Genomic DNA, 57671 nt, shown 5'->3' on the forward strand with positions numbered 1-57671 from the left:
CCAGCAATACTCACATCAGGCCTTGAAAATGCCGCAGATGCGACCGCAGCATGGCATTAACCATACCAAGCATGGCCGACCGCTTCTTGGCAGCATTCAGGCCATGCTCGGGTCCGATAGCGTTGGCTGCGAGTATTCGGCTTTGCGCGGCCACAGTCAATCCATTTATGCTGCAACTGCACAAAGCCGGCCCGCAGGCCCTGTCACTGCTGGCTAGCGAGCTTCTGCACCAGTTGCATCGCTGCGCTGCTCAGGCTGACGGCCCGCTCGGCGCTGGCGCTTTCGGTGTAGACCCGCAGTTCCGGCGCATTGCCGCTCGGACGCAGGTGGATCACGTCGCCCTCGGCAAAGGTGGTGCGCAGGCCGTCGGTCTTGTCGAACGCGCTCGCCTTCCCGGCGAGGCCGCCAAAGGTTTCCGACAGGCGCACGAGCACGTCGGCATCGCTGCCTTCTTCCAGCCCGGAAATCAGCGCCTGGCTCTGGCTGGTGGGAATGTTCTGCAAACGCTCGCTGAAGGTAAAGCGGGCGGGCAGCGTGGCTTGCAGGGCCGTAAGCGCAAGGCCCTTGGCTCGCGCATCGACCAGCACCGCCACCATCGGCAAGACAGCGTCGCGCGTAGGCAGGGCGCCCAGCGTGCGGCCATGGGCCAAGATCGGGCTACCCAGGATGAAGCCGCCATTGGCTTCATAGCCACAGGCAACCGCCCCTTGCGCCAGGAGATCGTTCATCGCCGCGATGACGAACGGCGAGCCGATCCGCGTGCGCGCGATCGCCGCAAACTGGCCCGAGAGTTCCAGCGCGGAGTTAGAGCTGACCGGCGTGGCGACCCCGGTAACGCCGAGCGCCTGCGCACAGAGGATGCCCAGCACGTCACCGCGCATCCACTGGCCGGTTTCATCAGCCAGCAGCGGGCGATCGGAATCGCCATCGGTCGAAAGAACCGCATCGAGGCCGCGTTCGGCCGCCCATTGCCGGCCAAGCTCCTGGTCCTCCGGCCGTACGGCCTCGGTATCGACGGGGATGAAGCGTTCCGACCGGCCGAGAGGCACGGCGTCCCCGCCCAGCCCCGACACGATCGCCACCAGCAGATCGCGGCCAACCGCAGAATGCTGATAGATCCCGAGCTTCAGACCCTTGAGCGCCTCGGGCCCGAAGAAATCGACATAGCGGGCAACGTAGGGCGCCGCCGCGTCGATCGCCCCTTGCCCTTCTGGCGCCTGCCGCAGCATGTCATCCGCGTCGAAGATATCGGGCACGACCACGTCCTGGCTGCGGATGGCTGCCTCGTCGGGCTTGAGCACCTCGCCATCGGCGCGGTTGAACTTGATGCCGTTGCGGTCGTCAGGGATGTGGCTGCCGGTCACCATCAGCGAAGGAATGCCCTGGGCAAAGCCATGCAGCGCCACGGCCGGAGACGGCACGAAGCCGCAGTCCTGTACCTCGCCGCCCATATGCACGATCGCCGCGGCGCAGGCGGCCATGATGCGGGGGGAAGAGGGCCGCAGATCGCCGGCAATCGCCACGGCGCCGCCAGGGGCGAACTGGCCGACCTCTGCCATATGCTGAAGAAAAGCGCAGGTGTAGGTGAAGCAGACCTTGTCGGTCATGGCCGTAACCAGGCCGCGCGCCCCGCTGGTACCGAACGCAACGCCCGAACTGGCCATCAGGGCGGAAACCGAAAGTGTCTGCGTCATAGGTCCTTGTCACTCCACTGGCATTGCGTCGCGGCCACGGTGCTGGCCCATGGCGACGGGCATCGGCATATCAATATGACGTTACAACGATGCAACGCGGGAAAGGTCCACTCGCCGGCTGCGCGATCCTGGCGCAAGCCACCGCCCCTGCCCGCGCCTGTTGCCTGACTGCTATTTCGCATCTGCAAATTTGGCAAGCGGCCTGTGCAGTCCAGCAGATCACGCCCAGCGGCTTTGCTCCGGGCGCGCTAATCGACGCGATATCGCCGTGCAAAGTTGTAAAAAGCCGGGGGAGCCAGATGCTGCATCCCTGTTTTGCTGCCGATTCGGAACAGGCCTGGAGCCCCACTCAATTTTGCGTTGCAGCATAGCCTGCTCGTTGTTGCAGGCAAAAAAGCAAACCGCATCCAGCCGGATACGTTGCAACGCAGCAAAATTCAGGGCAATGAACGCGCAAGGGATGGTGACGGCCCGCCGGGAAAACCGCGCGAAAGGCTCGTGGCATCCGCCGGCTGGGACGCTGGGGCTGGAAAGGTGGGATCGACCGTGAAACCAAGCATGATTCTCGTTTGGCATGAAGCCGGCAACAAGCTGTATCACGACCGCTTTCGCGAACTGGGCAAGCTGTTCGATCTGACCGTGCTCGGTCCCGAGATTTTTGCGGGCAAGACCTATGCCCCGGTCACCGAAGAGAATTTCAAGCTGCTGCTGTTCCCCAGCCTGGCCCATGGCCATTGGCTGACCTATGTCAGCGCAGGGATGCTGTCTTACATCCGCGCGCATCCGCCGCAGGTGCTCTATATTCACGAAGAGCCGCATTCGCTGACCGCATTCCTGGCAGCCTGCCTCAAGCGGCAAAGCACGTTCGTGCTGGAAAGCAGCGCGATCAACATGAAGGGCAATTTCAGCGGGGCCAACCTGATGGAACGCGTGGTCTACGCGCGGGCTGACATTATATTTCCCAAGAATACCGAAGTCGCCGGCGTGCTGCGTGCGCGCGGCGCGCGGCCAGAACGGATCGTGGCGCCGCTCGGCAATGGCGTGTCGCTGCAATCGTTCAGCCCCACGCCCAAGGAAGAGGCACGCGCGCGCCTAGCCGCGCTGTTTCCCGATGCGGCGCAGGCTTTTACCGGCAAGCTGCTGGCTGGCTATGCCGGGCGGATCTGGCGGCCCAAAGGGCTGGAATACTTTGCCCGGGCGGCCGCCAGTGCCGATGCCAGCCTTCTGCTGTGCGGGCCGGTAAGCGATCCTGACGTGGCCGACGCCGTGCGCGCCAGTGGCGGCGTGCTGCTGCCGGCACTCAACAAGGAACAGTTGCCAATCTTCTATTCGGCACTGGACCTGTTCGTGCTGCCCAGCGTGCCCACCCCCAACTGGCGCGAACAGTTCGGCCGTGTCTGCGCCGAAGCCGTGTTCTGTGGCACTCCGGCGCTCGGCTCCAATGTCGGCGGCATTCCCGGCGTGGTGGGCGCCGAGGCGATCTTCGAACCTGGCGACGAGGCGGGCCTTGCCGCGCGGATTGCCACCCTCAAGGACGCCAGCACCCGCCAGGCCCTGCTCGACGCACAGTTGCGGCATATCGAGGACAATTTCTCGTGGACCTCGATCGCGCGGCGCATCGCAACGGAAACACAGCGCGTGGCCAACGGCGGATAAGACCGCCCGCCGGCGGTCAGCGCCTCAGGCGCTGATCGCGGCGGCCTTACCTCTATTCTCCAGCCGCTTGCCCAAGGCGCGGGCGAGATGGTGCGATGGTGCCTCCACCGCCTTGTAGAAGGCCCAGCCCACCACAAGAATGCCAAGGTTCACCAAGACCCAGAAGGCGATCGGGTTGGTGGCCAGCAGCGGCGCCACCAGCGCCACGACAAACTTGTGCGTGAGGTACAGCGAGTAACCTGCCAGGCCGAAGCGCTCCAGCCAGGCGACCGGGCGCGCGCCAGTGCCACGCGCCATTTCCGCCGCCAGCCAGAACATGCAGAACACGCCGAACACCCAGATCGTCCAGGTGTAGCCGATCGAGATACGACCGGCGTGGGCCGACAAAACCGTCGTCAGATAGCAGAACGCCACGGCGCCGACGCGATAGGCCCAGACCGGAACGGCGGCCGATGCCTTGGTAATGCCGTCGATATGCTCAGCCAGATAGCACCCCATCAGCCACAGCGGCGCGCAGAACAGCCAGGTCAGCGGCCAACCGAACGACCAAAGGTAGATGTTGCCGGGATGCGTGGCGATCATGGCCAGCGAAATGACCTGCGACACGAGCAAGACCCGCCCGATGCCGAAGCGGATGATCAGCGGAAAGACCAGCGGATAGAGCGCGTAATAGATGATTTCGGCATAGACCGACCAGGTCACGTGCGAGAGCGATTCCTGATAGTCTGGCCCCAACAGCCACGCTGCCACCAGCACCACGACCAGCGGCAGGCAGATCCGTACGCCGCGCCGGGTGAGGAACGGCAGCGGATCGATCTGCTGGCGCCGCAGGCTGGCGCCATGGATCAGGAAGCCGGAAATCAGAAAGAATACCGCCACCGCCGCCGTGCCGTTGAACGTCGTCTTGCACAGCATGTAGAGCAGCTTGTGAAACAGCGTATCGGGCTGGACGAGGCTATCGATCGGGAAGCGTGCCCCGTGCGAAAACGCCACCCACATGGCGGTCACGAACCGCAATGTATCCAAGCCAGAGAAAATCGCCTTCTTACGATTCACCTCGACAATTTCAGGTGGATTTTGAAAGCTATTCCCCATGGATATCAACACCACCCCGAAAATGTGAGTACGTTTCCGTGCGACGCAGATCGCGCCATCTTTACGTGTAAGCCCTTCTGGCTGAAGGATACTTTGGCGTTTTTCGCGTAATCATCGCGAGCGCATAGCGCGACACGTCTTCGGGCCAGCTAGCGATACCCACCAGAAAACCCAACAGGCTGGCCGTCTTGATCGAGAAAACCGCGCCGCCGAACAGCAACATGGCGGTGATGTAGAAACTCATGATGGCAGAGAGGGTGGCATTGCCGCCGGGGCGCCGGGTCCATACCCCCGAATAGTGAAATACTCCCACGAATATGCCCATGAACCCCATGGCCCGCATCATGTAAAGAATACCACTATCGCCAATCCGGTCGCTAACGACGTTACCAATCAACAAATTCCATACGGATGTTTGAGAGATAACATCGAACGTCAAGCCGATCCGGTACACAAACTCAGAGCTGTCGTTTCCGCGAGAGAACGCATAATACAGGCCAGCAACGGTAAGGACGATCACCGGTGCGACAAAGGCTGCAAGCGGGATCAAGCGGATGCGCAGCAGGAAAATAACCGCCGACAAGGCGATCAGCGCAGAGGCCGCGCGGGAGTCGGACATCAGCGCGAGCAGCAGGCAAACCGCAATGCAGCCCAGGCGCACGATCATGCGGCCGTTGTAAACGGCACCATAATAGGTCGCCATGATGAAACCGAAGTACCCAAGCGATAGCGGCTCTAGAAACGGACCGCCAACGCGGTGGCTGGATATCGCGAAGAACGAACCGCTGCTGCGATAGGCACCGGCGTAAAGGCCGTCCTGCATTTTCGCACTAAGGCCGGCATTGGCCACCCAGCTGCGCGTCGCGATGAGAAAGCGCGAGGGGTTGGCAAGGGTGGTGAAGGCAGTTGGCGCCACCGCCTCCAGAGCCACGACCAGGCAAACCGCGATCAGCAGGCAGTGCATCCACAAGGGCTTCACAAACCGGGCCGAGCGTCCCAACGCAATATAAAGCGGGATGAAAACGCAATCGTAGATAGCCTTGGCATCGAAGCCGTTGATCGCGGTTCCCATCAGCAAAAGCAGCAACAGCATCCCGAGCGAACATTGCTCCTGGATGGTGAGGCGAATGGGCCATAACAGGATCAATCCGCCCGAAATTGCGGTGACTGCAATCTGCGCTACCGTCACGGACGTGTTGTTCATGCCGATGCCGTGGGCATTGGCAATGGCCAGCACGAAATTCAGGAACATCGACCCGGCTACCGCGAGGAAGCACAGCCAGGCGTGGGTTTCGGCCTGGGCCATGGTCTTGAGGTCGGGAGCGGGGCCCCGGCGCGGGGCGATGGGCCGTGGCAGAGCGCTGGCAGCCGGCATCGCCGCAAGGGCTTGGGAGGAGTTTTTCATTGCAGGCCTGGCCTTTGCTCTCCGGCCGCGCCGGGGTCTTGCTGTTGTGCAGCATAGACGAGAGTAACGGCCCGGTGCAAGCGCGCCCACACCCCGCCCCGCCGCGCAACCAGCGCATCTTGCGGCAGCCTGTCAGCACGCTGGAAGCAGACCGGCAGGAAATGTTGCATTGCAGCGCAATAGGCTCCAATAGTTGCACGGAACGGGTCCACCTGCGCAAGGCGGGACCAGACATTGCGGGGAAACTGACGGTGGCGATTGCGGTTGATTTGGTTCTGGCCACGCGGCCCAATGCCTCCACCGGGATCGAGCGCTATGCCATCAACCTGTTCAAGGCGATGCGCGAGCACGCCCCGGACACCGTGGCCTTCGTCGATCGGCGCTCGACCGTGCTCGATGGCCCGAACGTTATTGCGGTCGATGGCGGCTTCCGCGGTTGGCTAGCCCTGCCCCGTTCACAAGCCTTTCGCGATGTAGACTGCGATGCGCTGGTTTGTCCGGCGTTCCCGTCCAGCCCGCTGGCCCTGCTCGGCAAGGCACCGGTATTCCGCATCATTCATGACGATTTTCCCTGGACGCGGGGCGAAGCGATGAACCTGCGCGGGCGCTTTCTGTTCAAACATTGCGAGGCCGCCATGGCGCGCCGCTATGGCGATGTCATGGCCCCCACCACATTGATGGCCGATAGCCTGAGCGCGATCCTGCACCGCCCCGTGGGCACGATCGGCAATGCTCCCGGCATCGATCTGTCCCTGGCCCCGGCGCCCGATCGCGGCCAGGCGCAGATCATTGCCGTGGGCACGATCGAGCCACGCAAGAACTATGACGCCGTGCTCGATCTGGCCGAAGCCCTGCCGGCGCCGTGGCGCGTGCAGATCGTCGGCCGACGCGGCTGGGGCCCGATCGCGGAAACCTGGGACAGCCGTCTGGCGCGCCACGAGGCCCGCGTGGAATGGCACGGGCATGCGTCGGACGCTGCCCTTCTGGGCCTATACCAATCGGCTGACTGCTTCGTGAGCATGTCGCTGGCCGAAGGGTTCAACATGCCACTGGTCGAGGCGGCGAGCCTGGGCTTGCCAGTGGTGTGCAGCGACATCGAGATCCACCGCCGCGTGGCGCCGCCGTGGGCGCGCTTTGCCCCGCTGTCGATCAGTGCCGCTGACCTCGCCGCGATCGTGCGCGAAGCGGCCGCAACGCCGCCTTCGGCACAGGATGTCGCGCACTATGCCCATGCTTTCAGCTGGGGCGGCATTGCCCAGGCGCTGATTGGCCGCATCAAGGCTGCGCGGGCGAAATAAGGCGGGCGCGCCAAGCCCGCCCGCCGTGCCTTAGAGCCTGATGACGTTTCGTTGAAACGCCATCAGGCTCTAAACTTTTGTGGTCGTGCGATTTTTGCCAAAAAACCGGTTCCCACTTTTTGTCATCGCACTCTAGCGCTTGCGGATGGCGCGGATCACGAAATCGATCCAGGCCCGGAACATCACCAGCGACACCCCGGCATAGATCAGCATGGCCACGGTGGTCATGATCAGCGCCGGCACCAGCTTGGCCAGGTCAAGATGCAGCATCCACACCACGCCATGCAGCGCCACGGCAATGCCCACGGCCACCAGCAGCGGCACGGTCGTCGCCGCAGCCTGGTTGGTCATCCGGATATCGGGCGACACGCGCTTGAGCACGACCAGCAGTGCCGCTGCGCCGAGCAGGCAGCGCAGGCTGAACATTCCGGCCGCCCAGATGATGCCGAACCACGCGCCCAAGGCCACCATGATGACGTTGGCAACGGTCTGGTAGAGGTTGTTGAAGAACGGCAGCTTGGGACGGCCGCTGGCGACCAGATAGGTCTGCACCGGCACCATCACGGCAACCGAGGGCAGCGACAGCAGGAACAAGGTCACCGTTTCGGAAAGATGCGGCCACTTGTTGGAGAAGATCACCGCGCTGACGAACGGGCTGGCAAATGCGGAACCGAGGAACGAGACCGGGGCAATCACGCTGGCCACGCCGCAGGCCTGCCACATCGCCTCCAGCGTGCGTTCCCGGTCACCCACCATGCGCGAGAAGATCGGCAGCAGGATGCCGTTGATCGGGTTCATGAACAGGCTGGTGGCCAGATCGAGCACGGTGCGGGCCAGGCGGAAAACCCCCGTTGCCGTTGGCCCGGCGATCAGGCCCACGACGAGATCGACCGAACGCACGTTGACCTGGTTGAGCATCGACCAGCCGAGCAGCGCACCGGAGAACCGCGTGAGCGAGCCCATTTCGCGGAACGTGGCGACGCCGCGCGGGCGCCATTTCGCCGCGATCAGGCTGATCGCGGTGGAAATGATCGGCGCCACGGTGACCTGCACCACGATGCTCCACGCGCCAAAGCCGTACACCGCCAACCCACAGCATGCGACGCCGGCGATCGCCTGGCCCACGGTCTTGCGGATGGCCAGCACGCGATAGGCAAACGTGCGCATCAGCAGGCCTTCCGGCACCACGCCCACCGCCGCCAACAACGGCGCCAGCGCCGTGGGCAGAATCATAAGCCACACCGTCTCGTAGCCCGGCATGGCCCGGAACACCAATGCCAGCCCCACTACGAAGACCGCGCACGCCGCGCCCAGCAGCAGGAACAGCCAGAACGCAGTATCGAGAAAATGCTGCGTCGCTTCGTCGCGCTGGACGATCATCTGGTTGCCGGTTTGCAGGGTCGATGCGGCGATCAGCGCCGGCGCCGTCGCCATCGCGGCAACGCCGAAATCATGCGGGCCGAGAAACAGCGCTGCGGTGAGCATGACCACGGTTTGGGTCAAACGCTCTGCCAGCACCTGCAGCAAGGACCAGAGTGCGCCTCTGACAGCGAGTTTTGAATAGCTCATCGTGTTCGAAACCGCTCCAGCGCTTGTCGGGGCTGCAGCACAAGATGCTGGCCGGGCCCCGCAACGTCCCCGGTTCTCCTACCTTGCGTTTTGCAGTGCAGCAAGAGCCGCTGCGCAGCAGATGAGATCATTGCCTCGCGTATTGCTGCGTTCTGCCGTTGCGCCTGTAGCAACGAAGGCTATCAGGCGCCGACACGCTCCAGCCGCACGTCGGAAATATGAACGCGCGTACCAGGCGCCAGCCAGAACGAGATCAGCCGCGCCCGGCAGGTATCGTCGATCGCGGTTTCGATCATGGCCCGTCCCGGTGCCGCGGGATCGGCCTGGGCCGCAACCGCCTCGCCGCGATCGGCGGTGCAGCCGATGCCCACGCGCAAGGCGGCGAGCGCAGCCGGGCCTTGCTCAGGCATGGCCCACGACAGCTTGTAGCGGCCAGGCGAAAGAATCGTCAGCTGTCGCAGCACCGAACGCGAAATGCCACCGTTGACGCGCATGTCGAGCGTCCGCGATCCATTGGCCGCTTCGTCAAACAGCAGTTCCACCGTGCCACTGGCGGGCAACTGCCAGTTGAAAAAGGTCACATTCCCCTTACCGTCGAGATCGAGCCCACGGAAATGCCCGTCGTGAACGAGGCCCGGTTCTGGATCGCAGGCGCGCGACCACAGATCTTGCCCTTCGTCGAGCAGATTGGCCTGGAGCATGCGGTTGACCAGCGGCGCGACGTCGGCGCATTGCAGCGCCGCCTTGGGCATGCGCCGCACCACGTCGGCGCGATCGGTCAGCAATTCAGGCGTAAGGGCATCGCGCGGCGCATAGAACTTGACTGTCCAGGCTGGATGCTCGGCCAGGCGCGCCGCCAAGGCCCCACGCCCTTCGGGACTGGCGGTCAGATCGGCAAAAGAGGAATCACGCGCAAGGAAATCAGGATCCTGGCGCAGCACGGCGTCGAGCCGCTGTGCCGCCATTTCAGCGTCGCCGAGGTCGAACGCCCGCGAATACCAGTAGAGCTGGGTGGCCGTATCCCGCCAGCCCAACCCGGCCGAGACGCGGAAGGCGGCATCGGCCTTGTCGCCATGGCCCAGCAGGATTTCGGAGCGGCCGATCAGCCCCACGACCTGGGCATCGACAGGGTCACCGAGCAATGCCATGCGCGCGAAAGGCAATGCCTGCGCCGGAGCATTGTTGACCAGGGACCGCGTCGCCAGCGCACGCGCGGCCATGGTGTCATAAGGGAAAACGGGCGGGGCGTGCGGATCTCCCTCATCAGAGATCCAGCGCCCCAACCCGTTGATCGCGGCAACCGTGGCATAGCCGAGCAGGAGCACGGCAAGGCAGATACTGGCCCAGCGCTGCCCAGACATCTTTGCCACGGTTTGCACTCAGTTCGCGTTTTCTGACGTGTAGCGGTAGTAGTTGTAGCCGTAGTATTCCGAGTAGCGGTTGCCGACGCGCGAGGCATCGAACATCGTAAGCACTGCGCCCAGAACGTTGGGCTGCATGCCGCGCAGGCGACGCAGCGAGGCCCGCAGCGAGCCACGCCGGCTACGATCGGACTGCACCACCATGACCACGCCTTCGACGATCGCCGCCATCAGCGGAGCATCGGCCAGGCCCAGCACCGGCGGGCTGTCGAGGATGACCACGTCAAACCGTTCGCTCAGCTCATTGAGCACGCCGGCCAGGCGGCCCGAGCTGATCAATTCGGTCGGGCTCGGCGGCAGCGGACCCGAGGTGATCACCGTGAAGTTTTCCTCGTCGGTCGCGTGCAGCACGTCGTCGATGGTGTGCTGGCCGGTCAGCAGGCTCGACATGCCCTTGTCGTTGGCAACGCCGATAACCGCATGCAGCGCGGGGCGCCGCATGTCGACGTCGAGCAGCAGCACCTTGCGGCCCAGGCGGGCAAGGCCGCGGCTGACGGCGACGCTGGTGGTCGACTTGCCTTCAGACGGCTGCGAGCTGGTGATGAGGATGGTCTTGGGCAGACCATTCGCCGTCGAGTAGAGCAGCGAACCACGCAGCGAGTTGTAGCTTTCGCTGACCGCCGACTTCGGATCGGCCAGAGCTTCGCCCGGCGTCGTGTCCTGCGACTTGGGGATGACGCCAAGGAGCGGCATCGCCAGCTTTTCCTCGATGTCTTCGGGCACACGCACCGCATCGTCCAGCTGGAAGCGCACGAGCACCACCAAGCCGGAAATGACCAAGCCAGCCAGCAAGGCGATCAGCATGTTGTTGAGTAGCACGGGCGAGCTCGGCATGCTGGGCGGTTCGGCCGAATCGATGATCGCGATATTGCTGGCGCTGATGCCGGCGGCCGCGTTCAGTTCTTTGTAGCGCTGCAGCAGGCCGTCGTAGAGTGTGCGGTTGGTCGTCGCCTCGCGGGCGAGCAGGTTGTACTGCACCGAACGGTCCTGTTCGGCCAGGGTCGAACCCTTGAGTTCACTCAGCTGTGCGGTCAGCTTCTGCTCGGCGTTGAGGGCCGCATCATACTGCTCCTTGACCGAGGCGCGGATGCTTTGGGCGATGGCGTTGATCTGCTGGTTGATCGCAGCGATCTGCGCCTTGGCCGCCTGTACCGTGGGATACTCGTCGAGGTGGCGCGCACGCTCCCGTTCCAGATCAGCCTGGGCCGTAGCGCGGGCGGTGAGCAGCGTGGAGATCGACTGGTTGGTCAAGACTTCCGGCGCGCCCATCAGGTTGCCGCTGGAAAGCGCACGCCAACGCTGTTCTGCCGCCACGCGGGTAACCTGCGCATTGCTCAGTGCCGTATTGATCTGCAGCAGCGTCGACATCGTCACCGATCCGCCGCTATCGCCGCCCCCGCCGCCCGCCGCGTCAGATGCGCCGGCGTCGTGCAGACGGATCAGGCCCGCCTTGCGCGCGTATTCGTTCAGGTCACGCTCGGACTGTTCGAGCTTGGCCTTGGCTTCGGCCAGCTGCCCGGAGATGAAGTCCCGCGCATAGGCAGAGCTGTCATAGCGGCGCTGCAGGTTGGCCTGGATGAATTCCTCGGCCCAGGCATTGGCGATATTGGCCGAAAGCTTGGGATCGATGCTGGTAAAGCTGATCGTGGCAAGGCGCGATGCCGGCGTGATGTCAGCCAGCTCTGCCTTGTTGAGCAGCGACAGCGTATAGGCGCGGCGCTGCGCCGCCGTGGCGGTCGGCTTTGGTGCAGGCACGCCCATGCCGGCATAGAAGCTGGCGTTGTCGACCAGGCGCAGGCGCTGGGCCACGCGATCGGCGATCGCCCGGCTGTTGAGGATCGCGATCTGCGTCTTGAGGAAGCGATCGGTATCCCCCGCCGAGGCGGCTTCAGACTGCGAGGGGTCCTGATCATCAGCCAGAACCTGGGCAGACTGGTTGTTGATCTGCACCGTGGACGTCGCGGTGAAGTGTGGCGTCATCAGCATCGTGATGACCAGCGCGAGAGCCAGCGCCGCCCCCACGATCAGGCAGATGATCCACAGGTTGGCGCGAACCACCATGAACAGCTTGCGCAGATCGATCGAGGAACCGGCTTCGCCGGCCCCGTTGGGTTCGTCCGCCTGGTCCATGAAGGCTCTGGGCACGAATTGATCGGCCGCAGCGTAGGAAAGATTTTTGTTCACACTACCGCCGATTTTAGAAGTTCCGAAGAACGTTGAGGAGCCCAGCCATGGAAATCAGGTCGCGATAGGCCGACTTGGTCTGCGAGAAGCCGACCACGACCACGTCGCCGCCAATGATCTGCGGGTCGGGGTCCAGCCCCTTGCGGATACGATCGATGTCAAAGCGTGCCGCCATGCGCTGGCCGTTGACCGTCCTGAACAGGATCGTCTCATCCAGCTTGGCGATGCGCGTGGGGCTCGACGCCATCGAGATTGCGCCCAGCAGCGTGGTGTTCGACTGCACCGGATAGGCGCCAGCGCGATTGACCTGGCCTTCGACCGAAACCAACTTCTGCGCCGGGGTTGCCACGTTGATGGCCACCTGCGGGTTGCGCAGGTATTTCTCGCCCAGCACCTTCTCGATCGCGCGAGACGCGTCAGCCGGAGAGAGCCCGGCCACCAGCACCGATCCTGCCAGCGGCAGTTGGATGCGGCCGGCTTCATCAACGATCAGGCGCGGCGCGCTCAGGTCGGGCTCACCCAGAACCGTGAGCGTCAATTCGTCGCCCACGCCGATCGCCACACTGGCTGGCATCTTGGTGTCTGCCTGGGGAGGCGCCACTTCGTAGGCCTCTTTGCCACGAACAGGCCTTGCATCGGCAACTGCCGCGCCAAAAGCGATGGAACAAACCAGCGCTGCGGCAGCGCCCAATACAAGCGCGATATTCGAGTTGGACCTCACGTTATTCCTTGCTCCTGCAGAAAGGGTAGCCTTTGGCCTGCACCGCCGGCTGCCACGCGGGACGCCCCATTTTCGATCTATCTGTTGCGGAATGCCAGCTTATGCTGCTTTGCACAATACCCCAATTGGCAGGCAAAATCCCTCGACTATGCCTTGCGGTATAGTTTGCCATCAGCGCATTGCACAGGCCAGCAGTCTTGTCGCGGGTTTGCTGTGGGCGAATCTCCGCTCGTCGCTTTTGCGCGTCGTTTCAGCGCGCAACACAATCCGTCAAGCCGCCGCTCACAGACGCCCACGTGCTGCGCACAAAATGCGACGAAGGCGTCCCGCGCTGCGCAGGACGCCTGTCAGCATTGGGCGAGGGTCAGCGTGATGGCGCCACGTAGGCGCGGAACCAATCAACGAACGCGCCTACACCGGCCTCAACACTCGTGGCCGGCTTGTAGCCCAGATCGCGTTCCAGATCCGTCACATCGGCATAGGTATCGGGCACGTCACCCGGCTGCAGCGGCAGCAGGTTGCGCTGCGCCTTGCGTCCCAGCGCGTTTTCCAGCGCCTCGATATAGGCGGTCAACTTCACCGGGGCGTTGTTGCCAATGTTATAGATGCGATAGGGCGCGTTGGACGTGGCCGGATCGGGCTTCATCGCGTCCCACGCCGGATCAGGCTGGGCCGGGCGATCGAGCGCGCGAATCACGCCAGCAACGATATCATCCACATAGGTGAAATCGCGCGTGTGGTTGCCGTGGTTGAACACGTTGATCGGCGTGCCATCGAGAATGGCCCGGGCAAACAGGAACAGCGCCATGTCCGGCCGGCCCCACGGGCCATAGACCGTGAAGAAGCGCAGGCCAGTCGTCGGCAGCCGATAGAGATGGCTGTAGCTGTGCGCCATCAGCTCGTTGGCCTTCTTGGTGGCCGCGTAGAACTGCAGGGGATGGTCGACGCCGACATGCTCGCTGAACGGCATCGCCTTGTTGGCGCCATAGACCGAACTGGTCGAGGCATAGACCAGATGCTCGATCCCACCATGGCGGCAGGCCTCGAGGATATTGGTAAAGCCCACGATGTTGCTTTCAACATAGGCGTGGGGATTTTCGATCGAATAGCGCACGCCCGCCTGTGCCGCGAGATTGACCACGCGGCGCACCCCGCCTTGGGTAAACGCTTCCTCTACCGCGGCGCGATCGGCCAGATTGGCGCGGAAGAAGCGATAGGGAGCTCCGGTGCGAGCGGCGGTTTCCGCAAGGATCTTGAGCCGCGCTTCCTTGATTGCGGGATCATAGTAATCGTTGACCACGTCTAGGCCGACCACGGCATCGCCGCGTTCGAGCAAGGTCTTGGCGGTGTGAAAGCCGATGAAGCCGGCATTGCCGGTAACCAGGGTAGCCAAGCCGCATCTCCATGTTCGGGCAACAACGCCGCGCGCTCGCTCCCGCCATAGCCGGCAGAAGCGAACAAAGTGTAACGCACGCCCGCGTCTGGGAAAGCGGTCAGCTGGCCTTCTTGGCCACGTTGAACGTGCCGGTCACGCGGCCGCTCGATGTCGTGGTGGTGCCGCCCGTGCCGCTCGGCGCGCCGCCGCTGCGCCCATCCACGCTCGATAGCCCGGTGTTGAGGTCGATCACCAGGCGGCCACCGTTGAGCGTATCCTTGCCCCGGCGCAGCGCGACATTACCCACCATGGTGATGATCTTGCGCGGAATATCATAGACGGCCGTGTTGCCGCTGGCACGCTGGTCGCCCCGCGTGACCACCACGCCGCCGGCTGCATCAATGCGCTGCACCTGTACCGTCTGCGCGTCGGTATAGGCGAGCGTGGTGCGCGCGGCCTGGAGCCGCAGGTCTTCCTGGGTGATATCGACGTTGCCGGTCAGCACCACGCGCTTCTGCTTGTCCTGCAACTCCATGCGGTCTGCCCCGAAATTCACGGGCGCATTGGAGTTGTGCTTGCCAAAGGTCTGCGCATCGAGATGCGAAGCCCCGGCCACCACCGCAGCCGACAGGGCAAAGCCGCAGGCCAGCGAACGCAGTGCCAGAACCCGCGTGGACACGCGGCCAGCGGTGCGCGGCGAGGAAGGAAGCGGGTCGATCATCTTCAGCGTTGTCCTCATCGAATCGCGCGGTACGGCGTGGCAGGCCTCAGGGTTTGGCCGGCAGCGGCAGCTTGCCCTGGTCCATCCGCATGTGGGCATGCCCTTCCAGCGTCACAACCCGATCGTCAAGATTGGCAACGATGCGGTCCGCTGAAAAAGTGCCGGTAGGCAGGCGGCCATCGACGTGGCCATCGCTGACCAGTTGCCGCTTGGTCAGGTCGATCGAGGCACCGTCGGTGATCATGCGATACCCATCGGAGCTTTCGAAATTGACCACGCCCGGCACGGTAATGAACTGCCGCCCGAAATCATAGGCGCCTTGCTGCGTCGTCAGGATCGCGGGGCCATTCTTGAGCATGACCCGGGCGGTCACGTCCTTGAGCTGGACCACATCCTGCGCGGCCGAATGCTGCACAGCGTTGCCGGCCGTTACCGAAAAGGTCCGCCCCTTGTTATCTGCCCCGCGATACATCGCACTGACGACCTTGAGGCGATCCTGCACGACGGCCACCTTGGTGCGATCGAGCAGAAAGCTGATCTCGCCGCGCGGGGCCAGCGGGCTCAACACCATCACCGCCAAGAGCGCACCGATCAAGCCAGGCAGCACCACGGCCAGCATGCGCACGGTGCGATCATGCCGCCCGCCCGGTGCCGCCTTGTGCCGACGGCGGCTGCGCATCTGTTCTGCCTGGATGGTCATGGCGTGAAGATCATGGCAGGTGCAGGCTTACTCGTGGCTGAAGATATCGCGGTCGGCCCAGCCGGCAATGTCGAGCAACGCGCGCGTTGGCAGGAAGTCGAAGCAGGCCTGGGCGATTTCCGAACGCTTTTCCCGCGCCAGACGTTCCACCAGGATGGCGTGGGCACCGTGGAGATAGCGCACATCGGACGCGGCGTATTCCAGCTGCGGATCGCTCAGCACGCTGCCGCCCCAGTCGCTCGATTGCTGCTGCTTGGAAATCTCCTTGCCCAGCAATTCGCGCACCAGGTCCTTGAGGCCGTGGCGATCGGTATAAGTACGCACCAGCTTGGAGGCGATCTTGGTGCAGAACACCGGCGTTGCCATCACGCCGAGGTAATGATGGATCGCCGCCAGGTCGAACCGGGCGAAATGGAACAGCTTGAGCCGGGCAGGATCAGCCAACACGGCGCGCAGGTTCGGCGCGGCATAGTCGCTACCCACCTTGAACCGCACGAGGTGTTCATCCCCCTGCCCGTCGGAAATCTGCACCACGCACAAGCGGTCGCGCGTGGTGATCAGTCCCATCGTTTCGGTATCGACGGCGATGATGCCCGGCGCCAGGAGATCGGCGGAAGGCAAGTCTTCTTCATGCAGGTAAACGGCCATGCCCGCGTGCTTAGGCCGGTTCGGCCGATGCGGCAACCCCAAGGCCTGCCGCCCGGAAATGCCGCGCCGGCCAAATGCCATCGTCGGGCAGCCGCTCAGGCTGCCACCGGGTGATACTCCTGCAGCAGCACCGGGCTATCAAGCAGTTGCGCCTCCATGTTGACCGGCAGTGCCGGCTGCAACAGCGGGCCGACGAGCAGGCCGCAGGTACGCACGAAATAGTCGGTCGCTTCGGAAAAGCGCAACTGCACCGCCAGCAGCACCATCTTGGCCGCAGCGCGGCCCGCGGTGCGGGCATACCCGGTCCAGCCGCGATGGCGGATCGAGACCGCACCATTGCCCAAGGCATAGGAGAACATCTTGTTGCGATGGTCTGCCGGCTTTTCGATCGCGGGATGATCGAGTTCCAGATCGCGCAGGCGCATGCCCCTGTGCCCCGAACGCAGCAGGCGCAGGCCAAGGTCTGCCCCTTCGCTCGCGCCGTGCAGGCACCCCACGCCCAGGTGGACGTCAAACTTGTTTGCCAGGAACACCGTGCGCCGCAGGATCAGGCCCGGTTCCCAGAAATTGCCGGAAATGGTCCGCTCATCGAACACGACATCGGCTTCGATGCGGCGCGAGACCTGGTTGGCACCTTCGCCGCAGACGTTGGAATTGACGAAATCGAGGTTGTTTTCCGTCAGCACCCGCTGGGCGCGAGCGAGATAATCGGGCGCGGCCGGCATCGTGTCGTCATCGAGGAACCAGATCCAGTCGCCCTTGGCCTGGCTTGCCCCCAGATTGCGTGCCAGCGACAGCGCACGCACCTTGCACAGGAAGATGCGAACCTTGGGATGAATGAACTCCGGCCCCGGCTCTTCGAAAGACTGCCACACCACGATCACTTCATCGAGCAGCTCGAACTCGCAGATCGCCTTGATGATTTCCAGCAGGCGCGCGCGCCGGCCACGGCTGGCGCTGGTGGGGATGACAGCTGAAAAAGACATTGGTCCGGTCCCTGACTATGCGCAGATCACGCAAGGCGGCATGAGAGTGGCCATGCCGCACGCGCGCACTGCGTGCGCAAAAGTGCCTAGCAAATCCGAAAACGCGAAACAATTGATCATTTCGCACTTGCAGCAATGGGTGCAACAGCGCTGCACCCACTCAATCGAGATCGACCATGCCAAAGCGCTCGATCATGCGCTGGATTTGCACGTCATTGCCCGATTGCGACACATTGGTGGACATCAGCGATTCTTCCTGCGTCCCGCGCCAGTTGGTCGACACGAACTTGCCCCCCACCTTGCGGTATCGCGTGCCGGCGCGGCGGGCCATCCAGTAGAGCCAGACGTCGTCGGCGTTGGGGCAGATCGCCTTGAACGTTGCGGCGTCCAGCACCTCGGGATCAAAGCAGCCGGGGAAATAGAGCACGCCGCCGTGGCCCGTGCCCAGCAGATCACCACGCGGCGCGGATGCGGGGGTGTTTTCATCGATGTTGCCCTGCCATTCCAGATAGGGCCGGATGGCGCCATCGGCCATCCGCGTGATCGCGTGCGCGCGGCGGCAGATGATCGCCGGTGCGTTCGGATCGAATTCCTCGGTCAGCACCTTGACCAGATCGCGGGGATAATAGCAGTCATCATCGACGGTGATGATGTAGTTTGATCCGTCCTGCGCGAGCGATGGAATGATCTTGTTGTAGGACTTGGCATTTTCACAGAAGTGAATGGTCAGGCCATGCGCTTCGAGCGCGCGGATGCGATCGGTGATGGCATCCTTGTCTTCCCACGAAATCCACAGTTGCACCTCGTCCGGGCGCACCTCTTGGTCCAGGATGCTGCGCAGCGTCAGCGGCAGCGTGCCAAAGCGCAGCGGATAGGACGTGAGCGACATGACCAGCTTCCCCGGCAGGCTGTGCCGGCGCGGATTCTTCACCGTCGGGAAATTCAGCACCTGCCAATAGGCCGCTGCCAGATTGCGGGCGACACGCCCCTTTGCCTTCAACTTTCCCAACAGATCTGCCATCTACCAGCCCCCTTTTTACGCCACCGCTGTACCACAGCATTGCATCAACGCATTTGCTGTCGCAGGCGATCGGGCAGGCCCAATACGCGCCCGCGCCCCGTCTCGCCGGCGAATGGCCAGCCCCTTCCGAGGCCGACGATTCGCCATTTCATCAAAGATAATGTTGCATCAAAATCACCTGCGGCTTTTCGACACCGTCTACCGGGTCTGCCGACGCCATGTTGCGTCCCCATGTCCCGCCACCGGCAAAATAGGTGGCACCGACAAAGACATCGGGGTTTGCCGTGATAAAGTTGAGCAGGTCGGTCAACTCCTTCATGAATTCCGGGGCGGGGCCGCAGCCGAATTCGCCCACGAACAGCTTCATGCCATTCTGCCTGGCCCAGTTGGTCACGCCGATCAGGCTTTGCGACCCCGATCCGGGCATCACCGGCCCCACCCCGCCGCCATAGCCACGGTTGAGATACTGGTGGATGTCGAAGCCGAAATTGCCAACCGGATCGTTGACCCCGAGCATGACCTGGGCATTGCCGCTCGACAGCCAGGAATGGCCACCGGTCCAGGCTATCCCGGAAAACAATACCTTCGATCGCGCGCCGGCACTGCGGATAGCGCTTACGGCGGCGTTCTGCATGTCCAGGTTGAGCTGCGGCGGCATATCGTGCGGCTCGTTCATCAGGCCGTACCATACCAGCGAATGCTGCCGATACCGCTCGCCCATCCGCCCCCAGAAATCAGCGAAGTCATCAATCGTCACGCCCGAACCGGGCGTGCCGATGATTGCCTTGTTGACATGGCCATAGTCGTGGGAGTCGAGGACGGCGACAGCGCCGGCCGCGTTGATCGCGGCGACCATCGCGTCAAGCCCGGTGAGGGCCGACTCCAGCAGCGGCCCGCCCGGTTCGGGCTGCAACCGCTGCCACAGGAACGGGATGCGGAAGATATTGAAGCCCTTTTGCAGGAAATAGTTCATGCTGGCAGCGCCAGGCCATTTCCAGCGTCCCCCGATCGCCTCGAACTCTGCGCCGGCAAGGTTGACGCCAATCCGGGGCCGGCCCCTGCGGGTTGCCGCCAGGGCACTGCCGCCTGGCGCCAACAGCGCGCCAGCACCAAGGCTGGCCAACGAATTGAGGATCACGCGCCGCGAGACACCGTCGTTAGCAGATGCAGTGTCGGACAAGGCCATTTTGGATGGCGCTGCTTTCCATGGGTTCATGGCTTGAAACTTTCGGACAATCGGAACAACAAACGATCAACCCCTGGCGATGGAATTATCGAGCCTGGGGCGACATCGTCGGTCAAGGCGTATCCAGGACCAAGAACCCGACCGTAACGCATCGACCAAACCCCTTGATGAACCGCGCCGGCATCAGGCGGCATGTGAACGAAGTTTAATGCAATAGAGCTATGTCGCGACGACGTTCCGCCAAAGCTGGCGCATGCTGCCAAGGCGCTGTTGCCATTGCCAACCCATAGCGTGCACCGGCATGGGGCACAACACGGCAAATGCTGCACCGCAAACACAGACAGCTCCTGCGTCGTTTGGCCATAACCGGAAAGGGCGCCAACAGGCCGCAAAATCAGCGGATAAACGCATTGTGACGGAACGATTTGTCACCCGGGCCGTTTGATAGCCTGCGGTTTGCTTATGCCGTGGTGCAGCGATTTGGCGGTTGCCGCCCGTTTGTCGGTGCATTAGGGATGAGGAACGGTGACCAGCGAACCCTTGCCAGACGCGATGCGCGCCGATCTGCGGCACCCGTCAACGCGCACGGCAAGATGCTGCCAACCAGCCATTTTGGCACGCGGCAACATGAAATCAGGAACGTCAAAGACCATGATCACCCCGGTTATCCTGTGCGGCGGCAGCGGCACTCGTCTGTGGCCGCGCTCGCGCAAGGCAAAGCCCAAGCCGTTCCTGCCGCTGGTCGGCGAAACCACTCTGTTTGAAGCTTCCGTGCTGCGCTGCAGCATTGATGCAGGTTTTGCGCCGCCAATCGTGGTTACCGGCGCGCAACATCTCGATCATGTGGTCGACCAGTTGCCCGATCCGGCTGCCAGCCAGATCATTGTCGAGCCCGAAGGCAAGAATACCGCCGCCGCCATCGCGCTGGCCGCGCTGCGTCTGCCGGCCGATGCGATCATGCTGGTCTGCCCCAGCGATCACCATATCGGCGATTGCGATGCCTTCCAGACTGCAGCCAAGGCTGCGGCGAAGCTGGCCGCCGATGACTGGCTGGTATCCTTTGGCATTGCCGCCACCTCACCGGAAACCGGCTTTGGCTATCTCAAGCAAGGCGATCCGATCGAAGGCACTGGCGGCCGCAAGGTGGAACGCTTTGTCGAAAAGCCCGATCTTGAACGCGCCCAAGCCTTCCTCGCGGACGGTGGCTATGCCTGGAACGGTGGCATCTTTGCGTTCCGCGCCGGCCATTTCCTCGACGAACTCGCCAAGCACCGCCCCGATATTGCAAGCGCTGTGCGCACAGCGGTGGACAAGGGCCATGCCGATGGCAACGCCTTCCATCCCGATCCCACCGAATTTGCCCGCATCCCCGGCGAATCGGTGGACTATGCCGTGATGGAAAAGACCGATCGCGCCGCCATGGTGCCGGCAACGATGGCCTGGTCCGATATCGGCAACTGGCAGGCACTGCACGAGGCGCTCGACAAGGATGACGTGGGCAATGCCACCAAGGGCCGCGTCGAACTGAAAAACTGCAGCAACGTGCTGGTCCATACCGATGGTCCGCGCGTGTCGGTGGTAGGCGCCAGCAATCTCATCGTGGTCGTCGATGGCGATGAAATCCTGGTGTGCACGCCCGAAGGGGCGCAGCTCGTCGGCAAGCTGCAAGGGGCCGCCAACCAATGAGCAAGCTGCCGATCCGCGAAGTTGAAAAGCCCTGGGGCACGGATGTTCTTCCCGCCCCGTTCTCCGCGCCCGAAGGCAAGCGCATCGGCGAGATCTGGTTCGAGCCGCCCGCCGATGTTCCGAGCCTCTTGGTGAAGTACATCTTCACCAGTGAGAAGCTTTCGGTCCAGGTTCACCCGAGCGATGCGCAGGCTGCCGCGGCCGGCGAAAAGGACCGGGGCAAGGAAGAATGCTGGCTGGTCATCGCTGCAGAGCCCGGTGCCACGCTGGGTGTGGGCTTCAAGGGCCATGTCGACCACGACACCATGCGTGCGGCAGCGCTCGATGGCAGCATCGAGGATATGCTGGTGTGGCATCCGGTCAAGCCGGGTGACTTTTTCTACATCCCGGCCAACACCGTGCACGCAATCGGCGCGGGTGTAAGCGTGATCGAGATCCAGCAGAACAGCGACATTACCTATCGCCTCTATGACTATGGCCGCCCGCGCGAATTGCATCTCGATGCCGGCATCGCTGTGTCGCGTGGCGAACCGCTCGATCCCGCGCTGCACCGGCACATTCCCGATACCGGCACGGTGGAACTGGCGAGCGGTGCCTATTTCACCGCGCACCGGCTCCAGGGCGTACCCGACGCAGCGCTGCGTGCCGAATATGCCGGCCCATTGCTGGTCATCCCGCGCAGCGGCAGCGTCACGCTGGGCGACGACGTGCTGAACCCAGGCGACTGCGCTTCGGCAGCAAGCATCGATGCACTGACGTTCGATCCCCAGGGCCAGGCCATCATCGTGCGTCCCGCCACCTGATTGAAGATAGCGCGCATCGCCTTGTCCGTGATAGGCCCGGGGCATGAGCGCTTCTTCGGTTCCTGAAAGCTGGGCTGCGGCCCTTGATCCTGTGCTGGCCAGCCGCCCCTTGCGGGCCCTTGGCGGCTTCCTGAAAGCAGAGGAAGCCGCAGGCAAGACGATCTATCCTCCACGGGGGGAACGGCTTGCGGCCCTCGAATTGACGCCGCTTCCGGCTGTGAAAGTGGTGATCCTGGGGCAGGATCCCTATCATGGCCCGGGCCAGGCGATGGGGCTGGCCTTCTCGGTGCAGCGCGGGGTGAAAGTGCCGCCCAGCCTGGTCAATATCTACAAGGAGCTGGAAAGCGATCTGGGCCTGCCGCGGCCGGCCCATGGCAATATCACTCACTGGGCCCGGCAGGGTGTGCTGCTGCTCAACAACGCATTGACGGTGGAGGCAGGCCAAGCGGGATCGCACCAGGGCAAGGGGTGGGAAGAATTCACCGATGCGGCAGTTGCCGCCGTGGCAGCGCGGCCTGATCCCATCGTGTTCCTGCTGTGGGGCAGCCACGCCCAGAAAAAGGCCGCGCGCGTGCCAGGCCTCGCCTCTGGCGCGCATCTCGTGCTCAAGGCGCCGCATCCCAGCCCGCTGTCGGCCCATGCCGGATTCTTCGGCTGCCGCCATTTCAGCAAAACCAACGCCTTCTTGGAAAGCCACGGGCAGACGCCGATCGACTGGCGGGTCGATCCGTGAGCACCGCGGCCAGTACCGATTCGGTCGGGCCCAACTGGTCGCTGCCGGCAATGCGGCAGGCCCAGGCCCTGGCCTGGACCGCCGTGGAGCGGATTGCCTCGGCCATGCACCCTGGCCTGCGCGAGAGCGAGGCAAGAGCGATCGGCCAAGCCGTTCTTGGCGAACTGGGCATGGGCGAGGCGTGGCATCCAATGATGGTGCGTTTTGGTGCAAACACCTTGCGCGTGTTCAGCGACCGTGGCGGCGAAGACCTCGCGCTCGGCCAAGACGACATCTTTTTCATCGACATCGGCCCCGTGCTCCTGGGCCACGAAGCCGACGTCGGCGCGAGCTATGCGGTGGGTGAAGACCCGGACATGCACGCCTGTGCTGCCGCCGCGCGCGAGTTGTGGCACCGCGTCGCCGCCATCTGGAATCACGGCGCGATCCGCGGCACCGCGCTCTATGCGCGGGCAGCGGAAGAAGCGGCGGCCATGGGTTGGCAACTCAACCTCGACGTGCGCGGTCACCGCGTCGCCGATTACCCCCATCCCTCGCGCCAGGCCGGCAAGCTCGGCGATCTTGACAGCCTGCCCACCGCTGGCCTGTGGATCCTGGAAATCCAGATCCGCCACCCCACCCGGCGTTTCGGCGCGTTTTACGAGGATTTACTGGGTTGATGATAGCCGGCGTGGAAGTTGGCTTGTTAGCGCCAATGGGTTGGCGGAAATTGGTGGGGAGCGGACGTTAGCCGTCGACCGGTTCAATCTCTGCGTGCGCCAGTCCGGCCTGTCGTAAAATAGATAGTGCCCGCTCGGATGCTACAAGCCGCAGATCGCTCGCCATGCCAAAATCGTCGGCTTCCGGCTTGCCTTGGACGTTCATCCACCAAAAGTGCGGCAGCGCCTTATCGCCATATAGGTCGGTAAACAAACCGGATCGCGTCACCTCCACATCGGAAAAGCTAACGCCAGTTAACGCCGCACGTTCAATCAATTGCCGTGCGTCGTGGGTCACGATGAAACATGGTGTCGTTTCAAGCAGCGCATCGCCGAGCCACCCGTCGAACTCGTAATTTAAGCGGGTGACAACCATCTTGCCGTCTTCGCGGTGCCAGTCGGAGTTGCCCCCAATTCCGCCCGCGACCTCAGGTTCAATAAAAAAGAACATCTGCACCTCCGTGACACAGCCTACAGCCGCCGCCAATGTCCGCAACTGGGCGAATGCGGACAATCCCGGCAGCGTTTTTCACCCGGCACCTTTTTATTGCGGTTCACGCAGAGGCGCAGAGGAATTTGACTCTCTGCGCCTCCGCGCCTCTGCGCGAGAAATTCCTTGCGCACTGACCAATACTGATCACATCGGCGCACCGGCTCACAACATCGTCACCCTGAACTTGGTTCAGGGTCCAGTTTGCAGCGTCGGTGCGCTGCTAGAAGTCTGAAGGTGGCTGAAGCCTGGACCCTGAACCATGTTCAGGGTGACGGAAAGTGTGAGCAAATGCTCGCACCACGAAAAAGGGCGCCCGTTGCGGGGCGCCCCTGTTTCTTGCGGAGTAAACCAGCCGTTCAGCGCGGCAGTTCGGTCACGCCCATCAGTGCTTCATCCACGGCGCGCGCGCACTGGCGGCCTTCGCGGATCGCCCAGACCACCAGGCTCTGGCCACGGCGCATGTCGCCACAGGCAAAGATGCCATCCACGCTGGTCTTGTAATCGACCGTGTTGCCCTTGACGTTGCCACGCGCGTCAAGGTCCACGCCAGCCTGTTCGAGGAGGCCCTGCTTGCGCGGGCCGACAAAGCCCATGGCGAGCAGGATGAGATCGGCCTTGATCACGAATTCGCTGCCCGGCACTTCCTGCATCTTGCCGTCGACCCATTCGACGCGCACGCATTCCAGGCCGGTCACGTCATTCTGGCCCACCACGCGCTTGGTCAGCACGGCGAATTCGCGGGTCACGCCTTCTTCGTGGCTGGACGAGGTGCGCAGCTTGAGCGGCCAGTTCGGCCAGGTCAGCGCCTTGTCTTCCTTTTCGGGCGGACGCGGCATGATTTCGAGCTGGGTCACCGAGAGGGCGCCCTGGCGGTTCGACGTGCCAACGCAGTCAGAGCCGGTGTCACCGCCGCCGATCACCACAACGTGCTTGCCCGTGGCAGTGAGCGAACCACGCGGCGCGGCGCGGATTTCATCGTCACCGGCCACGCGCTTGTTCTGCTGCGTCAGGAATTCCATGGCAAAGCGCACGCCCGGCAGTTCGAAGCCGGGGATGCCGATCGGCCGGGGATCTTCGGCGCCACCAGACAGCACCACGGCATCGAAGTTTTCCTTGAGCGAGTCGACCGACACGGTCACGCCCACTTCCACCGAGGTGCGGAAATCCACGCCTTCGGCCATCATCTGTACGAGACGACGGTTGATCAGGTGCTTTTCCATCTTGAAGTCGGGAATGCCGTAGCGGAGCAGCCCGCCCACGCGATCCGACTTTTCGAACACGGTCACCGAATGGCCAGCGCGCGCCAACTGCTGCGCAGCGGCCATGCCGGCCGGGCCCGAGCCGACCACGGCGACCGACCTGCCGGTCTTCTTGGCCGGCACCTGCGGCTCGATCCAGCCTTCCTTCCAGCCCTTGTCGACGATGGCGCATTCGATCGACTTGATGGTGACCGGCTGGTCGACAATGTTGAGCGTGCAGGCGGCCTCGCACGGGGCGGGGCAGACGCGGCCGGTAAATTCGGGGAAATTGTTGGTCGAGTGCAGGTTGTCCAGCGCCTCGCGCCAGTCGCTTTCGTAGACCAGGTGGTTCCAGTCCGGGATCTGGTTGTTCACCGGACAGCCGTTGTGACAATAGGGAATGCCGCAGTTCATGCAGCGCGAGGCCTGGCCCTTGAGCGAGGCTTCGTCATGGGGAACGATGAACTCGCGATAGTGCTTGAGGCGCTCGGCCGGGGCGTCATAGCCCCGGTCCTTGCGATCGAGTTCGAGAAAGCCGGTTGCCTTACCCATTGTATTCTATTCCTTATTCCGCAGCGACCGACGCGGCTTCAAGGCGTTCAGCCTCAAGCTGGCGGAGCGCACGCGCATAGTCGCGCGGCATGACCTTGACGAAACGCACCACTTCCTGATCCCAGTTGTCGAGGATCGCGCGGGCCCGCTTGGACCCGGTGTGAAGCAGGTGGCGCTCGATCAGCACGCGCAGACGATCGGCATCATGGCGCAGCATGTCACCCATGCCAAAGTCGTTGACGTCCACCCCGCGCTGCTGCGGGCGCCCGGCCCCATCGTCTTCGTCGCGGTCGGCCGAAACCGGCAGGACATCGACCATGGCACCGTTGACGAGCGAGGCGAAGTTGCCATCCATGTCATAGACATAGGCCACGCCGCCAGACATCCCGGCGGCAAAGTTGCGGCCGGTCTTGCCCAGCACGACGACGACGCCCCCGGTCATGTATTCGCAGCCATGGTCGCCGGTGCCTTCGACCACCGCCAGGGCGCCCGAATTGCGCACGGCAAAGCGTTCGCCGCCCACGCCGTTGAAGAACGCTTCCCCGGCAATCGCACCATAGAGCACGGTGTTGCCGACGATGATGTTCTCGGCGGCCTCGCGGTCGACATGCGCCGGCTGGCGCACGATCACCCGGCCGCCCGACAGGCCCTTGCCGACATAGTCGTTGGCATCGCCCACCAGATCGAGCGTGACACCATGCGCCAGGAATGCGGCGAACGACTGGCCCGCCACGCCCTTGAACGCGATGTTGATCGTGTTGTCGGGCAGGCCGGCGTGGCCATAGCGCCGCGCCACTTCGCCCGAGAGCATGGCGCCGACGGTACGGTTGACGTTGATCACCGGGCGTTCGATGCGCACCGCCTCGCCCGCTTCCAGCGCCGGTGCGGCCGCCGCGATCAGATCGTTGTCGAGCGCGGCATCGAGGCCGTGATCCTGATGGCCGGTCCAGTTGAGGCTGGTTCCTGCCACCGGCTCCACCTTGTGCAGCAGGCGCGTAAGATCGACGCCCTGCGCCTTCCAGTTGGCGACGACCTTGCGGGTATCGAGCCGGTCAACCCGGCCGACCATCTCGGCAATGGTGCGGAAGCCCATCTCGGCCATGATCGCCCGCAGCTCTTCGGCAACGAAGAAGAAGTAGTTGATCACATGCTCGGGCTGGCCAGTGAAGCGCGCACGCAGGACGGGGTCCTGCGTGGCCACACCCACTGGGCAGGTGTTGAGGTGGCACTTGCGCATCATGATGCACCCGGCCGCGATCAGCGGCGCGGTGGCAAAGCCGAACTCGTCGGCGCCGAGCAGCGCGGCGATCGCCACGTCGCGGCCCGTGCGCAGGCCGCCGTCGGCCTGCACGCAGATGCGGCTGCGCAGGTTGTTGAGCAGCAGGGTCTGCTGGGTTTCCGCCAGGCCGATTTCCCACGGGCTGCCGGCATGCGTCAGCGAGGTCAGCGGCGAAGCGCCGGTCCCGCCTTCATAGCCCGAGATCGTGACATGGTCGGCACGCGCCTTCGACACGCCCGCAGCCACGGTGCCCACGCCCACTTCCGACACCAGCTTTACCGAGACGCGCGCCTTGGTGTTCACGTTCTTGAGATCGTGAATCAGCTGGGCAAGGTCTTCGATCGAATAGATGTCGTGGTGCGGCGGCGGCGAGATCAGGCCGACACCCGGCGTCGAGTGGCGGGTCTTGCCGATCACCTTGTCGACCTTGTCACCCGGCAGCTGGCCACCTTCACCGGGCTTGGCGCCCTGGGCCATCTTGATCTGGATGTCGTCGGCATTGACGAGGTATTCGGCGGTGACGCCAAAGCGGCCCGAAGCGACCTGCTTGATCGCCGAGCGCATCGAATCGCCGTTGGCCAGTGGCTTGAAGCGATCGGGTTCTTCCCCGCCCTCGCCGGTGTTCGACTTGCCGCCGATGCGGTTCATCGCGATCGCCAGCGTGGTATGCGCCTCGCGGCTGATCGAGCCGAAGCTCATCGCGCCAGTGGCAAAGCGCTTGACGATCTCGCTGGCCGGCTCGACCTCATCGAGGCTGAGCGGCTTGTCAGCCGGCTTGAGCTCCATCAGGCCACGGATGGTGAGCATCCGTTCCGACTGGTCGTTGATCGTCTGGGCAAATTCCTTGTACTTTTCAGGAATGTTGCCGCGCACGGCGTGCTGCAGGCTGGCGATGTTGCCCGCCGTCCAGGCATGCTCTTCGCCGCGCAGGCGCAGCTGGTACATGCCGCCCACGTCGAGCATCTTCTTGTAGATCGGATTGTCGCCGTAGGCCGTGGCATGGCGGCGCACGGTTTCCTCGGCCACTTCCTTGAGACCGACGCCCTCGATCGAGGTGGCGGTGCCAGTGAAGTACTGGTCGATGAAGCCCGACGAGAGGCCGACGGCGTCGAAGATCTGCGCGCCGCAATAGGACTGGTAGGTCGAGATGCCCATCTTGGACATGACCTTGAGGATGCCCTTGCCGATCGCCTTGATGTAGTTCTTCTGCACATCATAGGGCGTGAGCGGCAGGCCCTTGTCGACGCGGATCGCCTCGAGCGTTTCGAACGCCAGATAGGGGTTCACCGCCTCGGCGCCATAGCCGGCCAGCACGCAGAAGTGATGCACTTCGCGCGCTTCGCCGGTTTCCACGACCAGCCCGGTCTGCATGCGCAAGCCCTGGCGCACCAGGTGATGGTGCACGGCGGCGGTTGCCAGCAACGCCGGCATGGCGATGCGATCAGCGCCTTGCGCGCGGTCCGACAGGATCAGGATGTTCTTGTCGGCCAGCACCGCTTCGGTGGCGGCCCAGCACATTTCCTTGATCGCCATGGCCAGGCCATCGGCGCCCGAGGCCGCGTCCCAGGTGGTGTCGATCGTGGCGGTGCGGAACGCGCCATCGAGCGCGGCTTCGACCGAGCGGATCTTGGCCACGTCCTCGTTGGTGAGGATCGGCTGATCCACTTCCAGGCGCTTGTGGCTGCCGGCATCGTGGCCGAGCAGGTTGGGGCGCGGACCGATCATCGAGACGAGGCTCATCACCAGTTCCTCGCGGATCGGGTCGATCGGCGGGTTGGTGACCTGGGCGAAGTTCTGCTTGAAATAGTCGTAAAGCAGGCGCGAGCGCTTGGACAGCACGGCAATCGGCGTGTCGGTGCCCATCGAACCGATCGGGTCTTCACCCACGGCCGCCATCGGCTCCAGGAACTTGGTGACGTCTTCCTGGGTATAGCCGAACGCCTGCTGACGATCGAGCAGGCTGTCGGTCGACGCGGGCAGCGCCACCACTTCCGGCTCAACCACTTCGAGTTCCTTGAGCTTGTACTGGGCCGCGCCCAGCCATTCCTCGTAGGGCTCAGCGGCAGACAGCTCGGCCTTGAGCTCGTCGTCCTCGACGATGCGGCCCTGCTCCAGATCGATCAGCAGCATGCGGCCGGGCTGGAGGCGCCACTTGCGCACGATATCTTCCTCGCGGAACGGCAGCACGCCGCTTTCCGAGGCCATGCAGACGAGATCGTCACGCGTGATCGAGAAGCGCGCGGGACGCAGGCCATTGCGATCGAGGGTGGCACCGATCTGGCGGCCGTCGGTGAAAGCCACCGCCGCCGGGCCGTCCCACGGCTCCATCAGCGCGGCGTGGTATTCATAGAACGCGCGGCGCTTGGCATCCATCAGCGCATTGCCGGCCCAGGCTTCGGGCATCAGCATCATCATCGCATGGGCAATGCCATAGCCACCCGCGACCAGCAGCTCGAGCGCGTTGTCGAGGCTGGCGGTGTCGGACTGGCCATGCGGGATCAGCGGCCACATCTTGTCGAGATCCGGGCCGAGCAGCTCGGATTCCATGGTGCGGCGGCGCGCGTTCATCCAGTTGACGTTGCCGCGCACGGTGTTGATTTCACCGTTGTGCGCCACGAAGCGGAACGGATGCGCCAGCTTCCAGCTGGGGAAGGTATTGGTGGAAAAGCGCTGGTGCACCAGGCCGAGCGCCGAAACGCAGTCCGGGTTGCGCAGATCGTCATAGAACGAGCCGACCTGGCCAGCGAGCAGCAGCCCCTTGTACACGATCGTACGCGAGGAGAAGCTGGGCATATACAGCTCGGTCACGCCGGGCAGCCCATGCTTTTCGGCCATGGCCGCCAGCGGGTTCTGCGTCTGCTTGCGGATCGCCAGCAGCTTGCGTTCGAACGCGTCCTGGTCAGCGCAGTTTTCGCCGCGCTTGATGAAGCACTGGCGGATCACCGGCATCGAGGCGATCACGGTCTTGCCCAGGCCATCGAGCGTGGTCGGCACATCGCGCCAGCCGATCAGTTCCTGGCCTTCCTTGGCGATGAACTTCTCGAACTTTTCGATCACGAACGTACGTGCGGCTTCGTCCTGCGGCAGGAAGCACATCGCCACGGCATAATCGCCCGGCTGCGGCAGTTCCTTGCCTTCGCCAGCCGCCCACTTGCGGAACAACTGGTCGGGCAGCTGGATCAGCAGGCCGGCGCCATCGCCCAGCAGCGGATCGGCGCCCACGGCACCGCGGTGGTCGAGATTGCGGAGAATCTCCAGGGCTTGGCCAATAATCGCGTGGCTTTTGACGCCTTTGATGTGGGCAATGAAGCCCATGCCACATGCGTCATGCTCGTTACGCGGATCATACAGGCCCTGAACCGGCGGAAATCCCATCGCGTTGATCGTCCCTACACCCAAAAAAGACAGCTCGCACGAATCACGACGCCGGAATGCGTCAAAAATTGCGCGAGAGTCCCCCATGACTGTTGGAAAGTTATTTTGCAACCGGTCAGGACCACCCAAACGGGAAACCGTGCCGGGAAATACGGATGCGATGCCGAAATGTCGCAGCGCAGCAGGGCGATGCGATCACAGCATCAGCGTTGGGCAGTCATCCGTTGCAGCGTGGCGAGGGCATCGCGCAGGGCCTGTTCGGTGCTGGCGGCATCGCGCGGGGCATCCTCGGCCTCGTCCTCAACCGCTTGAAAACGGGTGGGAACGGCAGCCAGATAGGGCCGCTCGAACGGCGCCGGAGCAGCGCTCGCCACCTCATCACCGTCCGGACGCTGGGCGCGGCCCTGGCCGGGGAAGATCACAACCGGCTGCGGCGATGCAGCACCGCGGCCAGAGAGGAAATGGCGCGCCGGATCGCTCCGCCGGACGGCCGCGGCCATGTCGAGCAGCGAGGAATAGCGTTCTTCGCGCACCGCGCCTTCGGGCTGGCCCCGGTCGGTGCTGTCAGCATCTGCCGCACCGAGGCGCGACGGGCGCGGCATGGCGCGCACGTCGCGGCCGTCCAGCCCGGCCAGATCGTCGGCGACGCTGTCGAGCGCGCGGCGGTGGTCGGCAATCGCCAGCGCCAGCCGCTCGACCAGTTGCACCAGCCCGAGGCCATCGAGATCGGCCTGGGCGACTGGCGAAGGCCCGCTTTCCCCCATCGCGTCACGCGCCTTGGCAAAGAGCGAGGGCGTCAGCGCGGGCGATGCCATCACCACCGGGGCGGGATCGTGCGCTGCAACGTCCGCTTCTTCCACGGCGTCCGGTTCGGCCTGCGCTTCGGCTTCGGCTTCGGCTTCGGCTGCGGCTGCCGTTTCGACTTCAGGTTCTGCCACAGGCACGGCGTCCGCCTCTGCCTCAGCGACGATCGGCATTTCAGACTGCGCTTCCACGGCCTCTTCGCGGGGTGCCGCTTGCTCGCGGGCTACCGTCAGGAACGGGGGCGGCACGAACAGGTCGTCCGGCTCTTCCTCAGTCTCGTAGATCGCAAAGGGATCGAACGCCGCCGGCGCCAGATCATCAGCCAGCGCTTCGTCGGCCAGCGCCGGAAGCGGACGCGGCAGCGTGCTGGCGGGTTCATCGATCAGGATCGCGGTTTCGGATTCATCGATCATGTCCGCGCTCACCACCAGGGGGCGGCGCGGCGGGGCGTCGGGATGGGCATCGCGCGCACGCACCCGGGGTGCAACCGGCGCTTCATCCTGCACTTCGGCCCAGGTGGCGGGATCGATCGCCACGCGATGGCGGGCGGCCAGACGCAGGCCCAGCGCCAGGCCGATCACGCCGCCCAGACCGGTCAGCAACAGGGCAACCAGCGCGCGCGCGGTAAAGCCGAGCGGCGGCGCGGCAGCCGCGACGAGATGGGGCAGCCCGCTGGCCACAACCACGCGCTGCAACAGCTCGACGGGCACGGCAAAGCTGGCAAGACCAAACAGCGCGGCAAACCACAGCGCGGCAAGGGCGGGAAACAGGCGATGGGCGGTGATCGGCTTGGCCTTGGCACCGGCCTTGCGCTTGGTCTTGGTCACCTGTGCTTACCCCCGTTTGTACAACCACCTGCGCATCGAACCGGCGCGAATCGGTCTTTGCCCAAGCCTGCGCCAAAGCCAATATCCTGACAATTCAGGCAGCCAGGCCAGGCGTGTCCAGCCCTTGGGCTATCAGGCCTTGGTAAACGGGAAGATAACGCGCCGCGTTGGCGGCCCAATCATGCGCGGTTTCCACAAAGCGGCGGGCCACGACGCGCTGCGCATCCCACTGCGCGCGGCGGGCAAACAGCGCCACCATGGCCTGGGCCAGCGCGGCTGGATCGTCGGGCGCAAACAGCGTGCCGGTCTCCCCGTCAGCGATCAGCTCGCGATGGCCGCCCACGTTGCTGGCCGCCACCAGCTTGCCCTGGGCCATCGCCTCCAGCGGCTTCAATGGCGTAACCAGGTCGGTCAGGCGCATGGCCTTGCGCGGATAGCACACCACGTCGGCCAGCGCATAATAGCGGTCCACCTCGTGGTGGGGCACGCGGCCGACGAAATGAATGGCATGGGCAGCCGGGCTGGCCGCCGCTTGGGCGCGCAGGGCATCTGCCGCCGGCCCGCCGCCCACCAGCAACAGCCGCGCGCCGGGCACCGCGGCCACGATCGCCGGCATGGCCGCGATCATGTCATCGAGCCCTTCATAGGGATAGAAGCTGCCAAGGAAGCCGATCACCGGCCCTTCCCCCAGCCCGAGCTGCGCGCGCAAGGCGGCATCGGGCGCGGGCGGCGTGCCGAACAGAGCGAGGTCGACGCCGTTGGGCATGATCGTGATCTTGGCCGGGGCCACGCCGCGTGCCACCAGATCATCCTTCAACCCCTGGCAGATGGTGACGACGGCATCGGCGCCCGCCACGACGCGGTTTTCCAGTTGCCGGGTGAGCCAATAGCGCGCCGATCCTTCGCGGCCGGTGCCATTGCCCACGGCGGCGTCTTCCCAGAAGGCACGGATTTCATAGACCACCGGCAGCCCCAGGCGGCGGCCGGCGCGCACTGCGGCCAGCCCGCACAGCGCCGGGCTGTGCGCATGCAAGACATCGGGGCGCCACTGGCGCGCCAGGTCGACGATGCGATCCGCCAGCGCGCTGGCCTCACGCCATTCGCGCACCCCCGGCGGGCCAGAGGCCACGCCGGGGGTGCGGTGAAAGCGCAGGCCGTCATGGATTTCCAGGTCATCGCCCGGCGCCGGTTCAGTCGGCGAGACACCGTGGCGCAGGCCGGTCAGCCCGCGCACTTCCAGCCCATGGCCTTCCTGCGCCTTGAGAATCGCGCGCGTGCGAAAGGTATAGCCGCTGTGCAGCGGCAGGGAGTGATCGAGGACGTGGAGAATCCGGGCCATCCCCGATGCTTGGCACAGCAAGCCTTAACGCGCTGCAAATTCTTCGCTTAACGCGGCGTCAACCCTGCGGCACTATTCCCGGCGGCTATGGCAGGCGGCGCGCAACGATGATCGACAAGATTACCATCTTCGTGCCGCATATCCTGATGGCGCTGATGATCTGGAAGCTCGTCCACCGCGCCGATCTGGACGATGACCCCGCCCTGCCCAATCGCCGCCAGCCGCTGATGGGGCGGCGCCCCAGCCCACGCCCCGATAGCGACGGTGCCCAGGCCAACGCGAACAACCCCGACAGGACCGGGCGCGATGCTTGACCTGTTCTTCACGGCGTTCTGCCTGGCGTTCCTGGGCGCCGGGCTCAAGCGGCCGTTCCTGTTCGTGATGGCCTATGCCTATATCGATATCGTCGCGCCGCAGAAGGTCAGCTGGGGTTTCCTTACGCACATCCCGATCTCGCTGATCGCGTTTTCCTGCGCCCTGCTGGGCTGGATCGTGGCCGAAGACAAGAACGGCATACGCATCTCGCCGCGCCAGTTCGTGCTGCTCCTGCTGCTAGTCTATTGCGGCCTCACCACCCGCACCGCCGATTTCCCGGTAGAGGCGGCGGCGAAGTGGGACTGGGTGTGGAAAGCGCTGATCTTCGCGCTGTTCCTGCCGCTGACCCTGCGCACCCGCCTGCGCATCGAGGCGCTGACGCTGACCATGGTGCTCTCGGTGGGCGTCATCGTAATTGGCGGCGGGATCAAGACGCTCAGCTCGGGCGGCGGCTATGGCGAACTGCGCCTGCTGGTGAACGACAATACCGGCCTTTACGAAGGCTCGATCATTTCCACGTTGGCGATGTGCGTCATTCCCCTGGCGCTATGGCTGGCTAACCACGGCACCATCTTCAAGCCGGACTGGAAGGCCAAGCTGTTTGCCGCCGGCATCTGCTTTTCCTGCCTGCTCATGCCGGTGGGCACCCAGGCGCGCACCGGGCTGATCTGCGCGGCGGTGCTGGCGGTGATGATGCTGCGCTCCACCCGGCGGCGCATGCTCTATATCAGCATCGTCTGCGCCGGGGCGCTGATCGCGGTGCCGCTGCTGCCGTCGAGCTTTACCGAGCGCATGGGCACGATCAAGAATCACCAGGCCGACCAGTCTGCCTCCACCCGCGTGGCGGTGTGGAAATGGACCATTGAATTTGCCAAGACTCACCCGTTCGGCGGCGGCTTCGACGCGTTTCGCCAGAACAGCGTGAGCTATGACACGGTCAAGGCCGACTATGCCGGCGCCAACAACGCCGCGATCGAGACCGACCATATCGAGGAAAAGGGCCGCGCCTATCACTCGGCCTATTTTGAAATGCTGGGCGAGCAGGGCTATCCCGGCCTTGCCCTGTGGCTGCTGCTGCACCTCATGGGGGTGTTCCAGATGGAACTGATCCGGCGGCGCTATCGCAAGGACCCGCCCGAAGGATTTGCCTGGGTTTCGCCGCTGGCCGATGCGCTGCAACAGGCGCAGATCTGCTACCTCGTCGGCTCGACCTTCGTCGGCATCGCGTTCCAGCCGTTCTGCTACATGCTGGTGGGGCTGCAATGCGGGCTTTCGGCCTATATCGGCCGGGTGCGACGGGCCGCGCCGGTGCCGTTCGTACAGCGCCGGGCGATCCCTGCCCAGGCCTGAGGCCCAGCCCCACAAAAACACCGCCGACGCGACAGAAGCGCCGGCGGTGCAGAACGGCTCAGTTCAATTTACAGCCGCCAGCTTGCGCCCGCGGCGCGGCTTGCCATCGGCGGCATTGTCGCGCGTGGCATAGCGGGCCATCCATGCCTCGATCACCGGGGCAATGGTCTTGCGCCAGCGCGAGCCGTTGAAGATGCCATAGTGGCCCACTTCGGGCGCCAGCAGATACTGCTTCATGTCGGCCGGCAGGTTGGGCGTAACCTTGAGCGCGGCGCGGGTCTGGCCGATCCCGGAAATATCGTCCCGCTCCCCCTCGATGCACAGGATCGCAGTGTCGGTGATCGCGCCCAGGTCAACCGGCTGGCCGCGATGGATGAATTCGCCCTGCGGCAGCGCGTGGCGCTGAAACACCACGTCCACTGTCTGGAGATAGAATTCGGCCGGCAGATCGCAGACCGAGCGATATTCATCGTAGAACGTCTTGGTCGCCTCGGCGCTTTCTTCCGCGCCCTGCACCATATGCTGGAACAGCTTGTAATGGCTCATCATATGGCTGCCCAGGTTCATCGACATGAAGCTGGTGAGCTGAACGAAGCCGGGATAGACCTGCCGTCCGGCGCCGGGATAGTTTTCCGGCACGGTGGTGATGACGTTGTGCTTGAACCAGACGTAAGGCTTGGTCACAGCATGATCGTTGACCGCCGTGGGGCTTTCGCGCGTGTCGATCGGGCCGCCCATCATCGTCAGCGTCAGCGGGCGGCAGGGATGCTTCTGCGCGGCCAGCACCGCCGTGGCGGCAAAGGCCGGCACCGAAGGCTGGCACACCGCCATCATGTGCGTGCCCGGGCCGATATGCTCGAGAAAGCCGATAAGATAGTCGATGTAGTCGTCGAGATTGAAGTGCCCTTCGGCCAGCGGCACATATTTGGCGTCGGCCCAGTCGGTGATGTAGACCTCGGCCCGTTCCAGCAGGCGTTCCACCGTCCCGCGCAGCAGCGTGGCATAGTGCCCGCTCATCGGCGCCACCAGCAGCAAGCGCGGCGCATCGGCGCCGAGGCCATCATGGGTAAAGCACTTGAGATCGCCGAACGGGCGATGCACCACGGTGGTTTCGTGCACCGCGTGCACCTGCCCATCGACCTGGATGGTGCGGATCCCGAACGCCGGCTTGCCGCGCGGCGCGGTGGCGTGAGCAAACACGTCGAGCGCGGAAGCCATGGTCTGGTTGGGGCCATAGGCGGAAAAGGGCAGCCGCGGATCATTGAGCAGGTCGGCCATCATCGAGGCCCAGGCACTGCTCGCGTTCATCAGCGACCGCTGGATTTCATAAGCCTTGTACAGCACGTGGATACTTGCCTTTCTATCCGCTGCCCGCCGCGCGCAGCCCGCCGGCATGGCGTGGCGCAGCGCGGCAATCATGCGTCCCTTGCCGCGATAGTGCCTGCGAATCGCGCTGGCTGCAATGCAGCATCATGGACAGGGCGCGCGGTAATCAGTCCACAACAGATGGGAACATGGCCTGGTGCACGCAAGGCCCCTTCCGGTCTGGCGCGCCATCGGCTAGGTCCGCCCCATGGAAGAGGTTCCCCAGGAACGGCCCGCGCCGGACATGCCCGCCCCCGGCTCCAACCCTGCCGTTGGGCAGGCGCCCCCATCGGCCCCAGGCGCGCCGGCGGACGCGGATGAAACCCTCACCGTGCCGCCCGCGCCGCGCCGCCTCACCCCGCTGCGCATGATCTGGCGCGAGGCGATCAAATATCCTGGCCAGGTCGCCGCCGCACTGATCGCGCTGGTCACCACCTCGACCGCGACCATTGCCATTCCCGCCCGTTTCAAGGGCATCGTCGACCAGGCCTTTGGCCCCCACGCCCAACCCGGCGTGATCGACCAGGCGTTCCACACCCTGCTGCTGATCGTGGTGGTGCTGGGCTTTGCCACCGCCATCCGCTTTTACTACGTATCGTGGCTGGGCGAGCGGGTCGTGGCCGATATCCGCGCCCGTGTGCAATCCAATCTGCTGCGCCTGCCGCCGGCCTTTTTCGAGACCAACAGCCCCAAGGAAATCTCTTCACGGATGACGTCGGACACGGCGATCATCGAACAAGTCGTGGGCACCACGGTCTCAATCGCGCTGCGCAACACCATCACCGCGCTGGGCGGGCTGATCTACCTGTTCTTCCTGGCGCCCAAGCTGACCGCCGGGCTGGTCATCGGCATTCCGGTGGTGATCTTTCCGATCGCCTGGTTCGGCAGCCGCCTGCGCAAGGTTTCGCGATCGAGCCAGGATCGCGTCGCCGATATCGGCGCGATGACCGCCGAAGTGCTGGGCGCGATCCGCATCGTGCAATCGTTCGGCCAGGAAGGCCGCGAACGCGCGCGCTTTGCCGGGGCGGTGGAGCGCACGTTCGATACCGCGCGCCGCCGCATCCTGATCCGCGCGGTCATGACGGCGGTGGTGATCTTCCTGGTCATGGGCGGGATTACCGCGCTGATGTGGCAGGGCGCGCTGGGCGTATCCAACGGGTCGCTGACCGGCGGCACGATCGCCGCCTTCGTGCTGACCGGCGGCATCGTCGCCGGATCGTGCGGTGCCCTGACCGAGGTCTATGGCGATCTGCTGCGCGGCGCGGGTGCGGCTGGCCGGCTCAACGAACTGCTGCTCGAACAGCCCGATATCGCCCCGCCGGCGCGGCCGATCACGCTGCCCAGCCCGCCGCGCGGCGCGCTGGCGTTCCAGAACGTGGCCTTCCGCTATCCCAGCCGGCCCGAGATTTCCGCCTTGGCTGATTTCTCGCTGACGGTGGAGCCGGGTGAAACGGTGGCGATCGTCGGCCCCTCGGGCGCTGGCAAATCCACGCTGTTCCTGCTGGCGCAGCGGTTTTACGATCCGCAGGGCGGCGTGGTGCGCATCGATGGCGTGCCGCTGCCCCAGGCCGATCCTTCGGAAATCCGCGCGCGCATGGCCCTGGTGCCGCAGGAAGCAGTGCTGTTTGCCGCCAGCGCGCGCGACAACCTGCGCTATGGCGCGTGGGACGCGACGGATGAGGCGATCTGGGCGGCCGCCCGCGCCGCCAATGCCGAGGAATTTCTGAAAGCCCTGCCCGAGGGGCTCGACACCTTCCTGGGCGAAAGTGGTGCGCGCCTGTCGGGCGGGCAGCGCCAGCGGATGGCCATTGCCCGCGCCCTGCTGCGCGATGCGCCGATCCTGCTGCTCGACGAAGCGACCAGCGCGCTTGACGCCGAAAGCGAACGCCTGGTGCAGGATGCGCTCGATCACCTGATGCAGGGGCGCACCACGCTGGTCATCGCCCACCGCCTTGCCACCGTGCGCGCGGCCGATCGCATCGTGGTGATGGATGGCGGCAGGATCGTGGAACAAGGCAACCACGCCAGCCTGATCGCCGCCGACGGGCTCTATGCCCGGCTTGCCCGCATGCAGTTCGAAGGGGTCTGAGCGCCAGCGCCACGGCTCTTCCGTGCCGCTGCCGGCGCCAAGGTTACCGATTTGCCATGTGGGCAATGCATGGAACGGCTTGAAAGCAGTGCTGCACTGCGGCAAGTCGGGTGCCCATGGACAGCCACACCATTACCGCCGTCATTCTCGGCATCGTCGAAGGCCTCACCGAGTTCCTTCCCGTTTCCTCCACCGGGCACCTGATCCTCGCCACCGAACTCCTCGGCTTCAACGCCAAGGAATGGGAAGTGTTCAACGTGGTGATCCAGCTGCCGGCGATCCTGGCGGTGGTGGTGCTCTATTGGCGCACGTTCGTCGATGTCGCCAAGGGGGCGCTGCGGGCCGATCCCGATTCGCTGCACTTCGTGCGCAACGTGCTGGTGGCATTCATCCCCTCGGCGATCCTGGGCGTGCTGCTCAAGAAAAAGATCGACGTGCTGATGGAGACCCCGGCAGTGGTCGCCGCCGCCCTGGTGGTGGGCGGCGTGCTGATCCTGCTGATCGAGCGGCTCGCGCGGCAGGGCGAATACCAGCCGGTCAGCAAGCTGCCGCTACCCAAGGCGCTGGCCGTGGGGGTGATGCAGTGCCTGGCCATGATCCCGGGCATGTCGCGTTCGGCGTCCACCATCATGGGTGCCCTGTCCATGGGCATCAACCGCAAGACGGCGGCAGAATTCAGCTTCTTCCTGGCCGTTCCGACGATGTTCGGCGCCACGGCCAAGCAGCTGTGGGACAATCGCCACGAACTGACAAGCGGCGCGGCCAGCGTGGGATGGGGCGATATCGCCGTGGGCGGCGTGGTCTCGTTCCTCGTCTCGCTGGTGGTAATCAAGTTCTTCGTCACCTATATCGGCCGCCACGGCTTTGCGCCCTTTGCCTGGTACCGCATCGTGATCGGTGCCGGCGCATTGGTGTGGTTGCTCGGCGTCTAAAAAACGCGCATTTCTGCCCCTGCCGATGACATTGCCGATGACCCCGCAGCCCACCCGGGCGGCGGGGTTTTTCACGGCCTGCAAGAGGGGCATGCAACGTTCTGTCGCAAATGCGGAACCAACCCTCCCGTGGCGAATTATCCCACCCAGACAGCCACTCGTGGCAACAACAAAGGGGTAAACCGTCATGGGCCTTATCGTTCTCTTGATCGTTGGCGGCGTTCTGGGCTGGCTTGCCAGCATCGTCATGCGCACTGACGCCCAGCAGGGTGTCTTCCTGAACATCGTCGTCGGCATCGTCGGCGCCATGCTCGGCGGCTTCCTGCTTGGCCCGCTGCTCGGCGGCGGCAGCATCACCAACGGCATCTCGGCCGGCAGCCTGGTGGTTTCGTTCCTCGGCGCGCTGATCCTTCTGGCCATTGTCAATCTCGTGCGCCGCGGTTCGGTGCGCTGAGCCGGCCATTCCGGCCAAACTAACAGGGAGAGCCCGTTATGAAGTTCGCCAAGTACGCCCTCGTTCTGCCCGTCGCTGCGCTCGGCCTCAGCCTCGCTGCGTGCGAAAGCAAGCAGGAAAAGGCTGCCGACAAGACGGCTGACGCCGTTGCTGCCCAGTCGGACGCTGCTGCCGACGCCATCGATTCGCAGGCCGCCGACGCTACCGGCGCTGCCGCTGACAAGATGAACAGCAAGGCCGATGCCGTCCGCGCCGAAGGCAAGGACGAAGCTTCGGCGATCAAGGAAAACGCGGAAAAGGCCGAAAAGGCCCACTGATCTCCCGCGGACAAAGGATTTCGGGGCGCCAGGCATCAGCCTTGGCGCCCCGTTTCCTTTCTACAAGGCTTGACTTTCACGGCCGCCTACCGCAATGGCGGCCCCCTGTCAGGGCGGCGCGCGCCGCCCGTTTTGTTTGAGCAAGCGGCGCGCTGACGCCTAGAAGGATTTTAGGACAAGCCCATGGCAAAGCCAACTACCGTCAAGATTCGTCTGGTTTCGACCGCAGACACCGGCTTCTTCTACGTCACCAAGAAGAATCCGCGCAACACCACCGAAAAGATGACTTTCCGCAAGTACGATCCGGTGGTGCGCAAGCACGTGGAATTCAAGGAAGCCAAGATCAAGTGATCTGAAGGCTTTCCTGCCAGAACATGCACAAGGCCGGGGCTTGTCTCCGGCCTTTTGCGTTTTCGGGCGCTGAACGGGCGATTCGGAACCGAAAGGTTCACGGGCAGTTCAATGCGACTGCCTCAAGGAGTGGCGATGAACAGCTTGACCAAGATCCTGCGCGCCGGGCCGATTGCCGGCCTGGCTGCCGCACTTTTCGTTTCGCCGGGCGTGCCCACCGCGCTGGCCGCCCCCGCTGCGCCGGCAGCAGCCCCTGCCAACGATGTCGACCGCGCTGTTGCCGCACTGCGCGCGATTTCGACGATGCGCGCCGATTTCGTGCAGACCGATCGCAACGGCCAGCGTCTGACCGGCACGGTCACGCTGCAGCGCCCCGGCAAGATCCGCTTTCAGTACCAGCCGGGCGTTCCGCTACTGATCGTATCCGATGGCGCCGCGCTGACCGTGATCGACTATGAAGTGCGGCAGGTGTCGCGCTGGCCGATTCGCAACAGCCCGCTGGGCGCGCTGCTCAACCCGGACAAGGACGTGGCGCGCTATGCCCGCCTGCTGCCCACCACCAACCCCGACGTTGTCAGCCTGGAAATCAAGGATCCGCGCCATCCCGAATATGGCACGATGACCATGATCATGGTTCGCAAGCCCGGCGCGCCGGGCGGGCTGCAGCTCGATAGCTGGGTGGCGCTCGATTCGCAGAACCAGCGCACCACGATTCGCCTGTCGAACCAGCAATATGGCGTGCCGGTCCCGGCCAACACCTTCCGCTTCAACGACCCGCGCCCGCAAATCCGCCATTGATGCACCCGCTGGCCGCAGAGGGTGAACGGTTCATCATCGTTACCAGACCCTCTGCGACACTTTGCGAACAACCAGACCCTTCCGTTCATCGGGCAGCAAGCGGCCCGCCCCTAGAACGGTTTCAGACGAGACGGACAAGACGGGTTTCCCCCCTGTTGCCCGGTCTGACTTCAACCTCTCGTCGACCGCGTGACGAACGCACATGGAACCCTCGGACCATTGCCCCCGGTCCGAGGGTTTTCCTTTTTTGTGGTGTTGCGGGGCGTCCGGGCGGCTGCGAACGGCACCCGGCTGCGCTTCCGGTGCTCACGACCTTTGAAGGTCGCTGCGCGCCGGTTCTCGCCGGGCGCCATTCTCGCTCGCCCGGCCATCCCCGCAACGCCACAAAAAACCCCTTGGACCAGGGGATGTTTATCCGCCTTGCCGGGGTGGGCGGGCGATCGTAAAGCGCTGCCATGGTTTCGATCGCCACCTGGAATATCAATTCCGTCCGCCTGCGCGCCGATCAGGTCGTGCGTTTTCTGGAAGCGGAACAGCCCGATGTGCTGTGCCTGCAAGAGATCAAGGTGGCAGAGCACCTGTTCCCGCACGAGGTGTTCGAAAGCCTGGGCTATACCCATCGCGCGATCCACGGACAGAAGGGCTATCACGGCGTGGCCACGGTCAGCCGCCTGCCGCTGCGCGAGTTCAGCCGGCACGATTGGCAGGACAATGGCGAGGCGCGCCATGTCGGCGTGGAACTGCTCGGCGCGGGCCAGGGCCTGATTCTGGAAAACGTCTATATCCCGGCCGGTGGCGATATCGCCGACCGCGCGCTCAATCCCAAGTTCGGCCAGAAGCTCGATTTCCTGGAGCGGATGACGCGCTGGGCCGACAAGATCGATCGCCCCACGCTGATCGTCGGTGATTTCAACATCGCCCCGCTGCCGCAGGATGTCTACGACCACAAGGCGCTGCTCAAGGTGGTGAGCCACACGCCGATCGAGGTGGAAACGCTGCAGCGCTTTGCCGATGCCCATGGCTGGGTAGACCTGGGCCGCAAGCATATTCCCGCGCCGGAACGCAACTATTCGTGGTGGTCCTATCGCTCCTATTGGCGGCAAAAGGACCAGGGCCGCCGGCTCGACCACATGTGGGCCTCGCCAGACCTGGCGCCGCAATCGCTCTCGCATCGCTTTGTCGAGGAAACCCGGCGCTGGGAGCAGCCTTCCGACCACGTGCCGCTGATCACCGAGTTTGCTCTTTGACCACGCCGGCGGCTGCGACGCGCCGGGTGGCACGGGCGCTTGATGCCCTGCGCCACGGCTGGGCGATCCGCGTAACGGATGCGGCCGGCGCGCTGGATCTGCTGCCGGCCGAAACCGGCTTTGCCCAGCCCGGGCTCTATGCCGCGCAGATGCTGATTTCGGCAGCACGCGCCGCCACGCTCAAGCTGGCGAACCAGCGTCACGCCGCCGTGCCCCATGCGCCGGTGCTGATTCACGCAGCCGAACCGTTCACACTCGCGAACGCACGCGATCTGGCTGATCCGGCGCACGATCTCGCCAGCCCGTTGCGCGGGCCATTTCGCGCCAGCCCGATCGCGTCGCTGGCCGGCGCCGAAGCCGCGATGGAACTGGCGCGGCTCGCCGGCATCCTACCCGCATTCCTGGTCGGCAGCGGGATCGACGTGGCCGAAACCGTGGCCGCGGCCGATCTGGCGCAATTCAAGGACCCGCTCAATCTCACGATCCAGGCGCGCGCGCGCCTGCCGGTCGATGCTTGCGAAGAGGCAGAGATCATCGCCTTTCGCGCCCGTGACGATCTGCGCGAGCATGTCGCCTTGATCGTGGGGCAACAGGACAATGCCGTGCCGCCGCTGGTGCGGCTGCACAGCGAATGCCTGACCGGTGATATCCTTGGCAGTCTGAAATGCGATTGCGGCCCGCAGTTGCAGGCCGCCCTGGCACGGATGGCCGCCGAAACGACGCAGGGTGGCTGGGGCGTGCTGCTCTATCTGCGCCAGGAAGGCCGCGGCATCGGCCTGATCAACAAGCTGCGCGCCTATCAGTTGCAGGACCAGGGCTTTGACACGATCGATGCCAACGAACGCCTGGGCCTGCCTTCTGAAGCACGCGATTTTCCGGTGGCGGCGCGGATGCTGGACCTGATCGGGGCACGGCAGATCCGCCTGATGACCAACAACCCGGCCAAGGTCGCGGCGCTTGAAGCGCTGGGCGTAACCGTGCTGGAACGGGTCGCCCACCAGTTGCCGGCCAACCCGCACAACGCGCGCTATCTCGAAACCAAGCGCGATCGCACCGGGCACTTGCTGAAGTAACGGCTCGGTGGGCTGGGTTTCCACCACCCCCAACCCCCTCCTCGAAAGAAGAGGGGGCTTTTCGTGTTGATCAGAACGCGCGGAACATCACCAGCCCAACGCACAACACAAACACCGCGGTACCGGCAATGCCCTTGGCCAGATCGGCCAGCGTAAAGCGATCGAGGTGATCGGCGCGAAAGCGGGCATAGCCGCGCCCGATCGTGTCGTTACTGGCGATCATCCCCACATCGAGGGCATTGGCCTCGCGCTTGAAGTAGTGGACGAGCATGCCGTGTTCCTCGGGCGTGACATCGGGATAGGCGGCAAGCAGGGCTTCGACATGCGCACGGCGGGCGAGCGCCGTGGCGCTCTGGGTCTGAATGGTCATTTCTCTGGTATCCTGGCAAAAACGGTACAGGCCCGCGCCACCGAGAGCGCAGGGCGATCATGGTTTTTGTCAGGCGTGCGGGGGGGCCCGCGGGGTTCCAGGCGCGCGCAGCGGCGCAGTGGGCAATGGCGGCCCGGTGGCAGGTGGCGTCGCCTGGGCTTGGCGGGCCAGAATCGGCACCACCAGCAGCGGCAGCACCACGGCGATCGCCAGCAGGAGCGGCACGGGTGGCAACGCCACCATGCGTGCCACGGCCACGTGCGGCCGCGCGGGGGCCACGGCCACTTCCACGGTATCGACCGAAAAGGCTGAACCACTGCGCAGCGCAACCGGCGCCGCCCCGGGCGCCAGCGCGCTCAGGGCAATCGTCACGACCAGCAGTGCCGCCCACAGGCGGCCGGCCAGATGAAAGGGCAACCGGTTCAACACGCGGGCAACCTAGGGAACGTGACGCCGCAGGGCAAGGTCAGCGCCGCTCGAACCGGGCGATGCCGGGGCCAAGCGCATTGTTGCCCACGGTGATCCGGTCACCAGACCAGTCTGCCACAAACACTGTCGGGCGCGACAGGCCGGGCACCAGCCGCGCGGTATTGCCGGTAATGGTCAGGCCATCGGCGCTGTGCTCATGGCCTTCGGCGGCATTGGCGATGAAAGTGCTGTAGTTTTCCTTGTCGCGTCCCTGGACGAACCAGTTGCCCGAAATCAGGCCCGTGGCGCCGATCGACAGGTCGATCATGTAGTTGGTGGTGTGCCCGCGGCTATCGTCAAAGCTCGAATCGGTCACTTCGATGCGGCCGGCATGGCTTTTCACGTAATGGCCGCCGGTGCCCTGCTCGAAGCGGCTGCGGCGGATCACGACGCTGGCCTCGTCACCGAAATAGAGCGAATGCGCGCAGGACAGCCCACGATCGCAGCGGCCTAGCCGGGTAAAGGTCGATTGTTCGATCACCACGTGGCCAGCGGGGAAGTTGGCGGAAAGAATGCCTTGCTCGCTATCGCGGAACCAGGCCTCGCGCACGGTCAGGTCACCGCGTTCGAGCCGGATACCCGCGCCATTGGCATCAAACGCACGCATGTTCTGGAACACCAGTCCTTCCACGCGCATCGATTGCCCGCGCATGACGAGCGCGGCCTTTTCCTCGCACACCTTGCCATCGAAGATCGCCTGGCCGGGGACGGCCGCGACATACGTCACATTGCCATGGGGCTGCACGCCGCAATCGTGCCAGGTGCCGGGCGCGATGCGGATGGTGCCGTCGCCCTCGCCCAGCGAATTGATCGCATCCTGCAGATGGTCATACCCCTTGCCGGTTTCGACCACAGTGAATGGAGCGCCACCGGGCGCTGACTGCGCCAGCAGGGCACCAGCAGGAATCGCGGCGAGAACGGCCACGGACAGGAGCATCAGACGCTGCCGCAACGTGCGGTGCCGGCTCAGGCGGGTTTGTATTTCGGTCAGCATGGCGTTCACTCGGCTCCCCACCTATTGCAGGCAGCCTAGCGAAAAATGGTTGACCGTCCATTTAGGTTCCAGCGCCGGCTGTGCCACGCCGGGGCACACCCTGCCATCAGGCCGATGGTCGCAACTAGAGGTGCGCGCGGATCACGGCGAGGAAGCGGTCACCATAGGCATCACGCTTGCGCGTGCCGACGCCGCCGATCGCCGCCATCTCAGCCAGCGACGTGGGCCGTGCCGCCGCCATCTCACGCAGCACTGCATCGTGAAACACCACATAGGGCGGCACATTGGCTTCCTGCGCGATTTCCCGGCGGAGTGCGCGCAGTGCATCGAACAGCGGATCACCCACGGGATTGAGCGCGGCACCACTGCCGGCCTTGCCCCGGCGCCGGCTGCCGCCACGTTCGCGCAGCGGCGGCAGGACGACGTCGACCCGCGCCTGCCCTTTGAGGATTTCACGCGCATCGCCGCCCAGCGCCAGGCCGCCATGTTCGGTCGGCAACAGGCTGCCGCGCGCCTGGAGTGCACGCGCCAGCGCCTTGAGCAAGGGCGCCTGATCGGACGGCACGATGCCGAACACCGAAAGCTGATCGTGGCCGCGCGCGGTCACGCGTTCATCGGCCACGCCGGTAAGCACCTTTTCGAGGTGGCCCAGGCCATAGCTTTGCCCGGTGCGATAGACTGCCGACAGCAGCTTCTGCGCCAGCTCGGTGGCATCGGTCAGCCCTGGCGGATCGAGGCAATTGTCGCAATTGCCGCACGAGGCCGGCGGATCTTCGCCAAAGTGGCGCAGCAGCACGGCGCGGCGGCAGGCCGGGGTTTCGACCAGGCCAGCCAGCGCATCCAGGCGGGTGCGCTCGCCCTGGCGGCGGGTCTCGTCCACTTCAGCCAGGCGCTGGCGCGCGCGCGCGAAATCGTCTGCCCCCCACAGCAGCAGCGCCACCGAGGGATCGCCGTCGCGCCCGGCACGGCCGGTTTCCTGGTAATAGCCCTCGATCGACTTGGGCAGGCCGGCATGGGCGACAAAGCGCACGTCGGGCTTGTCGATGCCCATGCCAAACGCCACCGTTGCCACGATCACCATGTCTTCGCTGGTGACGAAAGCTTCCTGGTTGGCCGCGCGCGTTTCAGCCGGCAGCCCGGCGTGATAGGGCAGCACGCTGCGGCCGGTCTCGCCCAATTGCTCGGCCAGCTTTTCCACCTGTGCGCGGGTGGGCGCATAGACCACACCGGGGCCGGGATTTTCGGCAATGAAGCGGGTCAACTGGCGCAGCGGATTGTCGCGCGGGGCGATGCGATACTGGATGTTGGGGCGATCGAACCCGGCCACGATCAGGCCATCGTGGGGAATGCCCAGCTGTTCGAGGATATCGGCGCGGGTGTGGCGATCGGCCGTGGCCGTCAGCGCCAGCCGCGGCACATCGGGAAACGCGTCCATCATCGGGCGCAGCAGGCGGTAATCGGGGCGGAAATCGTGGCCCCATTCCGAAACGCAGTGCGCCTCGTCGATCGCGAACAGCGCCAGCGGCGCCTTGCCCAGCAGCTCGCGGAAATGCGGCTGGCTGGCGCGTTCCGGCGCGACATAGAGCAGGTCGAGCTCGCCATTGCGGAACCGCTCGATCGTCCATTCGCGGTCGGTATCCACGCTGGTCAGCGCGGCAGCGCGGATGCCGTTGGCCGTGGCCGAGCGCAACTGGTCGTGCATCAGTGCGATCAGCGGCGAAACCACCACGCAGGTGCCCGGCAGCATCACCGCCGGCAATTGATAGGTAAGCGACTTGCCCGCCCCAGTGGGCATGACCGCCAGGGTGGATCGCCCGCCGAGCACGCGGCCCACCACCTGGTCCTGCACCCCGCGAAAGCCGGAAAAGCCAAAAACCTGCGCCAGGCGCTGGCGCGCGGCATCAAGATCGGGCGAAAGATCGGGCATAACGGCAGTCACGCCGCCGCCTATGGCAGATAGGGGCGCACCCGGCTAGCCCAAGCGCCTAACGCAGAAGGGCTAGCCCAGCAGCCCCGCCAGCATCGGCGGCAGGCCGATCGTCCTGATCATCTGCACCACCACGAACAGCAGCACCAGCGAAAGCAGGCCCCAGGCGCCCCATGTGAACGGGCCGAGCACAGTGGCGCGGGTGGGATCGGCCGGATCATACCACACGGTATAGGCGCCCGATGGCTTCCACCCGCGATGGACCCAGCGATGCACCAGCGCGCGCCGCTCGATGCCGTCCTGGTCGCGAAAGCGGATTTCGTCCTCGATGTAGCGGGTATCGTCGCCATCGCGCCAGTTCCACCCGCGCGAGGTGAACATCGTCATCCCCAAAGACCAGAAATCCTCGGACTGCTGGCCCTCGTTGTAATCGCTGCGCCAGACCATTGCCGGCGCGGGGCACCAGGTGCCGAACAGGCACAGCGCCCGCCACACGCAGAATACGAAGAACAGCCAGCACGCCAGTGCCGCCAGGACAAGGAAATCGGCCATGGCTCCTGTCCTAGCGGCAATCCGTCAAGAATTTGCTGCTGCCAGCGCCTTGAGCTTGGGCCGGACGATCGGCATGGTCAGCATCGTGCTCAACACCGCCATCAGCAGCAGCGCGGTGAACGCCTCGGGCGTGATGATCTTCTTGTCGAGCAGGACGTTGACGAAGATGATCATGATCAGCGCCTTGGTCTGGAGCATCCACCCGATCACGCTGGCCTCGCCCTTTTTCCAGCCCAGGATGCGGCCAGCGAGGTGCACGCCGATCAGCTTGCCGGCTACCGAAGCCACCAGCAGCAACACCGCCGCGCCCAGCACGGCCGTCAGGCCCAGCCCGCCGACCTGGCCCCATTGCGTGCGCAGGCCGGTGGACAGGAAGAACACCGGCATCACCGCCAGCAGCAGGAAATGGCGGAACGCGTCGCGCCGCCCCTGCTCGAACCAGCGCGCGTCGAGCACCGCACCGGCCAGGAACGCGCCGACCATGAAATGCAGGCCCGACCAATCGGCGGCAAAACCCACCGCCGCCAGCCAGACCAGTGCGATATGCCAGCGATCATCCTCGCGCACACGCGCCATCAGCCGGCGCAGGCCCCAGGCCGCCACGGCAAACACCACCAGGAACAGGCCCTGGCGCCCGATGCGCTGCCAATCGAGCAGGATAAGCGCCAGCACGCCCCAGATCGCCACATCGTCCATGCTGGCATAGCGCAGCAGGCGCTGGCCCAGCGCCGTGCGGAAGATGCCGAGCTTTTCCATCAGCAGCACCAGAATGGGCAGCGCAGTAACGGCACAGGCCATGCCCATGCCGGCAACGCCCTGCCCCCAGGTGCCCTTGGGGCCAAGCCAGCCCGGCACGGTGAGCAGCGCGGCCGCCGCCACCGCGCCCAGCAGCAGCGGGGTAAGCAGCGCGCAACTGGCGGTGATCAGGGTTTCGCGGGCATTGCCCCAGGCATCGGCCAGATCGAGTTCCACCCCGGCGATGAACACGAACAGGCTGACCGCCCACCAGGCCACGCCGTTGAGCGCGCCGATCACCTGCGGGTTGAACACGAACGCGTAATAGCCGGGATAGAGCGCGCCCAGCACGCCCGGCCCGAGCAGGATGCCGCCGACGATCTGCACCACCACCAGCGGCGCATGATCATCACGGTTGAACACGCGCCAGACCAGCCATGGCACCGCCAGGATGATCGTCAACGCGATCAGGAAGATTTCACTGGTCCCCATGCCGGTGCCCGTGACCGTACCCATGTCCCGCTCCTACCCCCCAAAATGCCCCGGCACACTTGCCGTGGGTCAAGGCGGGCTCCATCTGGCACAGTATCGTGTTGGTGCAAGAGGAGCGACCGCCATGGCGTTTGATCTGCGAAACGCACTGCTGCGCAAGGAGGAATACGAATCCGCACGCCTCACCGCGTTCGAATTTGCCGAAACGGTGCGCGCGCTCAAGGCGATAGCGGCCGACCGCGCGCTGCATCCGCGCCCTTTGCTTGACGCCATGGTCGAGCAGGGTCTTGCCAGCGCACTAACCATGATCGCGCGGCAGGCGGGGCAGAGCGCCGACGCGGTGGAGGGCGCATTCCTGCGGGCCAGGGCCAGGGCACGCGCAGACCTGATCGCGCTCCATGGCGATCCCTCGCCCGTGCGGCTGGGTTAAGCCCCTCCGCATTATGCCTATGCCCTCCCTTAAAGCCCTGCCCGTCCGGCAACTGCTAGCCTCTGTCCGGCAACAACGGCAGGAGCAACGGCATGGATATGCACCACAGCTTTTCCCCTTCGGCGGAATGGCGCGCGGCACGCGAGAGCGAACTGGAATTCATCGAGATGGCCCGCGCGATCCGCGATCTGGCGCGCGAGTTGGGCGTTGCGCCCGACCAGGCGGTGGATCGCCTGGCCGAGCGCGGCCTGCCTGCCGCACTGTCCCTTCTGGCCGAACAGGCCGGCCCCACGGTCGAAGCCCGCTTTCTTCAGCGCCGCGCGCAGGCCGCAACAACGCACCGCCCACTTTGACACCGCCGGGGTCCACGCCGCCCCGGCGCCGCGAAAGGACCCCGGCATGACCACCCGCATCGAAAGCGACAGCATCGGCACGATCCCGGTGCCCAATACCGCCTATTGGGGCGCGCAGACCCAGCGCTCGATCGAGAATTTCCCGTTCGGCGCGGGCGAGCGCATGCCGATCGGCATCGTCCACGCCCTGGCCCTGGTCAAGCAGGCTGCCGCCCGCGTCAACCGCGCCCATGGGCTCGATGGCAGGCTGGCCGATGCCATCGAAAAGGCCGCCGCCGAAGTGGTGGCCGGGCATCACGATGACCAGTTCCCGCTGGTGATCTGGCAGACCGGCAGTGGCACGCAGAGCAATATGAACGTCAACGAGGTGATCGCCGGCCGCGCCAACGAGGAACTGGCCGGCACGCGCGGCGGCAAGAGCCCGGTGCACCCCAACGACCATGTGAACCGCGGGCAATCGTCGAACGACAGCTTTCCCACCGCGCTACACGTGGCAGCGGTGGTTGCGCTCAACCGTGACCTGCTGCCCGCACTCGACCTGCTGACCGGATCGCTCGACACGGCAGCGCGCGAATGGGCCGGGATCGTCAAGATCGGGCGCACCCATCTGCAGGATGCCACGCCGCTGACGCTGGGGCAGGAATTTTCCGGCTATGTCCAGCAATTGCGCGATGCCCATCAGCGCTTGCGCCATGCCGAGGAGCACCTGCTGCGCCTCGCCCAGGGCGGCACGGCGGTGGGCACCGGGCTCAACGCGCCAGAGGGCTTTGCCGAGGCAATGGCCGCACAGTTGGCCGACCTTACCGGCCATGCCTTCGTCCCGGCGCCGAATCGGTTCGAAGCGTTGGCGAGCAATGATGCCCTGGTGCAGTTTTCTGCTACCCTGGCGACGCTCGCCGTGGCGCTGACCAAGATCGCCAACGATATCCGCCTCCTGGGATCAGGTCCACGGTCTGGGCTGGGCGAGCTTGACCTGCCGGCCAACGAACCGGGCAGTTCGATTATGCCGGGCAAGGTCAATCCCACGCAGTGCGAGATGCTGACCATGGTGGCCGCGCAAGTGATCGGCAACCACCAGGCGGTGACGCTGGGCGGCCTGCAGGGGCATCTGGAACTCAACGTGTTCAAGCCGATGATCGGCGCGGCGGTGCTGCGCTCGGTTCACCTCTTGGCCGTGGGCATGGAAAGCTTTGCCGTGCGCTGTGTCGACGGGATCGAGCCCAACACGCGCCGCATTGCCGAACTGGTCGATCGCTCGCTGATGCTGGTAACGGCGCTGGCGCCCGAAATCGGCTATGACAATGCCGCCAAGATCGCCAAGCACGCCCATGCCGCCGGCATGACGCTGCGCGAGGCCGGGCTGGCGCTGGGCTTGGTGGATGAAGCCACGTTCGACCGCCTGGTCCGGCCGCAGGACATGGTGTGAGGGATTTGCCCCTCCGTCAGGCCTGTGGCCTGCCACCTCCCCGCCACGCGGGGAGGATCTTGTGTTCGGCACGCCATCGCGCGCAGGCTTTTGTATTCAATCCAGCCGGACTTTGCCGCGGCCGGCCTTGACCGCGCCACGGATCTTCTTGCCTTGCAGGCGCTGCACCTTGCCTACGCGATTGAGGCGCGACTTGGCGCGCTTTTCCGGCAGCTTGCACGCGTCGCGCAGCAGGTCGGCCAGCCGGGTGCGGGCGTCTTCGCGGTTGGCTTCCTGCGTGCGAAAGCGGCGCGCGGTCAGCACGATCTCGCCGCCAGCGGTAAACTTGCTGCCGGCCAGTTCCTTGAGCCGGTGAAACACCGGCGGGGCCAGGCGCAAGGCGAACACGTTGATGCGCAGTTGCACCGCGGTGGCCACCTTGTTGACATTCTGCCCGCCCGGCCCGGCAGCGGCGATGAAGCTTTCCTCCACAAGGCCCATGGCACGGGCCACGATCGCCTCGGGAGTGTCGGTCACAGCGTAAAGCCCAAGCCCGCAATATCGGCCGGGATCGGCGCTTCGGCCACGATGGCCTCCTTGCCTTCACGCGGCATGACCAGGCGCGTAGCGTGCAGCAGGGTTCGGGCCGCGCCCTTGCCATCGCCATAGACCGGATCACCCAGCAGCGGGGCACCCAGGCCCGTCAGCGCATGAACGCGGACCTGGTGGGTGCGGCCGGTTTCGAGGCGAAACTCCACCAGGGTGCGGCCCGGCAGCCGGGCCAGCACGCGCCAGTGGGTGACGGCGGGCTTGCCCTTCTTGGCCGCGATCATGCGCCAGCCGGCAGCAGCGCTGGAAATCTTGGACAGATTGAGCGCGATAGTGCCCGCCGTTCCTTCGACATCGCCGGCCACCACGCCCCAATAGACCTTTTCCACCTGGCGCGCTTCGAACGCGGCGGAAAAGCGCTTGAGCGCCTTGGGATTGCGCGCGAGCAGCAGGCAGCCCGAGGTGTCGCGGTCGAGCCGGTGGACCGGCGCGGGCAGGCGCTGGAAGCCCAGCTTCAATTCATCGAGGCGGTCTTCCAGCGAGATGCCGCCGGCACGCGGCCGGTCGAGCGGCAGGCCGGCCGGCTTGTCGATGACCAGCGCTTCGCCGTCTTCGAACAGGATGGGGATTTCGATCATGCCCACCCCTTGCGCGCGAAATCGCCGGCGGGCAAGCGCGGCGGGCGTAAATCCTCAGGCCAGCGCCGCCGCGATGCGCCGCAGCGCCTCATCCAGCACGGCATCATCGGCGGCAAACGAGATGCGGAAGCCCTGCGCGCCGCCAAAGGCCGAGGCCGCCACGACCGCCACGCCATGTTCCAGCAGATGCAGGGCCAGCGCCTCGTCATCACCAAAGCGCTCCATCAAGGGCGCGGCATCGATCATGCAGTAGAACGCGCCATCGGGCACGGGCGTGGATAGGCCCGGAATGGCGTTGATCGCGGCGACGACCTTGTCGCGCCGGGCGCGGAAACGCTCGCGCCAATCGGCCAGAAATTCTTGCGGGCCGGCCAATGCCGCCGTGGCAGCAGCCTGGGCGATAGAGCAGGGATTGCCCGAATTGTGCGACTGCAGCTTGGCCATGGCCTTGATCAGCCATTCCGGCCCGGCCGAAACCCCGATGCGAAAGCCGGTCATCGCATGGCTTTTCGACACACCCGACACCGTCAACACCCGGTCGGCGAGATCGGGGCATTCCACCGCCAGCGTGGCATGCACGCCGCCGCCATAGCGCAGCGGGGCATAGATATCGTCAGACAGCACCAGCACGCGCGGGAAACGGCGCAGCACCGCGCCCAGCGCGCGCAGTTCCGCGGCCGGATAGGTGGCGCCAGTGGGATTGCCCGGGCTGTTGAGCAGCAGCCAGCGTGTGGCGGGCGTGATCGCGCTGGCGAGTTGGTCGGGCGTGATGCGAAACCCGCCGCTGGCCTGCGTGGGCAGATCGACCACGCTGGCCCCGGCAAAGCGCACGATTTCGGGATAGCTGACCCACCAGGGCGAGGGAATCAGCACCTCGTCACCCGGATCAAGCGTGGCGAGCAGCGCCTCGAAGATCGCCTGCTTGCCTCCGGCCGTCACGATCACCTGGCTGGGCGGCACGGCAAGGCCGAGGTCGCGCTGGAAATGGAGGGCGGCTGCTTCACGCAAAGCCAGCGTGCCAGGCACGGCGGTATAGCGCGTCTGCCCGCCATCAAGCGCGGCCTTGGCCGCCGCGATCACGTGGGGCGGCGTTGGGAAATCGGGTTCCCCCACCGACAGCGAAATGATGTCGCGCCCGGCGGCGCGCAGTTCGATCGCGCGGTCGGTCATGGCATTGGTGCGCGAGGGTGCGATGCGGCCCAGCGCGGCGCTGGTAGCGTGGTTGTCCATGATGGCTCAGCCCTGCCCCAAAAGGCGCGCTGGCATCAGGCCACGCAGCGCATTGCCCAGGAAAAAGCCCTGCGCCAGGTCTTCCAGGCGAACCTCGCCCTCCACGGCGCGGCCTTCTTCCAGCAGTTGCGCGCGCAGCACGCCAGGCAGCAGGCCCAGATCGGCCGGCGGGGTGACGAGCACGCCATCGCGCTCCACGAACACGGAGGTAAAGCAGCCTTCGGTGATCAAGCCGTCGTCGCGGCGCAGCAGGGCTTCCTGCGCGCCAACACCACGCGCCGCCTTGAGGCCGGCCTCGTAAAAGCCGCGATCGGTAGTCTTGTGGCGCAGGCGCCAATCGCCGGTGCTGACCGGCAGGGGCAGCACGGCGCAGGTAACCGGCCCAGCAAAGGCAGGCGGCAGCGGCGCTGCCTCCAGCGCATGGGCGCCGCTGCGCGCCACCACCAGGCGGACCTTGGCCGGGGCATCGAGATCGAAGCACAGCGCGTGGATGGCGTTGCGCAAGGCATGGCGATCGAACGCAAAGCCCAGCGCCTGCGCACTTTGCTTCATCCGCTCGAGATGCCGCTCCAGCAGCGGGATCCCCGCCGTCGGATCAAAGGCCATGGTCTCGATCAGATCGGCACTGCCGGCGTTCAGGCGCAAGAAATTCCCCTTTACCACGCATTCGCGCCATTCGCCCATCATGACGGAATCCGCGACCACGGCCGAGCCAACCCCCATGGTCGCCCGTCCGCCGGCCGCGCCGGGATGGTCTGGCACCAGGCGCACGGTGCGGATTGCCACATTGAACGCCGCGCTGCCAGCCCCCGGCGCATCGCGGCTGGCCGGTGTCGCCGGATCGGGCACATCGACATAGCCGATCGATCCGCAATAGAGCCCGCGCGCATCGCGTTCGGCCATGTCGATCCATTCCATCGCGCGAATCTTGGGCGCGCCGGTGATCGATCCGCAGGGAAAGATGGCGCGCAGCACATCGGCCACGGCCACATCGGGCTGTATCTGCGCGGTCACTGTGGTGACCATCTGGTGCACGGTGGGATAGCTTTCCACGGCAAAGGCATCGCGCACCTTGACCGTGCCGGGCACGGCCACGCGCGACAGATCGTTGCGCATCAGGTCAACGATCATCAGGTTTTCAGCGCGATCCTTGGGATTGGCAGCGAGCGCGGCCTTGAGCGCGGCATCTTCCTGCGGAGTGGCGCCGCGCGGCGCCGTGCCTTTCATCGGGCGCACGGTCACACGATCGCCGCGCCATTCGAAAAACAGCTCGGGCGAGACCGAGAGATGCCAGTGCGATCCATCCCACAAGACGGCGCCATGCCCGGCCAGCGCATCACCACGCAGCGCGGCATAGATCGCCAGCGGATCACCCTGCCAGGAACCGGCCAGCTGGAACGTCAGGTTGGCCTGATAGATATCGCCGCTGCGGATCGCTTCCTGCACCTGGGCAAAAGCGCGGGCATAGCCGCCGGTTGAATGCGTCGGGCCTAGCGGACCCAGCCGGCCGCCGCTGCCCTGCCCGGCGCTTTCGCGCGCCAGCCAGGCTGCCACGTCTGCGCTGGCCATCGGCGTCATCTGCGCAAAGCGGGCAAACCACACCAGCGGCCCGGCACTGCCGCTGCGCGCCGCCGCGCGCGGCAGCAGCCGCTCTTCCAGCGCCAGCCCGGCTTCGTAGGCCAGTGCGCCAGCCCACCATCCCGGCGTATCGCCGATCCGTGCCAGGGCCGCGTCCACCTCTTCCGGCCGGCGCGCCACCACGATCTCCAGCGGCGCTTCATAGAGGCGGGCCGAGCCGTGATCGCCTTGGCGGGCATCATCGAGCAAAAGAAAGGGGGCGCGTGTCATTACCCCACGCGCATAGCGACAAGCCGATGCGGATGCAAAAAGCCCTCGCGGGCAATCGCGGCTCATCCTACACAGCAAAGCAACAAATCGAGAGAGAGTGCGGCGGATGGACGAGATTTTCCTGGGCCTGGGCGCGAAGGGCGAACGCGAAGTGCTGTTGCTGGGCCGGGCCAACCGCCATGGCCTGGTCGCCGGGGCGACCGGCACCGGCAAGACCGTGACCTTGCAAGGCATGGCCGAACAGTTCAGCCGCGCCGGGGTGCCGGTGTTCCTGGCCGACGTGAAAGGCGATCTTTCCGGCATTGCCATGCCTGGCAACCCCACGTTCAAGCACGCCGCCTCGCTGGAACAGCGCGCCAAGGACCTGGGCATTGCCGACTATGCCTATGCCGATAACCCGGCCGTGTTCTGGGATCTGTATGGCGAGCAGGGCCACCCCATCCGCACGACGATTTCCGAAATGGGCCCGCTGCTGCTTGCCCGGTTGATGGGCCTGAATGAAACCCAGGAAGGCGTGCTGACCATCGCCTTTCGCTATGCCGACGACAACGGCCTGCTGCTGGTGGACCTGGCCGACCTGCAGGCCGTGCTGGCCGCCTGCGCCGAAAACGCCGGGGCGCTCGCCACCAAGTATGGCAACGTGACCAAGGCCAGCGTCGGCGCGATCCAGCGCCAGCTGCTCGGCCTGGAAAGCCAGGGTGCCGATCGCTTCTTTGGCGAACCGGCCTTTGAAATCCACGATTTCCTGCAGGTGGACGAACAGGGCCGCGGCATGGTCAACGTGCTGGCCGCCGACAAGCTGATGCAGAGCCCCAAGCTCTATGCCACGTTCCTGCTGTGGCTGCTGTCGGAACTGTTCGAGGCGCTGCCCGAAGTGGGCGACCCGGAAAAGCCGTGCCTGGTGTTCTTCTTCGATGAAGCCCACCTCTTGTTCGACGATGCACCCGATGCGTTGATGGACAAGGTGGAGCAGGTCGTCCGCCTCGTCCGCTCCAAGGGCGTGGGGGTCTATTTCGTCACCCAAAACCCGATCGATATTCCCGAGAAGGTGGCAGGCCAGCTGGGCAACCGTGTGCAGCATGCCCTGCGCGCGTTCACCCCGCGCGATCAGAAGGCGATTCGCGCCGCGGCTGAAACCTTTCGCATCAACCCCGATCTCGATGTGGGCCAAGCGATTACCGAGCTCAAAGTGGGCGAAGCGCTGGTCTCGATGCTCGACGCCGATGGCGCGCCGGGCATGGTCGCACGCACCCTGATCGCGCCGCCGCGCTCGCGCCTGGGGCCGGTCAGCCCGGCCGAGCGTGCTGCCATCCAGTCCGCCAGCCCGTTTGGCGGCAAGTACGATACCGCCGTCAACCGCGAGAGCGCGGCCGAAGTGCTGGCACAAAAGGCGGCAGACGCCGCTGCTGCGGCGCAGACCGTGCAGGAACAGGGCGCAGACGCCCAGCGTGCCCAGCCGCGCCAGTCCCCCACACTGTGGGGCCGCGCTGGCAAGGCCGCGATGGGCGCCGTCGCCTCATCGGCCGGAGCGATGGTCGCCGCCCAGATCGCCGGCAAGAAATCCCGCGCGGCGCCCGTCGCCAGCGGAGTAACGGCAATGGTCGGCTCGATCGCGACGAGCCTGGGCGGCGAAGCCCTGGGCCGCTTCGCGCGCGGGCTGTTGGGTGGGTTGTTGCGGTAATGCTCCACGACGACATGCAAGGACATGATGCTTTGCTGGACGGGCTGGATTTTGACCCCGTCAAAGGGGTCGTGTCACTCCGACTCCAGGCCTACCCGAAACCTGACGCGAGCACGCGAACCGCGATCGTCGTCTTGTTTGAAGGCGTCACAGCCGTCGCCATGCATGCTGATGTCGCCTCGCTTGCCGGCAATCGGTTCG

Annotated in this window: 52 protein-coding genes (1 of these 52 cut by a window edge); 22 read left to right on the plus strand and 30 right to left on the minus strand. The window is 65.1% G+C overall.

What is annotated here, in order from left to right:
• Positions 1 to 203 precede the first annotated feature (203 nt).
• Positions 204 to 1694 carry a phosphomannomutase gene (locus tag SCA01S_RS15120; RefSeq protein ID WP_062787030.1) on the minus strand — a complete coding sequence of 497 codons (1491 nt, stop codon included), beginning with the start codon at positions 1692 to 1694 and terminating at the stop codon, positions 204 to 206.
• A gap of 558 nt (positions 1695 to 2252) precedes the next feature.
• Between SCA01S_RS15120 and SCA01S_RS15125 the strand changes: the two genes are divergently transcribed.
• On the plus strand, positions 2253 to 3350 hold the full coding sequence (locus SCA01S_RS15125) for a glycosyltransferase family 4 protein (RefSeq protein WP_062787033.1): 1098 nt from the start codon (positions 2253 to 2255) through the stop codon (positions 3348 to 3350).
• Positions 3351 to 3374: 24 nt separating this feature from the next.
• Here the strand turns inward: SCA01S_RS15125 and SCA01S_RS15130 are convergent, their stop codons facing one another.
• Positions 3375 to 4445, minus strand: a complete 1071-nt coding sequence (locus SCA01S_RS15130; protein ID WP_084391035.1) for an acyltransferase family protein — start codon at positions 4443 to 4445, stop codon at positions 3375 to 3377.
• Between the two features lie 61 nt (positions 4446 to 4506).
• Positions 4507 to 5850, minus strand: coding sequence for a hypothetical protein (locus SCA01S_RS15135; RefSeq protein ID WP_157089002.1), 1344 nt, complete (start codon positions 5848 to 5850; stop codon positions 4507 to 4509).
• Positions 5851 to 6101: 251 nt separating this feature from the next.
• On the opposite strand from SCA01S_RS15135, the gene SCA01S_RS15140 reads away from it, so the two are divergent.
• The gene (locus tag SCA01S_RS15140; RefSeq protein WP_062787042.1) at positions 6102 to 7148 is read left to right on the plus strand and encodes a glycosyltransferase; all 1047 of its coding nucleotides are present in this window, start codon (positions 6102 to 6104) and stop codon (positions 7146 to 7148) included.
• A gap of 132 nt (positions 7149 to 7280) precedes the next feature.
• Here the strand turns inward: SCA01S_RS15140 and SCA01S_RS15145 are convergent, their stop codons facing one another.
• From SCA01S_RS15145 to SCA01S_RS15195, 11 genes are all read right to left on the minus strand, one after another.
• Positions 7281 to 8717: an oligosaccharide flippase family protein gene (locus tag SCA01S_RS15145; RefSeq protein WP_084391037.1), complete on the minus strand. Its 1437-nt coding sequence runs from the start codon at positions 8715 to 8717 to the stop codon at positions 7281 to 7283.
• 182 nt (positions 8718 to 8899) lie between these two features.
• Positions 8900 to 10087: a hypothetical protein gene (locus SCA01S_RS15150; RefSeq protein WP_157089003.1), complete on the minus strand. Its 1188-nt coding sequence runs from the start codon at positions 10085 to 10087 to the stop codon at positions 8900 to 8902.
• 9 nt (positions 10088 to 10096) lie between these two features.
• Positions 10097 to 12283 carry a GumC family protein gene (locus tag SCA01S_RS15155; RefSeq protein WP_245652653.1) on the minus strand — a complete coding sequence of 729 codons (2187 nt, stop codon included), beginning with the start codon at positions 12281 to 12283 and terminating at the stop codon, positions 10097 to 10099.
• Positions 12284 to 12335: 52 nt separating this feature from the next.
• A complete protein-coding gene (locus tag SCA01S_RS15160) occupies positions 12336 to 12896 on the minus strand; it encodes a polysaccharide biosynthesis/export family protein (protein WP_133726803.1) in 561 nt (186 codons plus the stop codon).
• 511 nt (positions 12897 to 13407) lie between these two features.
• On the minus strand, positions 13408 to 14436 hold the full coding sequence (locus tag SCA01S_RS15165) for an NAD-dependent epimerase (protein WP_062787051.1): 1029 nt from the start codon (positions 14434 to 14436) through the stop codon (positions 13408 to 13410).
• A gap of 100 nt (positions 14437 to 14536) precedes the next feature.
• Positions 14537 to 15139, minus strand: coding sequence for an LptA/OstA family protein (locus SCA01S_RS15170; RefSeq protein ID WP_062787053.1), 603 nt, complete (start codon positions 15137 to 15139; stop codon positions 14537 to 14539).
• A gap of 46 nt (positions 15140 to 15185) precedes the next feature.
• Positions 15186 to 15839, minus strand: coding sequence for an LPS export ABC transporter periplasmic protein LptC (gene lptC, locus SCA01S_RS15175; protein WP_062787055.1), 654 nt, complete (start codon positions 15837 to 15839; stop codon positions 15186 to 15188).
• A 27-nt stretch (positions 15840 to 15866) separates the two neighbouring features.
• Entirely contained in the window at positions 15867 to 16487 is a 621-nt protein-coding gene (locus SCA01S_RS15180; protein ID WP_062787057.1) for a ribonuclease D, read from the minus strand.
• Between the two features lie 95 nt (positions 16488 to 16582).
• Positions 16583 to 17473 carry a glycosyltransferase family 2 protein gene (locus SCA01S_RS15185; protein WP_062787059.1) on the minus strand — a complete coding sequence of 297 codons (891 nt, stop codon included), beginning with the start codon at positions 17471 to 17473 and terminating at the stop codon, positions 16583 to 16585.
• 160 nt (positions 17474 to 17633) lie between these two features.
• Positions 17634 to 18494, minus strand: coding sequence for a glycosyltransferase family A protein (locus tag SCA01S_RS15190; RefSeq protein WP_062787062.1), 861 nt, complete (start codon positions 18492 to 18494; stop codon positions 17634 to 17636).
• Positions 18495 to 18645: 151 nt separating this feature from the next.
• Positions 18646 to 19674, minus strand: coding sequence for a glycoside hydrolase family 5 protein (locus SCA01S_RS15195; protein WP_167542913.1), 1029 nt, complete (start codon positions 19672 to 19674; stop codon positions 18646 to 18648).
• 11 nt (positions 19675 to 19685) lie between these two features.
• On the opposite strand from SCA01S_RS15195, the gene SCA01S_RS22605 reads away from it, so the two are divergent.
• The 5 genes from SCA01S_RS22605 to SCA01S_RS15215 all read left to right on the plus strand — a co-directional run bounded on the left by SCA01S_RS22605 (position 19686) and on the right by SCA01S_RS15215 (position 23561).
• Entirely contained in the window at positions 19686 to 19889 is a 204-nt protein-coding gene (locus SCA01S_RS22605; RefSeq protein ID WP_158272932.1) for a hypothetical protein, read from the plus strand.
• Between the two features lie 442 nt (positions 19890 to 20331).
• Positions 20332 to 21366, plus strand: a complete 1035-nt coding sequence (locus SCA01S_RS15200) for a mannose-1-phosphate guanylyltransferase (RefSeq protein WP_062787068.1) — start codon at positions 20332 to 20334, stop codon at positions 21364 to 21366.
• Entirely contained in the window at positions 21363 to 22169 is an 807-nt protein-coding gene (locus tag SCA01S_RS15205; protein ID WP_062787071.1) for a class I mannose-6-phosphate isomerase, read from the plus strand. Before SCA01S_RS15200 ends, SCA01S_RS15205 begins: the two co-directional genes overlap by 4 nt.
• A gap of 43 nt (positions 22170 to 22212) precedes the next feature.
• Positions 22213 to 22902: a uracil-DNA glycosylase gene (gene ung / locus SCA01S_RS15210; RefSeq protein WP_062787074.1), complete on the plus strand. Its 690-nt coding sequence runs from the start codon at positions 22213 to 22215 to the stop codon at positions 22900 to 22902.
• Positions 22899 to 23561, plus strand: coding sequence for a M24 family metallopeptidase (locus tag SCA01S_RS15215; protein WP_062787077.1), 663 nt, complete (start codon positions 22899 to 22901; stop codon positions 23559 to 23561). Before ung ends, SCA01S_RS15215 begins: the two co-directional genes overlap by 4 nt.
• Before the next feature lie 67 nt (positions 23562 to 23628).
• On the opposite strand, the gene SCA01S_RS15220 is transcribed toward SCA01S_RS15215, so the two are convergent.
• The 5 genes from SCA01S_RS15220 to SCA01S_RS15240 form a co-directional block, all read right to left on the minus strand.
• Positions 23629 to 24051, minus strand: a complete 423-nt coding sequence (locus SCA01S_RS15220; protein WP_062787080.1) for a hypothetical protein — start codon at positions 24049 to 24051, stop codon at positions 23629 to 23631.
• 398 nt (positions 24052 to 24449) lie between these two features.
• Complete coding sequence (locus tag SCA01S_RS15225; protein ID WP_062787083.1) at positions 24450 to 25883, minus strand: glutamate synthase subunit beta; 1434 nt, start codon at positions 25881 to 25883, stop codon at positions 24450 to 24452.
• A 13-nt stretch (positions 25884 to 25896) separates the two neighbouring features.
• Positions 25897 to 30537 carry a glutamate synthase large subunit gene (gltB, locus tag SCA01S_RS15230; RefSeq protein ID WP_062787086.1) on the minus strand — a complete coding sequence of 1547 codons (4641 nt, stop codon included), beginning with the start codon at positions 30535 to 30537 and terminating at the stop codon, positions 25897 to 25899.
• 203 nt (positions 30538 to 30740) lie between these two features.
• Positions 30741 to 32168, minus strand: coding sequence for a hypothetical protein (locus SCA01S_RS15235; protein WP_062787089.1), 1428 nt, complete (start codon positions 32166 to 32168; stop codon positions 30741 to 30743).
• A 94-nt stretch (positions 32169 to 32262) separates the two neighbouring features.
• On the minus strand, positions 32263 to 33507 hold the full coding sequence (locus tag SCA01S_RS15240; protein ID WP_062787092.1) for a TIGR04063 family PEP-CTERM/XrtA system glycosyltransferase: 1245 nt from the start codon (positions 33505 to 33507) through the stop codon (positions 32263 to 32265).
• 107 nt (positions 33508 to 33614) lie between these two features.
• Here SCA01S_RS15240 and SCA01S_RS15245 point away from each other — a divergent pair, with 107 nt between their 5' ends.
• Entirely contained in the window at positions 33615 to 33821 is a 207-nt protein-coding gene (locus SCA01S_RS15245; protein WP_022675637.1) for a hypothetical protein, read from the plus strand.
• Positions 33814 to 35172, plus strand: coding sequence for a putative O-glycosylation ligase, exosortase A system-associated (locus SCA01S_RS15250; RefSeq protein ID WP_062787095.1), 1359 nt, complete (start codon positions 33814 to 33816; stop codon positions 35170 to 35172). Before SCA01S_RS15245 ends, SCA01S_RS15250 begins: the two co-directional genes overlap by 8 nt.
• Positions 35173 to 35235: 63 nt before the next feature.
• Here SCA01S_RS15250 and SCA01S_RS15255 read toward each other — a convergent pair whose 3' ends face one another.
• A complete protein-coding gene (locus tag SCA01S_RS15255; protein WP_062787185.1) occupies positions 35236 to 36516 on the minus strand; it encodes a polyhydroxyalkanoate depolymerase in 1281 nt (426 codons plus the stop codon).
• A 229-nt stretch (positions 36517 to 36745) separates the two neighbouring features.
• Here SCA01S_RS15255 and SCA01S_RS15260 point away from each other — a divergent pair, with 229 nt between their 5' ends.
• The 8 genes from SCA01S_RS15260 (at position 36746) to ribA (ending at position 43798) form a co-directional block, all read left to right on the plus strand.
• Positions 36746 to 38626 (plus strand): ABC transporter transmembrane domain-containing protein, encoded by a 1881-nt coding sequence (locus SCA01S_RS15260; protein ID WP_281191482.1) that lies wholly within the window; start codon positions 36746 to 36748, stop codon positions 38624 to 38626.
• Between the two features lie 116 nt (positions 38627 to 38742).
• Positions 38743 to 39558, plus strand: coding sequence for an undecaprenyl-diphosphate phosphatase (locus SCA01S_RS15265; protein WP_062787099.1), 816 nt, complete (start codon positions 38743 to 38745; stop codon positions 39556 to 39558).
• A gap of 187 nt (positions 39559 to 39745) precedes the next feature.
• The gene (locus SCA01S_RS15270; RefSeq protein WP_022675642.1) at positions 39746 to 40012 is read left to right on the plus strand and encodes a GlsB/YeaQ/YmgE family stress response membrane protein; all 267 of its coding nucleotides are present in this window, start codon (positions 39746 to 39748) and stop codon (positions 40010 to 40012) included.
• A 38-nt stretch (positions 40013 to 40050) separates the two neighbouring features.
• Positions 40051 to 40329: a hypothetical protein gene (locus SCA01S_RS15275; protein WP_022675643.1), complete on the plus strand. Its 279-nt coding sequence runs from the start codon at positions 40051 to 40053 to the stop codon at positions 40327 to 40329.
• A gap of 183 nt (positions 40330 to 40512) precedes the next feature.
• The gene (rpmG, locus tag SCA01S_RS15280) at positions 40513 to 40680 is read left to right on the plus strand and encodes a 50S ribosomal protein L33 (protein ID WP_011446825.1); all 168 of its coding nucleotides are present in this window, start codon (positions 40513 to 40515) and stop codon (positions 40678 to 40680) included.
• A 135-nt stretch (positions 40681 to 40815) separates the two neighbouring features.
• Positions 40816 to 41478: a LolA family protein gene (locus tag SCA01S_RS15285; RefSeq protein ID WP_022675644.1), complete on the plus strand. Its 663-nt coding sequence runs from the start codon at positions 40816 to 40818 to the stop codon at positions 41476 to 41478.
• A gap of 455 nt (positions 41479 to 41933) precedes the next feature.
• Positions 41934 to 42725, plus strand: a complete 792-nt coding sequence (locus SCA01S_RS15290) for an exodeoxyribonuclease III (RefSeq protein ID WP_054132378.1) — start codon at positions 41934 to 41936, stop codon at positions 42723 to 42725.
• Positions 42722 to 43798 (plus strand): GTP cyclohydrolase II, encoded by a 1077-nt coding sequence (ribA, locus tag SCA01S_RS15295; protein WP_062787102.1) that lies wholly within the window; start codon positions 42722 to 42724, stop codon positions 43796 to 43798. Before SCA01S_RS15290 ends, ribA begins: the two co-directional genes overlap by 4 nt.
• 70 nt (positions 43799 to 43868) lie before the next feature.
• On the opposite strand, the gene SCA01S_RS15300 is transcribed toward ribA, so the two are convergent.
• The 6 genes from SCA01S_RS15300 to SCA01S_RS15325 form a co-directional block, all read right to left on the minus strand.
• The gene (locus tag SCA01S_RS15300) at positions 43869 to 44168 is read right to left on the minus strand and encodes a hypothetical protein (RefSeq protein WP_054132376.1); all 300 of its coding nucleotides are present in this window, start codon (positions 44166 to 44168) and stop codon (positions 43869 to 43871) included.
• Positions 44169 to 44237: 69 nt separating this feature from the next.
• The gene (locus tag SCA01S_RS15305; protein WP_157089004.1) at positions 44238 to 44597 is read right to left on the minus strand and encodes a hypothetical protein; all 360 of its coding nucleotides are present in this window, start codon (positions 44595 to 44597) and stop codon (positions 44238 to 44240) included.
• Between the two features lie 37 nt (positions 44598 to 44634).
• Positions 44635 to 45630 carry a right-handed parallel beta-helix repeat-containing protein gene (locus SCA01S_RS15310; RefSeq protein WP_245652669.1) on the minus strand — a complete coding sequence of 332 codons (996 nt, stop codon included), beginning with the start codon at positions 45628 to 45630 and terminating at the stop codon, positions 44635 to 44637.
• A gap of 124 nt (positions 45631 to 45754) precedes the next feature.
• Entirely contained in the window at positions 45755 to 47557 is a 1803-nt protein-coding gene (gene recQ, locus SCA01S_RS15315) for a DNA helicase RecQ (protein ID WP_062787107.1), read from the minus strand.
• Positions 47558 to 47629: 72 nt separating this feature from the next.
• Positions 47630 to 48109 (minus strand): DUF3592 domain-containing protein, encoded by a 480-nt coding sequence (locus SCA01S_RS15320; RefSeq protein ID WP_062787110.1) that lies wholly within the window; start codon positions 48107 to 48109, stop codon positions 47630 to 47632.
• Positions 48110 to 48133: 24 nt separating this feature from the next.
• Positions 48134 to 49336 carry a cation:proton antiporter gene (locus tag SCA01S_RS15325; RefSeq protein WP_062787191.1) on the minus strand — a complete coding sequence of 401 codons (1203 nt, stop codon included), beginning with the start codon at positions 49334 to 49336 and terminating at the stop codon, positions 48134 to 48136.
• Positions 49337 to 49460: 124 nt separating this feature from the next.
• Between SCA01S_RS15325 and SCA01S_RS15330 the strand changes: the two genes are divergently transcribed.
• The 3 genes from SCA01S_RS15330 (at position 49461) to fumC (ending at position 51545) form a co-directional block, all read left to right on the plus strand.
• Positions 49461 to 49766, plus strand: coding sequence for a hypothetical protein (locus SCA01S_RS15330; protein WP_062787112.1), 306 nt, complete (start codon positions 49461 to 49463; stop codon positions 49764 to 49766).
• 92 nt (positions 49767 to 49858) lie between these two features.
• Complete coding sequence (locus tag SCA01S_RS15335) at positions 49859 to 50119, plus strand: hypothetical protein (RefSeq protein ID WP_062787115.1); 261 nt, start codon at positions 49859 to 49861, stop codon at positions 50117 to 50119.
• Positions 50120 to 50165: 46 nt separating this feature from the next.
• Entirely contained in the window at positions 50166 to 51545 is a 1380-nt protein-coding gene (gene fumC / locus SCA01S_RS15340) for a class II fumarate hydratase (RefSeq protein WP_062787118.1), read from the plus strand.
• A 96-nt stretch (positions 51546 to 51641) separates the two neighbouring features.
• Here the strand turns inward: fumC and arfB are convergent, their stop codons facing one another.
• Genes arfB through pabB form a run of 4 tightly spaced genes read right to left on the minus strand, consistent with a single transcriptional unit; the run spans position 51642 to position 55789 of the window.
• Positions 51642 to 52025: an alternative ribosome rescue aminoacyl-tRNA hydrolase ArfB gene (gene arfB / locus SCA01S_RS15345; protein WP_062787194.1), complete on the minus strand. Its 384-nt coding sequence runs from the start codon at positions 52023 to 52025 to the stop codon at positions 51642 to 51644.
• A 32-nt stretch (positions 52026 to 52057) separates the two neighbouring features.
• Positions 52058 to 52711: an RluA family pseudouridine synthase gene (locus SCA01S_RS15350; RefSeq protein WP_022675180.1), complete on the minus strand. Its 654-nt coding sequence runs from the start codon at positions 52709 to 52711 to the stop codon at positions 52058 to 52060.
• A 54-nt stretch (positions 52712 to 52765) separates the two neighbouring features.
• Entirely contained in the window at positions 52766 to 53941 is a 1176-nt protein-coding gene (locus tag SCA01S_RS15355; RefSeq protein WP_062787121.1) for a pyridoxal phosphate-dependent aminotransferase, read from the minus strand.
• A 6-nt stretch (positions 53942 to 53947) separates the two neighbouring features.
• A complete protein-coding gene (gene pabB / locus SCA01S_RS15360) occupies positions 53948 to 55789 on the minus strand; it encodes an aminodeoxychorismate synthase component I (protein ID WP_062787123.1) in 1842 nt (613 codons plus the stop codon).
• 106 nt (positions 55790 to 55895) lie between these two features.
• Here pabB and SCA01S_RS15365 point away from each other — a divergent pair, with 106 nt between their 5' ends.
• Both SCA01S_RS15365 and SCA01S_RS15370 read left to right on the plus strand, forming a co-directional pair.
• Positions 55896 to 57470, plus strand: a complete 1575-nt coding sequence (locus tag SCA01S_RS15365; protein ID WP_062787125.1) for a helicase HerA-like domain-containing protein — start codon at positions 55896 to 55898, stop codon at positions 57468 to 57470.
• Positions 57470 to 57671 carry the 5' portion of a hypothetical protein gene (locus SCA01S_RS15370; protein WP_062787128.1) on the plus strand. It continues 116 nt past the right edge of the window, so only the first 202 of its 318 coding nucleotides appear in the window; its start codon is at positions 57470 to 57472; the stop codon falls past the right edge of the window. The genes SCA01S_RS15365 and SCA01S_RS15370 overlap by 1 nt, the downstream gene beginning before the upstream one ends.

Source organism: Novosphingobium capsulatum NBRC 12533 (genome assembly GCF_001598375.1).
Classification (GTDB): domain Bacteria; phylum Pseudomonadota; class Alphaproteobacteria; order Sphingomonadales; family Sphingomonadaceae; genus Novosphingobium; species Novosphingobium capsulatum.

Coding starts and splice junctions, on each gene's coding strand:
- SCA01S_RS15120 (WP_062787030.1), bottom strand. CDS start 1,694: ATGACGCAGACACTTTCGGTTTCCGCCCTGATGGCCAGTTCGGGCGTT.
- SCA01S_RS15125 (WP_062787033.1), top strand. CDS start 2,253: ATGATTCTCGTTTGGCATGAAGCCGGCAACAAGCTGTATCACGACCGC.
- SCA01S_RS15130 (WP_084391035.1), bottom strand. CDS start 4,445: ATGGGGAATAGCTTTCAAAATCCACCTGAAATTGTCGAGGTGAATCGT.
- SCA01S_RS15135 (WP_157089002.1), bottom strand. CDS start 5,850: ATGAAAAACTCCTCCCAAGCCCTTGCGGCGATGCCGGCTGCCAGCGCT.
- SCA01S_RS15145 (WP_084391037.1), bottom strand. CDS start 8,717: ATGAGCTATTCAAAACTCGCTGTCAGAGGCGCACTCTGGTCCTTGCTG.
- SCA01S_RS15160 (WP_133726803.1), bottom strand. CDS start 12,896: ATGCCAGCCAGTGTGGCGATCGGCGTGGGCGACGAATTGACGCTCACG.
- SCA01S_RS15170 (WP_062787053.1), bottom strand. CDS start 15,139: ATGATCGACCCGCTTCCTTCCTCGCCGCGCACCGCTGGCCGCGTGTCC.
- lptC (WP_062787055.1), bottom strand. CDS start 15,839: ATGACCATCCAGGCAGAACAGATGCGCAGCCGCCGTCGGCACAAGGCG.
- SCA01S_RS15180 (WP_062787057.1), bottom strand. CDS start 16,487: ATGGCCGTTTACCTGCATGAAGAAGACTTGCCTTCCGCCGATCTCCTG.
- SCA01S_RS15185 (WP_062787059.1), bottom strand. CDS start 17,473: ATGTCTTTTTCAGCTGTCATCCCCACCAGCGCCAGCCGTGGCCGGCGC.
- SCA01S_RS15190 (WP_062787062.1), bottom strand. CDS start 18,494: ATGGCAGATCTGTTGGGAAAGTTGAAGGCAAAGGGGCGTGTCGCCCGC.
- SCA01S_RS22605 (WP_158272932.1), top strand. CDS start 19,686: ATGGCGCTGCTTTCCATGGGTTCATGGCTTGAAACTTTCGGACAATCG.
- SCA01S_RS15200 (WP_062787068.1), top strand. CDS start 20,332: ATGATCACCCCGGTTATCCTGTGCGGCGGCAGCGGCACTCGTCTGTGG.
- SCA01S_RS15205 (WP_062787071.1), top strand. CDS start 21,363: ATGAGCAAGCTGCCGATCCGCGAAGTTGAAAAGCCCTGGGGCACGGAT.
- ung (WP_062787074.1), top strand. CDS start 22,213: ATGAGCGCTTCTTCGGTTCCTGAAAGCTGGGCTGCGGCCCTTGATCCT.
- SCA01S_RS15220 (WP_062787080.1), bottom strand. CDS start 24,051: ATGTTCTTTTTTATTGAACCTGAGGTCGCGGGCGGAATTGGGGGCAAC.
- SCA01S_RS15225 (WP_062787083.1), bottom strand. CDS start 25,883: ATGGGTAAGGCAACCGGCTTTCTCGAACTCGATCGCAAGGACCGGGGC.
- gltB (WP_062787086.1), bottom strand. CDS start 30,537: ATGGGATTTCCGCCGGTTCAGGGCCTGTATGATCCGCGTAACGAGCAT.
- SCA01S_RS15240 (WP_062787092.1), bottom strand. CDS start 33,507: ATGGCCCGGATTCTCCACGTCCTCGATCACTCCCTGCCGCTGCACAGC.
- SCA01S_RS15245 (WP_022675637.1), top strand. CDS start 33,615: ATGATCGACAAGATTACCATCTTCGTGCCGCATATCCTGATGGCGCTG.
- SCA01S_RS15250 (WP_062787095.1), top strand. CDS start 33,814: ATGCTTGACCTGTTCTTCACGGCGTTCTGCCTGGCGTTCCTGGGCGCC.
- SCA01S_RS15260 (WP_281191482.1), top strand. CDS start 36,746: ATGGAAGAGGTTCCCCAGGAACGGCCCGCGCCGGACATGCCCGCCCCC.
- SCA01S_RS15265 (WP_062787099.1), top strand. CDS start 38,743: ATGGACAGCCACACCATTACCGCCGTCATTCTCGGCATCGTCGAAGGC.
- SCA01S_RS15270 (WP_022675642.1), top strand. CDS start 39,746: ATGGGCCTTATCGTTCTCTTGATCGTTGGCGGCGTTCTGGGCTGGCTT.
- SCA01S_RS15275 (WP_022675643.1), top strand. CDS start 40,051: ATGAAGTTCGCCAAGTACGCCCTCGTTCTGCCCGTCGCTGCGCTCGGC.
- rpmG (WP_011446825.1), top strand. CDS start 40,513: ATGGCAAAGCCAACTACCGTCAAGATTCGTCTGGTTTCGACCGCAGAC.
- SCA01S_RS15285 (WP_022675644.1), top strand. CDS start 40,816: ATGAACAGCTTGACCAAGATCCTGCGCGCCGGGCCGATTGCCGGCCTG.
- SCA01S_RS15290 (WP_054132378.1), top strand. CDS start 41,934: ATGGTTTCGATCGCCACCTGGAATATCAATTCCGTCCGCCTGCGCGCC.
- SCA01S_RS15300 (WP_054132376.1), bottom strand. CDS start 44,168: ATGACCATTCAGACCCAGAGCGCCACGGCGCTCGCCCGCCGTGCGCAT.
- SCA01S_RS15310 (WP_245652669.1), bottom strand. CDS start 45,630: ATGCTGACCGAAATACAAACCCGCCTGAGCCGGCACCGCACGTTGCGG.
- recQ (WP_062787107.1), bottom strand. CDS start 47,557: ATGCCCGATCTTTCGCCCGATCTTGATGCCGCGCGCCAGCGCCTGGCG.
- SCA01S_RS15320 (WP_062787110.1), bottom strand. CDS start 48,109: ATGGCCGATTTCCTTGTCCTGGCGGCACTGGCGTGCTGGCTGTTCTTC.
- SCA01S_RS15325 (WP_062787191.1), bottom strand. CDS start 49,336: ATGGGGACCAGTGAAATCTTCCTGATCGCGTTGACGATCATCCTGGCG.
- SCA01S_RS15330 (WP_062787112.1), top strand. CDS start 49,461: ATGGCGTTTGATCTGCGAAACGCACTGCTGCGCAAGGAGGAATACGAA.
- SCA01S_RS15335 (WP_062787115.1), top strand. CDS start 49,859: ATGGATATGCACCACAGCTTTTCCCCTTCGGCGGAATGGCGCGCGGCA.
- fumC (WP_062787118.1), top strand. CDS start 50,166: ATGACCACCCGCATCGAAAGCGACAGCATCGGCACGATCCCGGTGCCC.
- arfB (WP_062787194.1), bottom strand. CDS start 52,025: ATGGGCCTTGTGGAGGAAAGCTTCATCGCCGCTGCCGGGCCGGGCGGG.
- SCA01S_RS15350 (WP_022675180.1), bottom strand. CDS start 52,711: ATGATCGAAATCCCCATCCTGTTCGAAGACGGCGAAGCGCTGGTCATC.
- SCA01S_RS15355 (WP_062787121.1), bottom strand. CDS start 53,941: ATGGACAACCACGCTACCAGCGCCGCGCTGGGCCGCATCGCACCCTCG.
- pabB (WP_062787123.1), bottom strand. CDS start 55,789: ATGACACGCGCCCCCTTTCTTTTGCTCGATGATGCCCGCCAAGGCGAT.
- SCA01S_RS15365 (WP_062787125.1), top strand. CDS start 55,896: ATGGACGAGATTTTCCTGGGCCTGGGCGCGAAGGGCGAACGCGAAGTG.